The organism is Aurantimonas sp. A3-2-R12 (assembly GCF_036016755.1).
GTDB classification, from domain to species: domain Bacteria; phylum Pseudomonadota; class Alphaproteobacteria; order Rhizobiales; family Rhizobiaceae; genus Aurantimonas; species Aurantimonas coralicida_A.
Genome location: NZ_JAYXIH010000002.1, coordinates 111323 through 168993 on the forward strand (window position 1 = coordinate 111323; position 57671 = coordinate 168993).

A 57671-nucleotide genomic window follows, 5' to 3' on the forward strand; every position below is an offset into this window, starting at 1 on the left:
GCGGCAGCGCCTTGTCTTCCTCCCAGCTTGCCGCGTGGGGCGCCATCTTCTCGACGGCGAATTCCCGCGCCATCGCGAAGATCTGGCTCTGCTCGTCTGTCAGCGCAAAATCCAAGCCGGTCCCTCCCCTGTCGCGGCCGGAGTGCGCCGCTGCCGAGAACAGGTCTAGAAGGCTGAGGGCAGCGCTTCAAGGGCGGGTGGAAAGCACCATTGCTAACAGCCGCGAATCCGGAGCATAGCTGCGCCTCGACCCAAAGCCGAAGGAGCATCAATGCTGGAAAAGCCAAGCCCGCGACCGGCCGGAGCCTTCGACGATGCGGAACGCGCGGCGGTCTATCGCGCGATCGAAACGCGGCGTGACGTGCGCGACGAGTTCCTGCCGCGACCGTTGCCCGACGACGTCCTTCGGCGGCTGCTGGAGGCCGCCCATCATGCGCCCTCGGTCGGCTTCATGCAGCCGTGGAACTTCGTTCTGGTCCGGGATTCGGCGGTTCGCCACCGCGTTCACGCCGCCTTCAGCCGAGCCAACGAGGAAGCCGCGGAGATGTTCGCCGATGGGCGGCAGGCGACCTACCGATCCCTGAAACTGGAGGGTATCCGCAAGGCGCCGCTCAATATCTGCGTCACCTGCGACCGGAGCCGTGGCGGCCCGGTCGTCATCGGCCGCACGCACAATTCGGAAATGGACCTTTATTCGACCGTCTGCGCCGTCCAGAATCTGTGGCTCGCGGCGCGGGCCGAGGGCGTCGGCGTGGGCTGGGTGTCGATCTATCACGAGCCGGAATTGCGCGATATCTTGGAGATCCCGGAAGAGATCAGCGTCGTCGCCTATCTGTGCGTCGGCTATGTCGATCGGCTTTACGACGAGCCCGAGTTACAGGCAAAGGGCTGGCGACGGCGCCTCGATCTCGACGACCTCGTCTTCGACGATGCTTGGGGGCAAAGGGGTGACGGCTTGAAATAAAGACCGCGCGGGCCTTTTCGACACCGCGCGGCAACAGGGCATCCTGAGAGGGAAGAACTCAGGCGGCCTTCGACACCGCCCCCGCCGCCGCGCGGATCGCTTTCATGTTGGCTTCGTAATGCGCCGGCGTGCCGCCCTTGAAGATCGCCGAGCCGGCGACGAGCACGTCGGCGCCGGCCTCGACCACCAGCGGGGCCGTCTCGGGAGTCACGCCCCCGTCGATCTCGATAAGGATGTCGCGGTCGCCGATCATCGCCTTGACCCGGCGCACCTTGTCGATGACCGAGGGGATGAAGGCCTGCCCGCCGAAACCCGGATTGACCGTCATCAGGAGAACGAGGTCGAGCCGGTCGAGCACGTATTGGATGACGCTTTCCGGCGTCGACGGGTTGAGCGAGACGCCGGCCTTCTTGCCGAGTGCGCGGATCGCCTGCAGTGAGCGATCGAGATGCTTCGTCGCCTCGGCATGCACCGTGATGATATCGCAGCCGGCCTCGGCGAAGGCCTCCAGATACGGGTCGCACGGCTCGATCATCAAATGACAGTCGAACACTTTCGTCGAGGCGCCGCGGACGGCTTTGACGATCGGCGGGCCGAAGGTGATGTTCGGCACGAAATGGCCGTCCATCACATCGAGATGGATCCAATCGGCGCCGGCCTTGTCGACCGCAGCGACCTCTTCGCCGAGGCGCGCGAAGTCCGCCGAGAGGATCGAGGGGGCGATGATGACGGGCTTGGTCATGGGGTCTCCTGCGTGCTGTCGTCGTCCCGGCCGGGCGGGTCGTTGAAGACCCGGCTGGCGGAAATGTCTTCCGCCTCGATGCGCGAAAGCGCTTCCGCGTTCAAGGGACCTTCGGCGGTTTCGAACAGCCGGTTGGCCTGTCTGAGCCGCGCCCGGTCGAGGGCATTGCGGATCGAGCGGGCGTTGGCGAAATGCGGCTGCGCCCGGCGCCGCTCGATATAGCGCGCCAGCACCGCCTTTGCTTCGTCGGCGAGGTGATAGTTCTGCCGCTCCAGCATTCCCACCGAAATGCGCAGGAGCTCGTCGTCGGAATAGTCGGGAAAGTCGATGTGGTGGGCGATGCGCGAGCGAAATCCGGGATTTGACTCGAAGAACGTGTCCATTCGGTCGGTATAGCCGGCGAGGATGACGACGAGGTCGTCGCGCTGGTTCTCCATCACCTGCAACAGGATCTCGATCGCCTCCTGCCCGTAGTCGCGCTCGTTCTCGGGGCGGTAGAGATAATAGGCCTCGTCGATGAACAGGACGCCGCCCATCGCCTTCTTGAGGATGTCCTTCGTCTTCGGCGCGGTGTGGCCGATATATTGCCCGACAAGGTCGTCGCGGGTCACCGAGACGAGATGGCCCTTGCGGATGTAGCCGAGCCGATGGAGAAGGTTCGCCATCTTCATCGCCACCGTCGTCTTGCCGGTGCCCGGATTGCCGGTGAAGCTCATGTGCAGCGTCGGCGTCTCGTGGGCGAGGCCGAGCCGGCGGCGGGCCCGCTCGACCAGAAGCAGCGCCGCGGTCTCGCGAATCCGCTTCTTCACCGGCGCCAGACCGATGAGATCGCGATCGAGTTCTTCCAGCACGTCCCTGACGCCGGCATCCTCGTATTCGCGCTTGAGGTCGACGGTTATGGGGGCGGTTTCGTCAGCGTTGTCACCGATCGCGGCGGCTTGTGGCTCCGCCGTCGTTTTCGAGGGCGCGGTCTCGCCGTCAGACTTTCCGCCCTTGTTCAACTGGTCGAGGTAGCTCATTCGATGACCTCCGTTTGCCCGGCTTTGTGCCTCGGACTTGTCCGTTGCGGCAGCCCGCTCCTTGCAGAACGGCCGCTCGATCCGATGCTTCGTCATCCCCGCCCGTCAGGTCGGGGATGACGATGGCGGCGTGATGTCTCAGCCCGAATACCGCTCGCCCTCCGGCTTGTCGGTGGCGTAGGTCTCGGTGGTGTAGCGGATGTTGCGACCCTCCATCTCCTGCCGGCGCAGGCGGAAACCGGGCTCTTCCTTCGGCCGGTTGACGATGAAGCTGAGCTTCACCGATTCCCAGCCATGGGTGGAATCGAAGGCCGACATGCGGATGTAGCGGTCGCCATAGGCCTTGCGGCACGCCGTCAGCTCCATCATCACGCCGGCCGCGTCCGCGATGTCGAACATCGGATGACCCCACATGTCCCAATAGGTGTTCCGGGGATGCGGATCGTCGGTGTATTCCAGATTCACCGCCCAGCCATTGTCGAGGCAGTATTGCACCTGTGCGGTGATCTGCTTGTCGGTCAGGTCGGGCAGGAACGAAAAGGCTCCTTGGGTGATGCGCATGGATCGGATTCCTTTGTTGGCGGCTGGCGGCGATACGGGCCGCGCCAGCCGTTTTGATGGGGAAATGAGCGGCGGAACGCGGAAGAGGATCACGCTCCGCCTCGGAACGGCTCAGGCCGATGCCGTCGCCGTCACCTGATAATCGGGCGAGTCGGTCGAGGTGTAGTTGAAGGTCACGTCCTTCCAGGTATCGAGCGCCTGCTTCAGCGGCGTACACGTCTTGGCCGCCTGGTTGAGGATATCCGGCCCCTCGTTGAGAAGGTCGCGGCCCTCGTTGCGGGCGAGGATCATGCATTCCAGCGCCACGCGGTTGGCCGTCGCGCCGGCCGCGATGCCCATCGGGTGACCGATGGTGCCGCCGCCGAACTGCAGCACCACGTCCTCGCCCAGAAGGTCGATCAGCTGGTGCATCTGGCCGGCGTGAATGCCGCCGGAGGCGACCGGCATCACCTTGTTCAGCGAGGCCCAGGGCTGATCGAAGAAGATGCCGTTTTCGAGTTTTTGCGGCGTGAACTCGTCGCGGCAAATGTCGTAATAGCCCTTGGTCGTTGCCGGATCGCCCTCGAGCTTGCCAACGACGGTGCCTGCGTGGATGTGATCGACGCCCGCAAGCCGCGACCATTTGGCGATGACGCGGAACGACACGCCATGGGTCTTCTGGCGCGTATAGGTGGAGTGGCCGGCCCGGTGCAGGTGCAGGATCATGTTGTTGCGGCGGGCCCACTTGGCCATCGACTGCATCGCCGTCCAGCCGATGACGAGATCGATCATGATGATGCTCGACCCGAGTTCCTTGGCGAACTCGGCGCGCTCGTACATGTCCTCCATCGTCGCCGCGGTGACGTTGAGATAGCTGCCCTTGATCTCGCCGGTGGCGGCCTGCGCCTTGTTGACCGCCTCCATGCAGTACAAAAAGCGCTCGCGCCAATCCATGAATGACTGCGAGTTGATGTTCTCGTCGTCCTTGGTGAAGTCGAGCCCGCCCTTCAGCGCCTCGTAGACGACGCGGCCGTAATTGCGACCGGACAGGCCGAGCTTCGGCTTCACCGTGGCGCCGAGCAGCGGCCGGCCGAACTTGTCAAGGCGCTCGCGCTCGACGACGATGCCGGTCGCCGGCCCCTGGAAGGTCTTCACATAGGCGGTCGGCAGCCGCATATCCTCGAGCCGAAGGCCCTTCAGCGGCTTGAAGCCGAAGACGTTGCCGATGATCGAGGCGGTGAGGTTGGCAATCGAGCCGGATTCGAACAGGTCGAGATCGTAGGCGATATAGGCGAAATACTGGTCGTCGGTGTTCGGCACCTGGTCGACGCGATACGCCTTGGCGCGGTACTTTTCCGCCGCCGTCAGCCGGTCGGTCCACACCACGGTCCATGTCGCCGTGGAGCTTTCTCCCGCGACGGCCGCGGCCGCCTCGATCGGATCGACCCCGTCCTGGGGGATGATCCTGAAACAGGCGATGACGTCGGTTTCCTTCGGCTCGTAGTCGGGCTCCCAGTAGCCCATCTTGCGGTATTCCATGACGCCGGACTTGTAGCGGTCCTTGCCCTTGATGGTTTGTGAAGCCTGTTGCATAGCGGTCTCCTTCCTGGATCCGTGGTGGCGTGCGACCCTGCCGGCTCAGCAATTTCGGCACACCTTCTCCGTTCGCCGCGAGGGGTGCCCCCGCGCCGTTTCGATTCAGCTTTGTCTCGGTTCGTTTGCCGCCCGGCCGACTACCCGGCCAGGTGGCGGTCCGCCCTACTCGGCGGCTTCGCGCATTGCGATGCGCGGTTCGAGTTCGCCCTTGGCGTAGCGCACGGCCATCTCATCGAGTGGCATCGGCCGGATCTTGCCAGCCTGACCGGCGCAGCCGAAGCGCTCGTAGCGGTCGAGGCAAAGCGTCTTCAACGCCTCCATCGCCGGCACCAGGAACTTGCGCGGATCGAATTCCTCCGGCTTTTCCATCGCGACCCGGCGGAACTGGCCGGTCATCGCCATGCGGCAATCGGTGTCGATATTGACCTTGCGGACGCCGTGCTTGATGCCCCGGACGATCTCCTCGACCGGTACGCCATAGGTCTCGCGCATCTTGCCGCCATATTTGTTGATGATCGCCTGCAGATCCTCCGGCACCGAGGACGAACCGTGCATGACCAGATGCGTGTTCGGCAGCTTCTGGTGGATCGCCTCGATGATGTGCATGGCGAGGATCTCGCCGTCGGGCTTGCGGGTGAACTTATAGGCGCCGTGCGAGGTGCCCATGGCGATGGCAAGTGCATCCACCTTGGTGCGGCGGACGAAGTCGACGGCCTGCTCCGGGTCGGTCAGAAGCTGGTCTTCCGACAGCTTGCCCTCGAAGCCGACGCCGTCCTCCTTCTCGCCCTCGCCGGTCTCCAGCGAGCCGAGCACGCCGAGCTCGCCCTCGACCGAGGCGCCCACCCAATGGGCCATCCGCGTCACCCGCTCGGTGATGTCGACATTGTAGTCGTAGGAGGCGGGCGTCGTCATGTCGGCTTCCAGCGAACCGTCCATCATCACCGAGGTGAAGCCGTGGCGGATCGCGGAGAGGCAGGTCTGTTCGTTGTTGCCGTGGTCCTGATGGATGCAAACCGGGATCTGCGGGAACATCTCGACCAGCGCCTCCATCATCTTCGACAGCATGATGTCCTTGGCGTAGGAGCGCGCCCCGCGCGAGGCCTGCATGATCACCGGCGCGTCGCTCTTGGCGGCCGCTTCCATGATCGCCAGCCCCTGCTCCATGTTGTTGATGTTGAAGGCGGGGACGCCGTAGTCGTTCTCGGCGGCGTGATCGAGAAGCTGGCGGAGGGTGATCTTGGCCATAGGGGTCTGGTCTCCTTGGAACGGGCCGCGTCGGTCCTGGTCGACGGGCGATCCCGTCGATCAGCGCTCAGGACGCGCGGCGCTTTTTTTCCATCAGCTGCATGATCAGCGGCGTCAGGATGAGTTGCATGGCGATGTCGAGCTTGTTGCCCGGGGCGACGATGGAATTGGCGCGCGACATGAAGCTGCCGGGAATCATCGACAGCAGATACGGAAAGTCGATGCCGCGCGGGTTGGCGAAGCGGATGACGATCATCGATTCATCCGCCGTCGGGATCCAGCGGGCGATGAACGGGTCGGACGTATCGACGATCGGCACGCGCTGGAAGTTGATGTTGGTGCGGGCGAATTGCGGGCAGATGTATTTCACGTAGTCCGGCATGCGGCGCAGGATCACGTCCATCACCGCCTCGGTGGAATAGCCGCGCGAGGCCTTGTCGCGGTGGATCTTCTGGATCCATTCGAGATTGATCACCGGCACGACGCCGATCTTCAGATCGGCGAGCGCGGCGAGATCGACCGCGTCGGCCTTCACGCAGCCATGCAGGCCCTCGTAGAACAGAAGATCGCTGCCCTCCTCCAGTTCCGTCCAGTCCGAAAAGGTGCCGGGCGCCGCGCCGTAGAGCTTCGCCTCGGCCTCGTCATGGACGTAGTGCCGGGTCTCGCCGCGCCCCTCGCGCCCGTAGTCCGAAAACACCGCCTGCAACTTGTCGAGGACGTTCGCCTCGGGGCTGAAATGCGAGAAGTGGCGGTTTCCCTGGCGCTCCTCGTCGGCCATCTTGTCCTTCATCGCCTGACGATCGTAGCGGTGGAACGCGTCGCCCTCGATGAACACCGCCTTCACCTGCTCGCGGCGGAAGATCTGGTCGAAGATGTTCTTCACCGACGTCGTCCCGGCGCCGGACGAGCCGGTAATGGCGATGATCGGATGCTTGGCCGACATGTCTTGGCGTCTCCTCCCGGTGCCGGGGCACTCCCTCCCAGGCAACCGTCTTAAATCAGGCTCTGAACAGGCTGCGCTTGCCGAACAACGGCGAGCGCTCGCTCAGCGCCGCCGGATCGGCGATGTAGCGGCCGACCCGTTCGACCTCGCGCCGCGAGCCGAACACCAGCGGCGTGCGGGCATGCAGTCCTTCCGGCACGATGTCCAGAATGCGGTTGATGCCATCGGTCGCCACTCCCCCGGCGTTCTCGACGCAGAAGGCGACCGGGTTGGCCTCGTAGACCAGCCGCAGCCGGCCCTTGGCGTAGCCCTTCCTTGCATCGCCCGGATAAAGAAAGATGCCGCCGCGCACCAGGATGCGGTAGCCATCGGCGACCATCGAGGCGATCCAGCGCATGTTGAACTCGCGCTCGCGCGGCCCCTCCGCGCCGGCCAGGCAATCGTCGATATAGTTGCGGATCTGCGGGTCCCAGTGCCGATAGTTCGACGCGTTGATGGCGAACTCGCTGGTCCGGTCGGGAATCTCTACCGCCCCCTTCAGCTCGACGAAGCCGCTAGAGCCGGGCGAGAAGATGAAGACGCTGGTGCCGTTGCCGAGCGACAGCACCAGCAACAGCTGCGGCCCGTAGATGAAGAAGCCGGCGCCCAATTGCCGCGAGCCCGGCTGCTGGAATACCGAGCCCGGATCGGCCCTGTGTTCGTCGGTCGCCGGCAGGATCGAGAAGATCGTGCCGACCGAGACATTGGTGTCGATGTTGGACGAGCCGTCCAGCGGATCGATCGCCAGAGCCAGCGTGCCGGCCGGGTCGAGCGTCACCGGTTCGTCCTGTTCCTCCGACCCGTAAAACGCGATGGCCGACGCCTTCGCGGCGTCCATGAACAGCCGGTCGGCGACGACGTCGAGTTCCTTCTGCACGTCGCCGCCGGCGTTGGTCGCCTCGCGCGACGCGCCGAGCGCGTCGCCGCCACCGTTGATGATGGTGTTGCGCAGCTTGACGGCGGCGTCGGCCAGATGGCGAACCGTTTCGGCGACCTTCTTGCGGGTCGGGTCCGCGCCTGCGGCGGACTGAAGATAGGCGTCGAGAGACGAGGGCATGTTTTCCTCCTGGGTGGCGTCGAAGCTCTGCGTCGCCGTTCACCCGTCGTTGGAAGGATGTTGGATGGCGCTTGGAGCTAAGTAAAATTCATTATCTTTACCCGATCGATAAATTAAATTATGGATCGGGTATGCGTAACCTCACATTGCGACAGCTGCGATCAATACAGGCGATCGACCATCACGGGACGATCGCCGCCGCCTCCCGGCAGCTCGGCCTGACGGCGCCGGCGGTGACATTACAGGTAAAGCAGCTGGAAGACGATTGCGGACTGGCATTGTTCGATCGCACCCGTGAGGGCATGCGGCTGACCGTGGCCGGCGCGGCGGTGCTGGAGGCGGCGAACGCCATCGAGACGACGCTGCGGGCGCTCTCCGACGAGATCCTGGCGATCAAGGGCGTGCGCTCGGGCACGATTCGGCTCGGCGTGGTGTCGACGGCGAAATACTTCGCGCCCCGGCTGATCGCCGCGTTCCGGCGCGAATACCCGGCCATCGAGATCAAGCTGACGGTCGGCAACCGGCTGGAGATCATCCGCGACCTGAAATCCTATCAGCTCGACATCGCGCTGATGGGGCGCCCGCCGATCGAGTTTCCGGTCGAGGCGATGGTGTTCGGCGACCATCCGCTGGTGATGATCTCAGCCCCCGAGCATCCGCTGGCCAAGGCCCGCGACATCGACCGGGCGCGGTTGCTCAAGGAGACCATCATCATCCGCGAGCCCGGATCGGGCACCCGCGCCTCGCTCGAGGGCTTCTTCGCCGGCCATCCGGGGGAACTGGACGAGGTCAGCGTCGAGATGGGCTCGAACGAGACCATCAAGCAGGCGGTGATGGCCGGGCTCGGCATCGCCTTCATCTCGGCCCACACCATCGCCTTCGAGGTGGAGATGGGGCGGCTGGTCATCCTCGACGTGGAGCATCTGCCGATTCGCCGGCAATGGCACGCGGTCGGCCGCAAGGAGCGCATGCCGGCGCCGGCCGAGATCGCCTTCAAGGAGTTTCTCGTCAAGCGCGGCGCCGTCCACCTGCCGCTGCTCGGCAAGCTCTACCCCGCCGAGGGGATGGTGGCGGAGGGCTGAGGGGGGGGGGGGGGCAGCATCTTTGGGCGCGGCGCCCGGCGTGCTCTACTAGATTTGGTGCCGCAGCCTCCCCTAGGTCGCGGAAAACACGCGCACCGTCAACTTCAATATGGCCGGCCGCAAGATTGAGCTAAATAGATTTGTGGAAGGGGTCTAAAGAGGTAAGGTGTTAGAAATTCTGATCCATTCTACAGAATTCATCCAGCTCAGTAAGAATCGTTCCAACCTCATCTCCAAGATCGTTCATCGACATAGCCTCAATAATCATCCTATGCGTCAGAGAACCGACTCCCAATTTTTCAAATCTTTCGTTCAGGCTCGAAAGCGTCTCCTTTCCCGGAACAATACCCAGTCGATCTGGCAATATCGACCACTTATCCTCAAACCTTTTCGATGCATCTTCAGAAACAGTTGCTTCTGATTTCGCACTACGACTCTCTCTAAAAAAACTTCCCTGGCTGGCGGAGCGCCGGCCCAAGACGCGATGTTTCATTGCATCGGTAATTCGAATTAACTCAGATTCGACCTCGCTTTGATCCAATTTGAAATCTGAATTCCCTCGGTTTCTTCTCGCTAGCGCTAAAGCTATTGCCGCAGGATCAAGAAGATAGTTCTCTATTTCCTTTTTTTCCAAAACATGGCATTTCATTTTCTCCCCTGCTAGCTTTTTGCGAAAGGCATCCACCTCCTCGTCACAGCGATAGTCCCTGTCGAATAGGCAGAAGACATCGATCTCTGTGCCCAATATCTCTTTAAATGCCCAAACCGCAGCTACAGCTCTCTGCCATCCCTCGAATCCACCCAATCTAACGAATGGAACGGTGCCATCGGCTAAATTTTTTTTACTGGCTCTCTGAGAAAATACTTTGTAAATTCGTTTATCTTCTCCTTCAACAAATACTACCCGGCGCGCTTTTGAAATTCGTGCGATGTCTACATTTTGCGTTGAACCTAGGTATCCATAAATTTTATTATAGTCTGTTTCACTGGAGATACGCTTGGCAGTTCGATACCGAGAATTCACGGATGCAATTTCGAGAGGCTCGGCTTCGTTAATCATTTCAACGGAATGGGTAGCAAAAATAAATTGCGAAAACCGCTCTCGTACTAAACGGATTAATCGACGTTGAATATCCGGATGAAGGTAGATATCTGGCTCATCGATTACGACTAATGCCTCGGTCTTCGCTCTTCGTAAATGCGTTAGTATTTGTAGCCAAATCTGAAATCCAAATCCAGACCATTGCACTTCTCGAGTAATACGGTGTTCCTCATAATACATATGCAATATTGATAGATCGTCAGTATCTCGTTCGGGCTTCCGTATGATGATTCCTGGCCATGCAGAATTTACATCGCTCGAGAACGCTTCAAAATCTGCGTCTGATCTTCGAAACCATACGTTCCGCAGGTGTCGACTTGACGTTCGTGTCGCCTCGGACTTCCGAATAGTCTCATCCTTCACGAGGCGTTCTTCTCGCTCTAGAGGCGATAAGGTGGGAACAATAACCAGATCGATCGGGAATTCCTTTTTGAACTTAGCCCGCGAGGCGACCGCTATATCGTCTCCGACTAGAAAAAAGCGCGTCACACGCTTCGGATTCAGGAGAATGACCGCTTTCGTGCCATTCCTGATCTCAAATTCCAGACGCGCATCATTATTGTTGTAGTTGTATGTGGAATGTGATAAATTTATTGGGATCATTCCATCCGGAACATCATACCCGTATACAATATCAGAGTCTTCTAGAGGTAATAACTGTGGCTTTAGTCGAGATGAATAGTTTAGGCAAGCCTCTAGAACTCGGAGTGAATCAATAATGGCGGACTTTCCGGCGTTATTCGGGCCGACTATTATATTTCCTGGTTTTAACGTAATCGCGTATTTTTCAAATTTTCTGTAATTTGTTAAGGTTATGCGTTTAATCATGAATTTGTATCATTTCTATATGAAGCGATTTTTAGGCTGTCTTATATTTTTTCTTAGATAGCATCGCAGCTTGCCCTCATCATCGTAAGTCTGACGACGCAATTTAATGCACGCTATGAGAGCTTTGGCGAATTGGCAATACCGGCCTGATTACACTTATTGGTTGCTGTCGCTTATTCCCCGATGCAGCGGACTCCGTCATTGAGGGGATGCCTACTCATGCAGAATCGAGTTGATCAACGTCCGATAGGGTACTCCCTTTTCAGCAGCATTGGTCTTGATTTGCGTTAGACCGTGTTTGGAAAAGGCGATTGAAGTGCTGCGCCGCTCGCCGTCGAGCGTCTCGCTCCACGACGTGCGCCACCCTGACAATGTCATCGATCAGGACCAGCAGTTGCTGTTGATGCGCATAGCGATTGCGGCTTGGATGGCCGCGTCTTTCCTCCAACGGTCGTCATCCCGGCCTTGAGCCGGGATCCATGCCAAGCCGCCCGAACCGCCAATCCGTTGACGGACAGGATGGAATAAACGTCGCGGCATGGGTCCCGGCTCAAGGCCGGGATGACGCGGTTTGGATGCCGGCGCCCATCCTGCAAGCGTCGCACCGGCGCCCATCCTCCAGCGTTGTGCCCATCCCGCCGCCTCACCAACTGCCCTGATAAAGTTCGTTCCAGTCCGGGTTCATCGCTTCGATCAGTTCGATCTTCCAGCGGCGCGGCCAGCGCTTGATGGTTTTCTCCCGGGTGATCGCATCGCGGATATCGAAATGCTCCTCGTACCAGACGAGGCGCCGGCAGCCGTGGCGGCTCGCAAAGCCGGGCGTCAGGCCATTCTTGTGCTCGAAGACCCGTTGCGCGAGGTCGCTGGTGACGCCGGTGTAGAGCGTGCCGTTGCGTCGGTTCGCCATGATGTAGACGTGGCCCGCCATGGTGTTGCCTGTCCCGCTCGATCGCCCGCAGGCTACCGGACGAAGCTCGGGCAACGCCAGAGCGTCCAAGTCGTGCCCGCCTAGCCGCGACGTTCAACACGGTCGTCATTTCGACTTCGGCGATTGGCGAGACCGTCCCACATGGTCGTCATCCCGGCCTTGAGCCGGGATCCATTCCAAGCCGCTTTAGCCGCCAATCCGTTGACGGACAGGATGGGAAAATGTCGCGGCATGGGTCCCGGCTCAAGGCCGGGATGACGCGCGGCTTGGATGCCGGCGTCCTTTTCGTCCACGGGGCGCAGGGGCCGCATTCATCCGCGCGATCGTCGGCGAGTAGACGCGACAGCCCAATACGGTCGTCATCCCGGCCTTGAGCCGGGATCCATTCCAAGCCGCATGAGCCGCCAATCCGTCGCCGGAGGAGAGGGAATAAACGTCGCGGCATGGATCCCGGCTCAAGGCCGGGATGACGAAGTTTCTACGCTCGCCCCCTCGACTTCGACGGTGAACAGTGAACCTGCGCCGGCCCGAGAAACCCACCGTCCCGAAAAAACTTATCCCCACCCCTTTCACTCTCCCGCACAATCACTTCACCGCCGGCCCATCCGGAGCCAGTCGAAGGAACGGGCGCGAATGATCGCCGGGATCGTTCGAGGGCCAAAGGGGAGTGATCCCTGGCGGGCGGTGCCGGTTTCGGCCGCTTTCGGAGCGGCGGGAACCGGGCCTGGTGACGGCCGCGCCTGCCTTCCGTTCTGCGGGGAAGGCGGCATGCCGCCGGCCTGGAGGTCGTGCTCCTCCCGGCGGCATCCCACAGCCCGTCCGGTCCTGGCCGAAAGGTCGGGCCGGCAGGCGAATGGTTCGGCGACGCACGGGAACCGAGAGCCCGTGCGTGTCCTTGGCACCCATCGCGCGGAACGCCGGAGGCGGACCGTTTATTACAATCGTTCGGAGGGTTCGCCTCCGGCGTTCCGCCGCTCGTCTCGTCAGAGACGAGACGATTATCTGCCCCGCCCTTAAGCTCCTCGCTAAGCTCGTCGCTGGCGGGGACCCCGAGGACGGAGAACAGAAGAGAAGAGAAGAGAAGAGAAGGGAGGAACAGCCAGTCTCGGGAATGCATACGCCGGCCGTGAACGCGGTGCGGGCGATGACGCTCGCCCCCTCATCCTCACCCCTCCAGCAGCGGCGCCTGACGCAGGGCGGCGAGGTCGGCCGAGCCGGTGCAGAAACAGGCGATGCGCAGCTGCTGGATGATTTGGCGAAAGTGGTCGACGACCGCCTCGGTCGAGCGCTCGGCATAGGGCAGCGAGGCCGCCGCCTGGCCGGCGAGATCGGCGCCGAGCCGGATCGCCCTGGCCGCGTCGAGCCCGTTGCGCACCCCGCCCGAGCCGATGACCAGCGTGTCCGGGCAGGCGGCGCGCACATCGGCGATCGCGCGCGGCGTCGCAATGCCCCAGTCGGAAAACACCAGCGCCGTTTCGCGGGTTCCGGCGTCCGCCGCCCGCTCCGCCTCGACCGCGGCCCAGCTGGTGCCGCCGGCGCCGGCGACGTCGATCGCCTGGACGCCGGCATCGACCAGCCGTCGCGCCAGCCGGCCGGACAGCCCCGCGCCGACTTCCTTGATCACGACCGGAACCGTCAGCGCCCGCGCCAGCCCCTCGATCGCGGCGAAGACGCCGCGCCAGTCGGTATCGCCGCCGGCCTGCACGGCTTCCTGCAGCGGATTGAGATGGACGATCAGCGCGTCGGCGTTGATCATCTCGACGGCGCGGCGGGCCTCGTCGGGACCGTATCCGAGCGCCAGCTGCGCCGCGCCGATATTGCCGAGGATCGGGATGCTCGGGGCCAGGGCGCGCAGCGACCGGTCGAGGCCGCCGGAGCCGCGCCCTTCGAGCGCGATGCGCTGCGAGCCGACGGCAAAGGCGATGCCGAGCGCCTCGGCCGCCTCGGCGAGATGGGCGTTGATCCGGGCCGAACGGGCCGGCCCGCCGGTCATCGAACTGATCAGGAGCGGCGCCTTGAGCCGGCGGCCGAGGAAGGATGTCGACAGATCGACGTCGGCGAGCGCGATCTCGGGCAGCGCCACATGCTCGAAGACGACGCGGTCGAAGCCGTTCGGCGCCCACCGCGCGGCGAGCGCGGGGGCGAGCACGATATCCAGATGATCGCTCTTGCGCGCCTCGATGTCCCCCGAAGGCGCGGCGCCCGGTTGTTCTGCCACGTCTGCCTGTGTCCTGTCAGCGGCGGTGGTCCTGATCGATGTGGTCGCCGCGTCCGATAGTGGCATTTCGTTGCGGCCGGCGTCCACCGAGCGGCGATCCGTCAGCTTCTCGCCAACCGCGCCGCCCGCCGCGCCCGCGCCTCGTCGAGCGCGTCGTGCTTGACCTCAGGCAGGCAGGTGCGCCAGTCGGTGCCGGCGATGGTGACCACCCGGTTGCCGCGAAAATCGGCGTCGGCGGTGATCAGCCCGCGTTCGTCCATGAAGCTGAGAAGGAACCGGCCACGCGACGGCGAATGGCTGCCATAGGCGCGGGCCAGCGCTTCGTCGGACGGGCACTCCACGCCGTCGCGGGCGGCTCTCGCGAGCATCATATAGACGCCCTGCATCTCTTCCGGCAGGTCCGCGGCGCGCCCGACCACCGCCTGCCATGCCTCGTCCTCGGTCTCGACGGAAACGCCGGCCCGGGCCAGCGACAGCCGGCGCCGGAACGCCGCCATGTCGGTTTCGGCGCCGCGCAGCCGCTTCAGCCGGCAATGTGTGAGGAAATCCTGGTAGAGCACAGGCACCGGCCGGAAGGCCGCGTCGGGGTCTTCGAGCATTTCGGCGAAGATCGCGTCGACCGCCCCTGCCCGCTCCTCGGCCGAGCGCGGATCGTCGTCGACCGGCTCATGCCGCTCGGACACCGACGGCGCGGCGGCGACGCGCTCCAGGAGGTCATGGGTCGCGACCGGCGCGTTCGCCGCCTCGGGGCGCTGCGACGGGCTCGCGAAGGGCCGCTGCGGACGCTGGCGCTCGGCCGCCCGGTCCTCTTCGCTGACGGTGAAGATCAGATCCTCCATCGTCTCGCGCGGCGTTTCCGGCAACGGCATCAGGGACGGCCGCCCGCTGCGCCCCGCCGTCTCGACGGCGCCGATCTTGATCGGCACCGGACGCCGCGACAGCGCCGGGCCGAGCGCGACGAAATTGCCGGTTTCCAGATCGCGAAACCGCTCGGCCGCCCGCCGGTCCATGCCGAGCAGGTCGGCGGCGCGCTGCATGTCGATGTCGAGAAAGGTGCGGCCCATCAGGAAGTTCGAGGCCTCGGCCGCGACGTTCTTGGCGAGCTTGGCCAGCCGCTGTGTCGCGATAACGCCGGCAAGCCCACGCTTGCGGCCACGGCACATGAGGTTGGTCATCGCGCCGAGCGAGGCCCGGCGGGCTTCCTCGGAGTGTTCGCCCGCCATCGCCGGTGCGAACAGATGCGCCTCATCGACGGCGATCAGCATCGGATACCAATGGGCGCGGTCGGCGTCGAACAGCCCGTTGAGGAAGGCGGCCGCGCACATCATCTGCACCTCGGCGTCGAGCCCTTCCAGATCGAGCACGACCGAGGCGCGATGCTCCCGGATGCGTCGCGCGATCCGCGTCAGTTCCGCCGGGGTGCGGTTGGCGTGGACGACGACATGGCCGTAGCGCTCGGCCAGCGAGACGAAATCGCCCTCGGGATCGATGATCGCCTGCTGCACCCAGTCGGCGCTGCGTTCCAAAAGACGGCGCAGCAGATGCGACTTGCCCGAACCGGAGTTGCCCTGGACGAGCAGACGCGTCGACAGCAGCTCCTCCAGATCGAGCTCCGCCGGTTCGCCGGTTTGGGTCGTGCCGAGATCGACGGCAATCGTCATGAGGAGTCTTTTCGCCGCAAAGGGTGGTCGTCGAGGATGCCGTGCCGCTCGACTCGGGAGTGCGAACCGGCAGGACGTTCAGGATACCACGCGCCGATGCCGTGGAGTCAGCCGCGCGGCATCATGTCCACAGAATCGCTCAGGCGGCGGTCAGGGTCGGGATCGCGCTGACGTCGACATCGCGCTCGGCATGCCAGGCGTCGTGAGCGGCCTGCATCTGGAGCCACAACCCCGCACCATTTCCAAACAGCTTGCCTAGGCGTACCGCGACGTCTGCCGATACAGGCTTCTTTTCGCGCAGGATGTCGTAGAGTTGCTGACGAGAGATACCGAGCAAGGCAGCGATTTCGGTCTTGGTGCGGCCCGTGGCCGGCAGAACGTCCTCGCGCAGAAGCTCGCCCGGATGGGTCGGACAGCGATTCGGGTCGCGATCTGTGGACATATCCGTCATCGAGATAACCTCAGTGATACTGCTCAAGATCGATACGGCTGGGCTCGGCACCCTCAAACTCAAACGTCAGACACCAAGGCCCGTTGATGTGAATGGTGTACCGGGGCGGATCGAAGCCGTGCAAAGCATGAAAATCAAAGCCCGGAATTTTGAGATCCGCGATAGAGCGCGCCACGTCCAACGCATCGAGGCGACGAAGAATCCGCTTTTGCAAGTCGGGCCGAACTTTCGCGGATTTTCCGGTCGTCCAAAGCTGCTCCAGCGCCTTGCTTTTGAAGTCCTTTATCATCACTCACCGCATCAGGGTGTAACGTAAGCTAAACGCTTACAAACAGCAAGCGGCGGCGGCGTTTTATAGCCACTCGTCGTAGTCCGACACCAGCAGATGCAGCGGGTCCTCGTCCTCCTCGATCTCGGCGAAGCGGCCGATCGGCTCGCGAAAAATGTTGTCGGTGAGATCGTCGTTGACGGTCGAAACCTCGCCGATCAAAACGTCGCCGCCTTCGCCCCAGAAGGCGTGCCAATTGCCGGGAAGCAGCGTTACGCTCTCGCCCGGCGACAGCTTGAGGATGCCGCCTGCGGGAAGCTTGCGGGTGAGGCCGTCGGTGACGACCGTGACCTCGGCGTCCTCATCAACCGACCCGTCCGGCGCGCTCTCGAAGAGTTCCAGCGCCAGCGTCGAGCCGCCGCGATTGATGATGTCCTCGGCCTTCACGATGTGGCGGTGCATCGGCGAGATCTGGTCGTGCCGGGAGATCATGATCTTTTCGGCGTAGAGCATGCCGCGTCCGGCCTGAAGGTCGGTGCTGTCACCGTTGCGGACGGTGAACAGGAACAGGCCCAGCCTGTCGTAATCGCCCTTGGCGTAGTCGGTGACGTCCCAGCCGAGCCGGCGCTCGACGATCGCCGACAGTTCGCTGCGGCGAGTCTTCATCTCGCTGGGCGAGAGATAGGCGAAGGGCGGCATGACATAGCCGAAGGAGCGGATGAATTCGTCGCCTTGGCGAATGATCTCATTGACGCGCGAGCGTTTCATGGCTGACCTCGTTTCGCTGCCGGACCGCTCATCCGACGAGGATGATGCGGCAATCATTGACGTTGGTGTGGGTCGGGCCCGGCACGAACAGGTCGCCCAGACCCTCGAAGAAGCTCGTGGAATCGTTTTGCGCCAGCGCCCCTTCGGCGTCGATACCTGCGGCTTTCGCCCGCGCCAGCGTATCCGGCAGCACGAAAGCACCGGCCGGATCGCTGGCCAGCCCAGTGCCGCCGTCGGTGCCGTCCGTGTCGCCGGATAGCGCTGCGACGCCGGGCTCGCCGTCAAGCGCCACGGCCAGCGCCAGAGCGTATTCCTGGTTCGGCCCGCCGCGCCCCTCGCCGCGGATCGTCACGGTCAGTTCGCCGCCGGACAGGATCGCCAGCCGCTCGCCGCGCGCCTTGGCGTCGAGGGCCAGGCGGGCATGCTCGCGCGCCACCTCCCGCGCTTCGCCCTCGACGTCCGCGCCGAGGCTGTGGACGGTGTAGCCGAGCGCGGTCGCGGCGCTTTCGGCGGCCTCAAGCGAGGCGGCCGGCGTGGCGATGGTCCGGTATTCGCTCGCCGCGAAAATCGGATCGCCGGGCTTCGGCGACTCGTTCGCCGGGTCTTCCAGCGCCGCCCTGCACGATGGCGGCAGGTCTATGCCGCGCTTTGCGATGATCGCCCGCGCCTCGGCGAGCGTCGTCGGATCGGGCACGGTCGGCCCGGACGCAATGACGCTCGGGTCGTCGCCCGGCACGTCCGAGATCGCCAGGGTGAGGAGGCGTGCGTCGCCGCAAGCCTTGGCGAGCCGGCCGCCCTTGATCTTCGACAGGTGCTTGCGCACGCAGTTTATCTCACCGATCCCGGCGCCGCTTCTCAGCAATGCCTTGGTTACGGCCTGCTTGTCGGCGAGGCTGACGCCGTCGGCCGGCAGCAGCCAGTTCGCCGAACCTCCACCCGAGATCAGCGCCAGCACGAGATCGCCCTCGCCGGCCGCCTCGGCAAGCTCGAGAACCCGCGCGGTGGCAGCGAGCCCGTGTTCGTTGGGCAGCGGATGGCCGGCCTCGACGACGGGAATCGGCCCAGCGTCCAGCGCATAGCCGTCGCGGGTGACGGCGATCCCGGTCAGGCGGGCGTCAGGGACAGCGTGGGTGCCGCGATAGTGCGCCACGGCCGCCGCCGCCATCGAAGCCGCCGCCTTGCCCGCAGCGAGGATGACGATCCGTCCGACGGGCGGCTTCGGCAAATGTGCGGCCAGAATGGTCGAAGGGTGCGCGACCGCCACTGCCCGCTCGAAGATCGCGGTGAGATCATCCCGCATCCGTTTTTGGTTCATTTCGCCCCCGCGCTCACTCAATCGCCGCCCCTATAGCAGCCGAGCCATGGGACTGAACAGCGGTGAAAGGGCTTGGCGAAACCCGACATCGCGTGGCGCAGCATTGGGAACGACGGCAAGCGGAGGATGGCAAAATCGTCGTGAGCACCTTCTTACGCGGTGCACGCGGCCTATGTTGGGCGCACACCCGCGTCGCAGGAACAGCCGAAGGCAGCGCCATGTTCGAAGGCTTCGATCCCGTCCTTCTCGCCCGAGTCCAGTTCGGCTTCACCATCGCATTCCACATCATCTTCCCGGCCTTTTCGATCGGGCTTGCCTCCTATCTGGCTGTGCTGGAAGGGTTGTGGCTGGCGACCGGCAAGCCGGTCTACATGGATACCTTCAAGTACTGGGTAAAGATCTTCGCGATCAGCTTCGGCATGGGCGTCGTGTCGGGCATCACCATGAGCTACCAGTTCGGCACCAACTGGTCGGTGTTCTCGGACAAGACGGGCCCGATCCTCGGTCCGATGATGGGCTATGAGGTGCTGTCGGCGTTTTTCCTGGAGGCCGGCTTCCTCGGCATCATGCTGTTCGGCCAGAAGCGGGTCGGCGCAAGATTGCATTTCGCCGCCACGTTCGTCGTCGCACTCGGCACGGTGTTTTCGGCCTTCTGGATCCTGTCGGTCAATTCCTGGATGCACACGCCGACCGGCTACGGGATCAATGCCGTCGGCCAGTTCGTGCCGGAGGACTGGTGGGCGATCGTCTTCAATCCTTCCTTCCCCTACCGCCTCGTCCACATGGTGCTGGCCGCGTATCTGACGACCGCTTTCGTCGTCGGCGCGGTCGGGGCATTCCACCTCCTGCGTAGTCGTTATAACGCCAGCGCTCGGCTGATGTTCTCGATGGCGCTGTGGATGGCAACAGTCGTCGCCCCACTTCAGATCATCGCCGGCGACGAGCACGGCCTCAACACGCTGGAGCATCAGCCGGCCAAGGTCGCTGCCATGGAGGGGCATTTCGAGACCAATGTCGACGGGCCGATGCCGCTGACCCTGTTCGGCATCCCTGACATGGAGGAAGGGAGGACAAAATATGCCGTCGATATCCCCTATCTCGGTTCGCTCATCCTCACCCGGTCGCTCGATGGCACGGTGAAGGGGCTCGACGCCTTCCCGCGCGAGGATTGGCCAGATTCAACCGTCGTATTCTGGTCGTTCCGGACCATGGTCGGCATCGGCTTCGCCATGCTCGGTATCGGGCTGTGGTCGCTGTTTCGCCGGGCTTTCGGCTCGATCTACGAAAGTCCCTGGCTGCAGCGAGCGATGATCGCCATGGGGCCGATGGGCTTCGTCGCCGTCATCGCCGGTTGGATCACCACGGAGGTCGGTCGCCAACCCTTCACCGTCTACGGTCTTCTGCGAACGTCCGAGAGCGTCTCCCCGATCGCGGCGGAGGCGGTCGGGACCTCACTCGTCGCCTTCATCATCGTCTATTTCCTGCTGTTCGGCGCAGGCACCTTCTACATCCTGCGGCTGATGTCGAAGCCCCCGACACCCTTCGAGGAAGAGACGCTGGATCACCCGACCCGGACCGCCGGGCTGGCGTCCTCCGGGCGTCTGGAAGGCGAAGTCGCCGCAGATCCGGCCGAATAGGGAGACGACGATGGACCTTGCGATTCTCTGGGCATTTCTCATCGCCTTCGCCGTGATCGCCTATGTCATTCTCGACGGCTTCGACCTCGGTACCGGCATTCTGTTTCCCCTCCTCGGCCGGACCGAGAACCGGGACACGGCGATGAACACCGTCGCGCCGATCTGGGACGGCAACGAGACCTGGCTGATTCTGGGCGGCGGCGGCCTGTTCGCGGTGTTTCCGCTGGCCTACGCGATCATCATGCCGGCGATCTATGCGCCGATCATCGCCATGCTGCTGGCACTGATCTTCCGGGGCGTCGCCTTCGAATACCGGTTCAAGACCGTGCGCGGCCGCTGGCTCTGGGACGTCTCGTTCTTTCTCGGCTCGTTCGTCGCGGCGCTCAGCCAGGGTATCGCCCTCGGCACCCTGGTGCAGGGGATCGAGGTTTCGGGCCGCGCCTATGCCGGCGGCTGGTTTGACTGGCTGACGCCATTTTCGCTGATGACCGGTGGCGCCGTCGTCATCGGCTACACGCTGCTCGGCGCAACCTGGCTGGTGATGAAGACCGACGGGGAATTGCGCGACATCGCGCGACGCTATGCCTTTTTCGCTGGGGTCGGCACGCTGTTGCTGATGGGCGCGGTCAGCCTGTGGATGCCATTTCTGAAGGAGGAGTTCTACCTGCGCTGGTTCGCTTTCCCGCAGATCCTCTATGTGGCGCCGGTGCCGATCCTCACCGCTCTCGCCGCCTTCAGCCTGTTGCAGTCGCTGGCCGCCGGCAAGGATGTGCGGCCTTTCCTGTCTGCGCTAGCCCTCTTCCTGCTCGCCTTCGTGGGGCTCGGCATCAGCTTCTACCCGAACATTATCCCCCCGGACGTCACCATTTGGGAGGCCGCCGCGCCGGACGCGTCGATGGAATTCCTGCTGGTCGGCGCATCGGTGCTGATCCCGATGATCCTGATCTATACCGGCTATGCCTATTGGGTGTTCCGCGGCAAGGTCCGCCCCGGCGAGGGCTACCATTGAGCCGCGCCCGACTGGGGGCCGGCGATGACGGACCGCTGTGGAAGCGGATCGGCTGGTTCGTCCTCTTGTGGCTCGGCGGCGTCGCGGCGGTGGGCCTCGTGGGCTTGGTGATCCGCAGCGTGCTGATCGGCTGATCAGGCCGCCAGCTTCAGTTCCGGCAGGAAGTCCAGCACCATCGCCATGTCGGCGTCGAACGCTTTGCTCTCGCGCGCCCGCACTGCCTCGTCGGGAAGCCGCAGGATATAGGACGGGTGGATTGTGACCAGCAGTTTGGTCGCCTCGTCGAGGTCGATCAATCGCGAGCGCGTGTCGCGAATGGTCACTGATCTTCCAAGCACCGCCTGCGCCGCCGTCGCGCCAAGGGCAACGATCAGCTTCGGCTTGATCAACTCGCGTTCCAGATCCAGCCACCAGCGGCAGGCTTTCACCTCGCCGGCATCGGGCTTGGCATGGATGCGACGCTTGCCGCGCGGCACGAATTTGAAGTGCTTCACCGCATTGGTGACATAGGCCTGCCGCCGGTCGATGCCGGCTGCAGCGAGCGCCTGATCGAACACCTTTCCGGCCGGGCCGACGAAGGGCTCGTCGGCGATGTCCTCCTGATCGCCCGGCTGCTCGCCGACGAAGATCACCGGCGCATTGTCCGGTCCCTGGCCGAATACCGTCTGGGTCGCCGGCTCCCAGAGCGGGCAAGCCTTGCAGGACCTTGCCACCGCGCGCGCCGCGCGGATGCTGTCGGGTCGCGCGTCGCCCGCTGCGTGATCGAGCGCTGTGCTCGTCTTCGCCATCTGCTCGCGCTCCATCCGTCGCTCATGGGAGAAACTCGGCAGGGTCGGCGCGGTTGCGATCATCCGACGCGCCGCCGCCTCGGCGCCCGCGACAAGCGGCTTGATCAACGCCGTCTCCGGCATGTTGGCCCAATATTTCTTGGGCATTTCCGCCTGCATCGCCTTCACCTTCAGCCGCGCGGGATTAAAGGTCGAGGCGTAATAGGTCAGCCACAGCGCTTCCATGTCGTCGTCCTTGGGACGCATGTCCTTGGTCGCCCCCGGCAGAAATACCAATTCCGCGCCATCCCAGTGGACTGAGCGCTCGGGAGTCATGATCGTCCAGACCATGCCGGCGAAACGCCGGGCGAAGAACGGCGCAGTCAGTTCGACCACGTGGCGGAACGGCTCGAACCAGGCGACATAGTGCTTGCCGCCCTCGCCGTCCTCGACTTCGCGAAAGCGGACGAAGGCCTTCATCTTGTGGCTGTCGCGCCGCACCGCCTTCTCCATGGCGGTGGCGCGCAGGACATCCGGGTCCGACGCGATTTCGAGCAGCTTCCTTTCCGTCTGCAGCCGCCACAGCAGGCGATAGGCGAAGACGAACCGATCGGAATCGGCGTGGCAGAGCAGCTTGCGCGCCAGCTCAGGAAAGGCCTTGGGAACGGTCGGTTGCGGCGCGTCTTGTGGCGCTTCGGGCAAGGGCTCGGCAAACAGGCCGGGTGCTTCATCCCCGACGACGAAGCTCAACGCCTCGGGCGGAATGCTGAGCGCCAGCGCCGTGCGGGCGGCCGGGCGCCAGCCGTCGAAATCCGCAGCAAAGGCAAGGCGAGCGACGAACATCGAAGGCGGCCTCTCGTCCGTTTTCAGGTCAGAACAACGACAGTTGCGCCGCTGATTTTTGCCTCGGCAGGAACGCAGCGCGCAGGCCTTCGCTGTCCGTCGCCGCGCCCGGCGACCAGTCGAGGGCGGTAACGAAGGGCCGGACCTTGGCGATCGACTGGCAGAGCCGGGCAACATCGTCGAGCCTGAGTGTGCGATGGCGGCGGGTCGACAGGATGCGGTTGACCGCGCGAGTTCCAAAACCCGGGACGCGCAACAGCATTTCCCGGTCGGCGCAATTGACGTCGACCGGGAACCGATCGCGGTGCTTCAACGCCCAGGCGAGCTTTGGATCGACGGCGAGATCCAGCATCCCGCCTTCGCCGCCGGAAACGATCTCGCCCCGGTCGAAGCCGTAAAAGCGCATCAGCCAGTCGGCCTGATACAGGCGGTGTTCGCGCATCAGCGGCGGCGGGGAGAGCGGCAGCCGACTGGAGGCGTCGGGGATCGGTGAGAAGGCGGAGTAGTAGACCCGTTTGAGGCGGTAATTGCCGTAGAGATTCTCCGACCGGCCGAGGATGGCATCGTCATCGGAGTTGTCGGCGCCGATGATCATCTGGGTTGACTGGCCGCCGGGCGCGAAGCGTTGCGGCTTCGTTCGGTCCTTTTTCTCACCCTTGTGTTCCTCGATCTTGGCCCGCAGATGGCCCATCGAACGGCGGATGTCGCGCGGCTTCTTTTCCGGTGCGAGTGCCTCTAGCGTCACATCGGTCGGCAGCTCGATATTGATCGACAGGCGGTCGGCGAAGAGCCCCGCCTCCTCGATCAGGGCGGGCGACGCGTCGGGGATCGTCTTCAGATGGATGTAGCCGGCGAAATTTTCCTCCAGCCGCAGCTTTCTGGCGATCCGCACCATCTCCTCCATCGTATAGTCGGAGTTGCGGATGATGCCGGAGGACAGGAACAGGCCCTCGATGTAATTGCGCTTGTAGAACTCCATCGTCAGCGTGACGACTTCCTCGACCGTGAAACGGGCACGGGCCACGTTGGAGGACGAGCGGTTGACGCAATAGACGCAGTCATAGACGCAAAAATTGGTCATCAGGATTTTCAGCAGCGAGATGCACCGCCCGTCGGGCGCATAGGCGTGGCAGATGCCCGACCCCTCGGTCGAGCCGATGCCTTTGCTCTTGGCGGAATCGCGCCGGGTCGAGCCGCTGGACGCGCAGGACGCGTCGTATTTGGCAGCGTCGGAGAGGATCGCGAGCTTGTCGATGAGGGTCGTCTTGGCCATGACGCGGATATAGCGTTCATGGAATGTTCTCGCCAGCAAATTTCCGGATTTCTCGGCGAGGCCCAATGTCGCAGGTTTGCTTACGCGGCTGCCCCGCCGCGTCGATGAGACGAAAAGGCCAGCCAGACGTTCTTGTCCAGCCGGCCGACCTTCAGTCTGACGTCCTGCGTCTGTCAGCCCGCGGATTTGGCCTTGTTCACCGCCCGTTTGGTGACGACCTTGACGAGGTTGGCGCGATAGGCCGACGTGCCGTGCAGGTCCGACACCATGTCGCCCTCGTCGACCGACAGCCCGTCCACGGCCGAGCCGTCGAAATTCGATGACAGCGCCTGTTCAGCGGCTTCCCAGCGGAAGGCGCCGCCCATGCTGGCGCCGGTGATGCCGACCTTCACCTCGCCGCCGCGCTTGGCGACGAAGACGCCGCACATGGCATAGCGCGAGGCCGGGTTGCGGAACTTCTCGTAGGCGCATTGATCCGGCGCCTCGAAGGACACCGCCGTCACGATCTCGTTCTCCTCCAGCGCTGTCTCGAACAGGCCGAGGAAGAAGTCGTCGGCCGCGATCTCGCGCTTGTTGGTGTGGATCGTCCCACCCAGCGCCTTCAGGGCGGCGGGATAATCCGCCGCCGGATCGTTATTCGCCACCGAGCCGCCGATCGTGCCCATGTGGCGCACCGCGATATCGCCGATCAGGCCGGCGAGATCGGCGAAGCCATGGCAGGCGGCTTTCAGCCCGTCATGGGCGGCGATCTCGCCATGGGTCATGCCGCCGCCGATCTTGATCGACTTGCCGTTGACCGTAATGCCCTTGAGTTCGGCGATATGGCGCAGATCGACAAGGTCGCTCGGCGCGGCGAGCCGCTGCTTCATGGTCGCGATCAGCGTCATGCCGCCAGAGAGGAATTTTCCCTCGCCGCCGGATTCACCGACCAGCTTGACGGCCTCGTCGATCGACGTGGGGCGGTGATAAGTGGTCTCGTACATCGGTTCTGCTCCCTCTGGCGCCGGGTCCGGAAATCGCGGAAGGACCGCGCGGCGCGATGGTTCGGATAGAAACGGGGCCAGGCAGCCCCTAAAATTCTCCCGGCGGCCCTTTTTCGCGGCCACCGGGCAAAGTTCGTCTGCTCGGTCAGGCGACCGCGTTGAGCGCCTTCCAGACCTTTTGCGGCGTCGCCGGCATGCTCAGATCGTTGTTGCCGATCGCGTCGGTAATGGCGTTGATCACCGCCGGCGGCGAGCCGATCGCGCCGGCCTCGCCGCAGCCCTTCATGCCGAGCGGGTTGCCGGGACACAGGGTCTCGTTGGTAGAAACCTGGAACATCGGAAGGTCCCACGCCCGCGGCATGGCGTAGTCCATGTAGGACGCCGTCAGCAGCTGGCCGGTGTCGTCATAATGGGCGCCTTCCAGAAGCGCCTGGCCGATGCCCTGGGCGAGACCGCCATGGACCTGACCCTCGACGATCATCGGGTTGATCACCCGACCGAAATCGTCGGCGGCGACGAACTGGATGATCTCGGTCGTTCCGGTATCAGGGTCGACCTCGACCTCGCAGATGTAGCAGCCGGCCGGGAAGGTGAAGTTGGTCGGATCGTAGAACGCCCCTTCCTTCAGGCCGGGCTCCATTCCTTCGGGGAGATTGTGGCCGGTATAGGCGCCGAGACAGACCTCGTGCCAGGCCAGCTTCTTGTCGGTGCCTGCGACCTTCACCTCGCCATTCTCGATGACGATGTCGCCCTCGTCGGCCTCCAGAACGTGCGCTGCGATCTTCTTGGCCTTGGCCTCGACCTTGTCGAGCGCCTTGTGGATCGCCGACATGCCGACCGCGCCGGAGCGCGAGCCGTAGGTGCCCATGCCGAACTGCACCTTGTCGGTGTCGCCATGAATGACCTGGACGTTGTCGACCGGCAGGCCGAAGCGTTCGGCCACCAACTGGGCGAAGGTCGTCTCATGGCCCTGGCCGTGACTATGCGAGCCAGTGAGGATTTCGACCGTGCCGACCGGATTGACCCGAACCTCGGCCGATTCCCAAAGGCCGACGCCGGCACCGAGCGAGCCGACCGCCTTCGATGGCGCGATGCCGCAGGCTTCGATGTAGCAGCTCATGCCGAGGCCGCGCAGCTTGCCGCGCTGCTTGGCCTCCGCCCGCCGTTTCTCGAAGCCGGCGACGTCGGCGGCCTGCATGCCGGCGTCCAGCGTCGCGTCGAAGTCGCCCGCGTCATACGCCATGATCACCGGCGTCTGGTGCGGGAAGGAGCGGATGAAGTTCTTGCGGCGCAGTTCCGCCGGCGAGATGCCGAGTTCGCGCGCCGCCGTCTCCACCGTTCGCTCGATGACGAAGGTCGCCTCAGGACGCCCGGCGCCGCGATAGGCGTCGACGGGCACGGTGTTGGTGTAGACCGCCCGGACATTGGCGTGGATTGCCGGGATATCGTACTGGCCGGAGAGCAGCGTCGCGTAGAGATAGGTCGGGGTCGCCGACGAGAACAGCGACATGTAGGCGCCGAGATTGGCGATCGTGTCGACCTTGAGACCAAGGATCTTGTGGTCGGCGTCTAGCGCCATCTCCACCTCGGTGACGTGGTCACGGCCGTGTGCGTCGGTCAGAAACGCCTCGGTGCGATCCGAGGTCCACTTGACCGGAACGCCGGTGCGCTTGGACGCCCACAGGCAAACGATCTCTTCGGGGTAGATGTAGATCTTGGAGCCGAAACCGCCGCCGACGTCAGGTGCGATCACCCGCAGCTTGTGTTCCGGCGCGACGTTGTAGAACGCGCTCATCACCAGCCGGGCGACATGCGGGTTCTGCGAGGTGGTCCAGCAGGTGTAGTGCTCTTCCGCCGGATCGTAGACACCGAGCGCGGCGCGCGGCTCCATCGGATTGGGAACCAGGCGGTTGTTGACGATGTGCAGCTTGGTCACATGAGCGGCCCCGGAAAACGCCGCGTCCGTCGCCGCCTTGTCGCCGAGTTCCCAATCGAAAATTAGATTGCCCGGCGCTTCGGGATGAAGCTGCGGCGCACCATCCTTCAGCGCTTCCACGGCGCTGACGACGGCCGGAAGCTCGTCATAAGAGACCTCCACGGCCTCGGCTGCGTCACGGGCCTGCAACTGCGTGTCGGCGACGACGACGGCAATCGGCTGCCCGACATGGCGCACGGTGCCGACGGCGAGCGCCGGCCAGGCGCCCATCTTCATCGGCGTGCCGTCCTTGGACGACACCCCCCAGCCACAGATCAGATTGCCGATCCCGTCGCCCTGCAACTGTTCGCCGGTGAGGATGCCGATCACGCCCGGCATGGAAGCCGCCGCGGCCGAATCGATGCCGGTGATCCTGGCGTGCCCATGGGGCGATCGCACGAATGCCGCGTATTTCATGCCGGGGACCGTCATGTCGTCCACGTAATGCCCGCGACCGGTGATGAACCGCCGGTCCTCCTTGCGCAAAACCTTTGCGCCGATGCCTTCAACACCCATCGTCGAAACCTCCCAGTATTCGAAATCGCAGCGGAACCGCCTCGAGGCGTCCGCGTCCGTGTCTCAATCGCCTTGCCGGTCCAAAGACCCTTGCTTCCGAGCTATTCGGCAGCGACCTGTTGCGGCTGCGCGGCCCCGGCCGCAGCAAGGATCGCCTTGACGATGTTGTGGTAGCCGGTGCAGCGGCAGATGTTCCCCTCAAGACCATCGCGCACGGCCTTCTCGTCCAGCGCGCTGCCGTGCTGCCGGATCAGATCGACCGCCGTCATGATCATGCCCGGGGTGCAGTAGCCGCATTGCAGCCCGTGATGCTCGCGGAAAGCAGCCTGGACCGGGTGCAACTCGGTGCCGTTCGCCAACCCCTCGATGGTCAGGACATCCGAACCGGACGTCTGTACAGCGAGCATCGTGCAGGACTTCACCGCCTTGCCATTGACGTGGACGACGCAGGCGCCGCATTGCGACGTGTCGCAGCCGACATGGGTGCCGGTCAGGCCCAGATTCTCGCGCAGGAACTGCACCAGAAGCGTGCGGTCCTCGACCACGCCCTTCATCTCGCGCCCGTTCACCGTCATCGTCACTTCAGTCATCAAAGTCCTCCCGGATACAGACGGTCTGCCGCATCAGCCACGCGGCGGGCCGTTGAAATGAATTGCGCACTCTAGAGCGCCCAGCGTCCATCGGACGCGTAAAGGACGTTCTAACACTATGATCGCGCATCGGAATGATCCAAAAACCGGCTTTCACTTTTGGTCCGATGCTTGGGGGCGAGTGTCACTGCGTCGCAGCGAGAGTGCCCTTTGCGGGGAACCGCTTCAAGGGTTTTTCAGAACCAACCCAAAAAACGACGCCGGGACCAGCGTTCCGGAACAGCCCTCCGCAACGGGATGGAATGCGTTTTGACCGCCGGTGACGAACGGTCGGTGGTCGCCGGCCAGCCTCCGCACAGGCCGGGTGCGGCGGGTTGTCTCGGGGCGACGGCGAATCTGTGTCCGGTTCGGCACAAACGGCCGGTGTAATCGCATCGGAACACCGGCAACCGCTGGTTAACAGTTGTTATCCAAGCCATTTCCGCCAATGCTAAAAGGCAACTCAGTGGGAGGAGTTCGGCTGCGCGTGATCGTCGTCGCCGACGTCCCGAAATCGATGACGTGTGTTGTCTCGCCGATCTCAAGGCGAGCGTGTGTGGCGACGGGAAGCGAGCGACTTGCAGTATAGGTTCCTACCCTTCGCCAGGCTGGCAATGATGGTCATCGGCTCCGGCCTGCTCGCCGCATCACCGCACCCCGCCGCAGCCTTCGAAATCTTTGGCCTGACCTTCTTCGAAGACGAAAACGCCGCGTCCGATCCTGTGCTCGACCCGATCAACTACACCGTCACGCTCACGGTCGCACCGACAGTGGATGACGACGGTACGGTGGAGGAGGATCTGCGCGACGCCTCCACCCTCATCGCCGACGAAGCGGACCCGGTGTCCGGCTCGCTCGGGCTGCTCTCAAAGGCGAAGACCGACCGCAAGCGGCTGGTGGCCACCCTGTTCGAGAATGCCCGCTATGACGGGCTGGTCGACATCTTCATCGAAGGCCGCGATATCGCAGATTTGCCGCCCGACGCGACCTTCACGTCTCGGCCCGTCCCGGTGTCGATCCGCGTCCGCCCCGGCCCTTTCTACACGCTCGGCCGTGTGGCGATTTCCACCCAGGGCGTTCCCTTCGATGCGGCGGAATACAACCTCACTCCGGGGAGTTCGGCGCGTTCCGTCGAGCTCCTGAAAGGTGAAGCCAAGCTTCTCAAGGATCTCCGCGACCAGGGCCGGCCGTTCGTGGCGGTCACCGGGCGCGAGATCGTCGCCGACGCCAAGACCGATCGGCTCGACTATTCGATCGCCATCGCGCCCGGCAATCCGGTGCCGTTCGGCGAAACCTGGGTCGCGGGGGCCGAAGACGTCGATCCGGGCTTCATCGCCTATATGGCGGGCGTCAAGGCTGGCGAGGTCTTCTCTCCGGAAGAACTCGCCGCGGCGCGCGATCGCCTCCTCAAGCTCGGCGTCTTCTCCAGCGTCACGGTGAGGGAGGCCAAGGCGCAGCAACCCGACGGAACGCTTCCCGTCCAGGTCGAGGTCGGCGAACGTAAATTCGGCTTCTACGGCATCGGCGCGACCTATTCGAACACCGAAGGCGCTGGCGCCTCCGGCTATGTCGGCCACCGCAACCTGTTCGGGCGGGCCGAAAGCATCCGGCTCGACGCATCCATCTCGCGCATCGGGGCGACCGCGATATCCAGCCAGGGCCGCAAGACCGACGGCGCCGACTATGCCGCCTCTCTGGTCTTCAAGAAGCCCGGCGTGCTCGGTCCGGAATCGGTCTATGTCGGCTCGATCGAGGCCAAGCGCGAACACCCGCTCGCCTATGATCGCGATTCCTTCGCGGTCACCAGCGGTGTCGAGTACGAGATCGACCGGAACCAGACTGTCGTCGCCACCGTCCGGGGCGAATACGAGGAGATCACCGACTATCTGGGGACGCGGGAGTATCTGCTGACCTCGGTTCCGATCAGCTACACGTTCGACAATCGCGACAACGAGCTCAACCCGACAGAGGGCCTTTTCGCCAAGGCGCTTGTCGAGCCAACCTACGGCTTCAACACCCAAACGCCCTTCGTGAAGACCCGCCTCGATGCGTCGAGCTATCTGTCGCTGTCGGACAGCGACCGCTTCATCCTTGCCGGGCGCGTCGCCTATGGCACGATCTTCGGCGCGGATCTTCTCGACATCCCGAACGACCGGCGGTTCTACGCCGGCGGCGGCGGTTCGGTGCGCGGCTACGAATTCCAGTCCGTCGGCCCGTATTTTCCGTCTGCCGTGCCCCCGGGGTCGGGGTTCAATCCTGATTTCGTCGACACGCCGACCGGCGGCCTGTCGCTGTTCGAAGCCTCGGCCGAGGTCCGCATCGGCGTGACGGAAAGCATCCAGATCGTTCCCTTCGTCGATGTCGGGACCGTCTCGGACGATCTCGTGCCCGATTTTTCCAACTTCAAGGTCGGCGCCGGCGTCGGCGCCCGCTACATCACCAGCTTCGGCCCGATCCGCTTCGACGTGGCGATCCCGCTCGACCCTGGCCCGCGCGATGCGAACTTCCAGTTTTATGCCGGCATCGGGCAAGCCTTCTGATGCGCAAGTTCAACCCCGTCCCCCCGCTCGCCGCCACAGTCGTCGTCGGCGTCGCCGCCGCCTTCCTGGCGAGCCGTCCCGCTCCGGCGCAGCAGTTCCTGGCCAACCAGATCGAGAGCTTCCTTTCCTCCGACACGATGACGGTCGAGATCGAGGGGCTGTCCGGCGCATTGACCGGTGACATCCGGATCGAGAGCCTGAGGGTCTCTGATCCGCAGGGCATCTTCCTGACGGGAAAGAATCTGGCGATGGACTGGTCGCCGCTCGCGCTCGTGCGCTCGAACGTATCGATCGAGAACCTCACCGCAGGCCAGATCGTCCTGGAACGGCTTCCGGCGGATCAGCCGACAAGCGAGGCGGATCAGGGCGGCGGCTTCTCGCTGCCGTCGATCACGGCCGACATCCGCAATCTCGCCATCGACGAATTCGTGCTTGGGGAAGCGCTTGCCGGCGTTCGCGCCCGACTGAAGGCTAGCGCCAGCCTGACGCTCGCCGACGATCCAACCAAGCTCGACGTCAAGGCCAATATCGACCGACTGGACCAGCCGGGCCAGATCGCCCTCGACGTGTCCTACGCGCCGGATCAAAACCAGCTCGCGATCGACGTGAAAGCGAGCGAGCCGGCCGGCGGACTGGTGGCGACGCTTCTCGACATTCCGGACCGGCCGGCGGTCAATCTCGTCGTCAACGGCTCGGGGCCGCTCTCCGACTTCATGGCCAACGGCCAGCTCACAGTCGGCGGCGAACAGGCGGCAACGCTGACCGCGCGGGTCAACGACGTCGCCGACGGGCGCCGCCTCGCCGCCTCCCTCAATGTCGCGGCCGAGCGCTTCGTGCCCCAGCAATATTCCCAATATGTCGCCGGCGGAGCCGGTCTCGATCTGCAAGCGGTTCTGCGCGCCGACGGTACCTATCTCATCGAACAGGGCGATCTCGCCTCCGAGGCCCTGGCCTTGCAGACCAAGGGCGTTCTCGATCTGGGCGGGGCCGGCAACGATCTGACGCTCGCCGTCGCTTCGCGAGACGGCAGCCCGATCGCCCTTTCCTTCGGGACGCCGCCGGACATCACCGGCCTTCAAGTCACCCGCCTCGACGGCACGGTGCGCGGAGCCTTCACGGCTGCTGCCGTAGGCCTCTCCGCCAAGCTGCAGCGTGCGGGCTACGGCGACTACGTCGCGCAGGGCGTCAGCCTCGATGCCAGCAGCCCCGGCTTCGACCTCACTCGCCTGAAAGGGCCGCTCGCCGTCGAAGCGACGGCCCAGGCGATCGAGGCGCCTGAGGGAATCGCCGAGCGATTCCTCAACGGCCCGCTGAAGATCGCCGCCAACGGCGCGCTGACCGAAAACGGCTTCGTCTTCGAGCCGAGCGAGGCGACCACCGACGTCGCGACGCTGAACCTCGAAGGCACAGCCGCGCTGAATTTCGCGGTCTTCGACCTGAATTTGCGCTCACGCTTCCAGACCGCGGCGCTGTCGGCGGCGGCGATCCCGCTGGCGGGCGAAGAACTGTCCGTCGCCGGGCAATTCACCCGCGCCGCCGACGGAGCGATCAACGCGCAGAAACTCGCCGTGACCGGCGCAGGCCTGCAGATCACCGGTAATGCTGGCCTGATGGACGGCGAGGTCTCGGCCGACATCCAGGGCACGCTGGAAGACACGCAATCCGTCAACTCGGTATTTGCCGGCGCGGCGGAACTGCGGCTTGTCGCCAAGGGGCCGGTCGAAAAACCCGACGTCGATCTGACGCTGTCGGGCAACGGCCTGTCGATCAACGGCCGCGAACTCGCGGACCTCAAGGTCGAGGTGCGCGGCACGCTGAACCCCGCCTCACCGGCCGGCTTCGTCAACATCACCGGAACCCTAGACGGCCAGCCGCTGTCCGGCAGCGCCAAGGTCGAGACCCTCGACAACGGCGACCGCCGCATCACCGATTTGGCGATCCGGCAAGGGCCGAACGCGGTGACCGGCGATCTCATGCTGACCGACGCCTTCGCGCCGGTCGGCACACTGACCGTCGCCATCGACGATATCGGCCCGCTGGCGGCGCTGGGCGGGCAGAAGGCCGCTGGCGATGTGAAGGGAACAGTAGAACTGTCGGTCGATGCGCAGAAAACGCCGGTCGCGGCGCCCGATCTCACGTCGCGCAGCCTGACGGTCGCTGGCACCACGCTCCAGGGGGCTCTCATCGACCTGTCGGTCAAGGATTATCTCGGCATCCCGAAGCCGACAGGTCGGGTGACCGCGGAAGCGATCGATGCAGCCGGGGTGGCCGTGCGTAAGCTTGCCCTCGCCTTCGCCGAGGAGCAGGGCGGCACCGGCGTGACGGCAAATGCGACAGTCAACGACGCGCCGATCGAACTGGCCGGCACCGCCCAATTCGAGCCGGACGCGATGCTGCTGACGCTCTCGCGCCTCACCGCGGATATCCCGAATGCCGCTGTCAACCTGCGCGACGCGGCGGCGGTGCGGATCGCCAACGGCACGACGGTGCTCGACGGCTTCGTGCTGACCGTTGGCTCCGGCTCAATCGTTCTGGAAGGTTCGTCCGGCGAGGTCCTCGATCTTGGATTGCGCCTCGACAGCGTTCCGGCAGCCGTGGCCAACCTTTTCGTCTCCGGCCTGGAGGCAGAGGGCACGCTCTCCGGGACGGCGACCGTCACCGGTGCGCCGGCGAACCCCGACGCCGCTTTCGCGCTCACCGGCCGCGAGTTGTCGACCGCGCAGGTGCGAGCAGCCCGAATCCCGCCGATCGCACTCGACGCGACCGGCCGCTACGCCGACAGCACACTCACCTTGCAAACCGCCACGCTCGATCTCGGCGAGGGGTCGCTGCAGGCCTCCGGCACGATCGGCGAGACGCTGGACTTGCGGGCCGAGCTTGCAAATCTTCCGGTGGCACTGGCGAATGATTTCGTCGATGGTCTCGACGCGTCCGGGACGATCTCCGGCAGCGCCGTCGTCAACGGTACCCGCACCGACCCGGTCGCGGTTTTTGATCTTGCCGGCACCGGCATCACCGCGGCACAGGTCGCAGCGGCCGGAATCGAGCCGCTGACGCTCGACGTCGCAGGCCGCTATGCCGGCGGGACGGCGAAGCTCGATCGGGCCAGTCTCGTGGTCGGCTCCGGCTCGCTCGAAGCCTCCGGCACGATCGGGGAAAATCTCGACCTGGCGCTGGCGATGAACAATCTGCCCGTCGCCCTCGCAAACGGTTTCGTGCCCGATCTCGACGCGTCCGGCACGATCTCCGGGACGGCGACCGCGACCGGCTCGCTCACCGAGCCCAACGCCATTTTCGACCTGTCGGGCGCCGGAATCACGACGGGCGCGATCACACGCTCCGGCGTCGCACCGCTTGCGCTTCGGCTCGCGGGCCGCTTTGCCGACGGGACGGCGTCGCTCGAAACCGCCGTGCTCAATGTCGGCGAGGGCTCGCTGCGTGCTTCCGGCAAGGTGGGCCGCGAACTCGACCTTGACCTGACGATGAACAGCATTCCGGTCGGGCTCGCCAACGGCTTCGTACCCAACCTCAAAGCCTCCGGAACGATCTCGGGAACCGCGACGGCGTCCGGCATGCTCGACGACCCCAGCGCCGAATTCTCGCTGTCGGGTTCCGGTATCACCGCGCCGGCGATCGCCCAGAGCGGCATCGAACCACTCGACCTGACGGCGTCCGGTCGCCTTGCCGAGGGCACGTTGAACCTCGTCGAAGCCAAGATGACGGTCGGCTCCGGTTCGCTTACCGCCAGCGGCACGGTCGGCGAAACGCTCGACCTCAACATCGTCGCCAACGAAATCCCTGTGGGTCTTGCCAATGGTTTCGCGCCGGATCTCGGCGCGACGGGCACGATCTCGGGCACGGCCACAGCGACCGGTTCCCTTTCCGACCCGCAGGCGCGTTTCGATCTGGCCGGCACTGGCATCACCACCCGGCAGATCGCCCAGTCCGGTGTCGCGCCGCTCAGTCTCGACGTGTCCGGCACCTACGCCGACGGCACTGCATCGATCGCGGCCGCGGACGTCCGGGTCGGCGACGGTACGCTCAAGGCCACCGGCACCATCGGCGAGGCGCTCGATCTCAAGATCGCGGCCAACCGGATTCCAGCTGGCCTGGCGAACGGCTTCGTCGATGGACTCGGCGCCACGGGCATGCTGTCCGGCACCGCGACGGCAACCGGCTCCCTCTCGGACCCGCGTGCCACGTTCGATCTCACCGGATCCGGCATCACCACGCGGCAGATCGCCCAATCGGGCGTCGCGCCGCTGAGCCTGGAGGCGTCCGGCACCTATGCGAACAGGACGGCGACGATCGGCACCGCCGACATTCGCGTCGGCAGCGGCTCGCTCGTCGCGTCGGGAACGGTCGGGCGGACGCTCAATCTGGATGTGGCCCTGAACCAGGTTCCGGTCGGTCTCGCCAATGGCTTCGTCGATGGGCTTGGCGCGCAAGGAACCGTATCGGGAACCGCGTCCGCGACAGGATCGATTTCCGACCCCGACGCACGGTTCGATATTTCGGCTTCGAATGTGTCGGTCGCGCAAAGCCGCAGCGCCGGCGCGCCGCCGATCGACGCCACCGCGGCGGGGACCTATGCGGGCGGAACCCTCCGCCTCCAGACCGCAACCGCCAATGTCGGCGGCGGCACTGTTCAGGTGACCGGCACAGCCAGCCAGACCGCGCTCGACCTCGATGTCGCCCTCCGCAACCTGCCGGCCTCGATTGCCGCCGCGGCTGCGCCCGGAATCGCGCCGCAGGGAACGATCAACGGAACCGTTCGCACCTCCGGGTCGCCCTCCAATCCGTCGGTCACCTACGACCTCAGCGGCTCCGGCCTCTCCATCCAGCAGACACGGGACGCCGGCGTCGGCGCACTCACCGTCTCCGCCAATGGCCAGTTCGCGAACCAAAGAGTTACGACGACGGCCAATCTGTCCGGCAGCGGCGTCGATTTGGCGGTTTCCGGCTCGGTGAATATCGCCGGCACGCCGCAGCTCGACCTGTCGTTGAATGGCACCGCGCCGCTGTCGCTGGCCAACCGCATCCTGGCCGAGGGTGGCCGCTCGATCCAAGGCAACGTGCAGTTGAGTGCGCGGGTGACCGGCCCTGCCAGCCAGCCGAACGTCGTCGGAACCCTTTCGACCTCGGGCGCGAGGCTGGTCGACACGGGCCTGAACCTCGCCATCAACGACATCGCGGCGACGATTTCCCTCAACGGCCAAACCGCGACGATCCAATCCTTCAACGCCTCGCTCTCTTCCGGCGGGACGCTGTCGATCTCCGGTTCGGTCGGCCTCGCCAACGGGTTCCCGGCCGACATCGCGATCCGGCTCGTCGCTGGTCGTTACAATGACGGCGAACTCGTCGCCGCGCAGCTAAGCGCCGACCTCACACTGACCGGTCCGCTGGCCGGCACGCCGCTGCTCTCCGGGACCATCAACGCCAATGAAATCAACGTCCTGATTCCCGACAAGCTGCCCGGCTCTCTGGCCCGGATCGACGTGACCCATCGCAACGCCAAGCCGGCCGTCTACGAGCAGCAGCGCGAGATCGACCCGAACCAGGGCGCCGGCGCCCAGCGCAGCGGCATCAACTTCAACCTGACCTTCAATGCACCGTCGCGGGTGTTCGTGCGCGGTCGCGGCCTCGACGTCGAACTCGGCGGTTCGATCGTCATCACGGGCTCGGCCGCGGCGCCGCGTATCGTCGGTGGATTCGAATTGCAGCGCGGTCGGTTCGTGATCCTCGGCAAGCGCCTCGACTTCGATCGTGGCCGGCTCACCTTCACCGGCAGCCTGGTTCCGGTCCTCGACCTGGTCGCCAGGTCGGAAGCGGGCGAAACCACGGTATTCATCGCCGTGACCGGCCCCGCCAACGATCCGAGCTTCACCTTTTCCTCGACGCCCCTCCTGCCCCAGGACGAGGTGCTGGCGCGGCTGATCTTCAATCAGGGCACGTCGGATCTTTCGCCGCTGCAGATCGCCCAACTGGCGGAACTTGCCGCATCGCTCGCCGGCATTGGCGGGTCGAGCGGCCTGCTCGACAATCTGCGCTCGCAGATCGGCGTCGACGACCTCGACATCAAGACGACGAAGGATGGCCAGACGGCCGTCGGCGTCGGCAAATATCTCAACGAGAACACCTATCTTGGCGTCGATTCGACCGGACGGGTAGCGATCGACCTCGATCTCGGCTCAGGGCTCAAGGCGCGCGGCGCGGTCACTGCGGAAGGTGGCGGCGAAGTCGGCATCTTCTATGAAGGTGAGTTCTGACCTCGAGGGCCTCGTCCCGATCAGCGAATGCCGCGTTTGTACCACCGGGCTCTTGCGCCGCACGGCCGCGAATTTTTCCTGAACCTTCCGGGGTGCCGGCCGTTCTCAAGAGACGGCGAGCAGGCGGCCCCTTCGTGGAGGTTCGACCTCGGGCACCCAATCAGCGGCAGGAGACCGAGATGATGTATTCCAGCAAATTCGACCATCCCAAGCATGGGACCTACGCGAATCCTCAAGACGTTCTGAAAGACGACAATCTGTCGGAATCCGAAAAGCAGGCAGTGCTGGAGGAATGGGCTGCATCGCTCAAGCATATCCTCCACAACGAGCCGGACGCGCCGCAGGTGAAGGCGACCAAGGAATCGCTGGACGAAGCGATCGAACGGCTCGCGGCTGGTCGAACATAAGCGGCGCCAAACTGACGCCGACGTTATCGGTTCGTGGGTAATCAGTCTGAATGGACAGTGCCTTCCGGGCTTGCAATGTATGCGCCGGACCGGCATCTGCAGATACTGCGGGAGCGCGCCGGGTGCCCAGGCACTTTCGGCATTTCACTTCACAACCCAGGTTGCGCCCGGGCGGCAAGCTCGGCATGCCGACGGGGCACGGAAGAAGAGGGGGCTGATCATGCCGACAAGCATCAATCCGGCGACGGGCGAGACCATCGAAAAATTCGCCGAGCACACCGATCAGGACATCGATCGCGCGCTTGCCAACGCCGACAGCGCTTTTCGCGACTGGCGCACGTCGTCCTACTCCCGCCGGGCCGAGGTGTTGCTGCGAGCGGCCGATGAACTCGAACGTCGAAAAGACGAACTCGCCCGCATCGCGACGCGCGAAATGGGCAAGCGGTTGAAGGAAGCCGTGGCCGAGGTCGAAAAATGCGCCACGGCCTGCCGCTACTACGCCGAAGAAGGCGAAAAGCTTCTCGCCGACGACCATCGCTCGGGGCCGGCGAAGAAGAATTTCGTGGCCTATCTGCCGATCGGGCCGGTGCTCGCGGTGATGCCGTGGAACTTCCCCTACTGGCAGTGCTTCCGATTCGCCGCGCCGGCGATCATGGCCGGCAATGTCGGCATCCTGAAACACGCCTCCAACGTCAGCCAATGCGCGCTTGAGATCGAGAAAATCTTTCTGGACGCGGACGCGCCACAGGGCGTGTTCCAGACGCTGCTGATTTCCTCCGGCAAGGTCGAACGCATTCTCAAGGACAACCGGATTCGCGCCGCCACGCTCACCGGCAGCGAGGGCGCGGGATCGGCCGTCGCCGCGACGGCCGGCTCGCAGATCAAGACGACGGTGCTCGAACTCGGCGGTTCCGACCCGTTCATCGTCATGCCCTCGGCCGACATCGAAAAGGCGGTCGATGTCGGGGTGACGGCCCGGATGCAGAACAGCGGCCAGAGCTGCATCGCCGCCAAGCGCTTCATCGTGCATGAGGATGTCTATGACGACTATCTCGGCCGCTATCAGGAGAAGGTCGAAGCCATCAAGCTCGGCGATCCGATGGCCGACGACACCGGCATGGGCCCGCTCGCCATGAAGGCCGGCGTCGAGGACATCGACGACCAGATCGCGCGCTCGACGAAGGTCGGCGCCAAGCTGGTTACCGGCGGCAGCGCGCCGGAGGGACCGGGCTACTTCTTCCAGCCCTCGATCCTGGCGGACGTTCCAGAGGCGGCCCCCGCCTATCGCGAGGAATTGTTCGGCCCCTGCGCGATCTTCTTTAAGGTGCGGTCTATCGACGCAGCCATCGCACTCGCCAACGATTCCGAATTCGGGCTTGGCGGCTCGGTCTGGACCAACGAGGCGAAGGAGCAGGAGCGTTTCGTCCGCGACCTCGACCAGGGCGGCACCCATATCAACCGCATGACCGCCTCCGATTCGCGCCTCCCCTTCGGCGGCGTCAAAAAATCCGGCTATGGGCGCGAACTCTCCCATGAGGGCATTCACGCGTTCATGAACGCAAAGACCGTGACAATCGACTGACCTTGCGGGAGGCCGCCATTCGAATGACGGTCTCCCGCTCCAATTCAGATGCAGACGACCTGCTCCGCAGTCAGGCAAACAGCCACGAACCCAACTGGCACTGTCGATGATTTGTGTTGCAGATTTCCCCACTGCCCGAAAATGCGTCACTTTTCCACAGGCAGATCGTTTGCCTCTCATGCGCAACCCGCTTAAAAATCCCGGCCCAGGCGGGGATCGGGGGCTCGGCAAAACACACACGGCGGATTGCAGCCAGAATGAGCCAACCTAACAATCGCAACACCCCGAACGACGACCGCGGCGAACTCGCCATTATCGCAACAACGGCGCTGTCACGCGGAATCCGCCAGTTGTTCGCCGACGATCCCGAGCGATTCGCGCGCTTTTCCGCGCGTCTCGGCGACGTCGTTCTCGATTATTCGAAGACCGCCATCGACGCTAAAGCGCGCGCCGCGCTACTCGACCTGGCCCGAGAGCGCGGGGTCGAGGCACGAAGGGACGCGATGTTTGCCGGCGAGCGGATCAACGAGACAGAGGACCGCTCGGTTCTCCATGTCGCGCTCAGGGGCGAGCCCAAGGATGGCTATAGAGCGGACGGCGAGCCGGTCAGCGGCGCGATCGAAGACGTGCTGCGCGCGATGGGCGCCTTCGCCGAGCGCATCCGCAACGGCGAGGTCCGCGGAGCGCACGACGGCGCCATCACCGACGTCGTCAATATCGGCATCGGCGGCTCCGATCTCGGCCCGGCCATGGCGACTCTCGCGCTCGCGCCCTATCACGACGGTCCGCGCATCCATTTCGTCTCGAATGTCGATGGCGCCCACATCGCCGATACGCTCAAGAACCTCGATCCGGCGACGACGCTGATCATCGTCGCCTCGAAGACCTTCACCACCATCGAGACGATGACCAATGCCGACACGGCGCGGCGCTGGCTCGTCGCCGCGCTCGGCGAGGCGGCGGTGGCCGAGCAGTTTGCCGCCGTTTCCACCGCCCTCGACAAGGTCGCGAGTTTCGGCATCCCCGAGGATCGCATCTTCGGCTTCTGGGACTGGGTCGGCGGACGCTATTCGATCTGGTCGGCGATCGGCCTGCCGCTGATGATCGCCATCGGCGCACAGCGCTTCCGCGAATTTCTCGCCGGCGCACGCGATGTCGACCAGCACTTCAAGACTGCCCCGCTTGGCGAGAATCTTCCCGTTTTGCTCGGCCTCGTCGGCTATTGGCACCGCGCGGTCTGCCACTATCCGACGCGGGCGATCATTCCCTACGATCAGCGGCTCACCCGCTTTCCGGCCTATCTCCAGCAGCTCGACATGGAATCGAACGGCAAGCGGGTGGGACTCGACGGCCAGCCGGTCGCGGTCAGCGGGCCGGTCGTCTGGGGCGAGCCGGGGACGAACGGGCAGCACGCGTTTTTCCAGCTCCTGCATCAAGGGACCGACGTCGTTCCGGTCGAATTCCTTGTCGGCGCGCGCGCTCACGAGCCGTCCGACATGCAGACCCATCAAAACCTCCTGCTGGCGAATTGTCTGGCCCAGAGCGAGGCGCTGATGCGCGGCCGCACGCTCGACGAGGCCCGCGAGCAGTTGATCGCGGCCGGTCGAAGCGAGGCAGAGGCCGAGCAGATCGGGCCGCACCGGGTGTTTCCCGGCGAACGTCCGTCGCTGACCATCCTCTACCGGCAGCTCGATCCGGCGACGCTCGGCCGGCTGATCGCGCTCTATGAGCACCGCGTCTTCGTCGAGGCCCAGCTTTACGGCATCAATGCATTCGACCAGTGGGGCGTCGAGCTCGGCAAGGAACTGGCGATGAAACTTGTGCCGGTGGTCACCGGCGAAGCGGAGGCCGACGGCCGGGACGGCTCCACAGCCGGACTGATCACGGCGATACGCACCATGAGAGGTTCCTGATGTCCGCAACGCTCAAGACGGCCGAAGCCGCCCGCAACAGCAACGGCGCGGCAAAGCTAGAGCCGCGGCTCAACGACTCCGATACGCTGGCGCGCCAGATCGTCGAAAAGCTGACCTATTCGATCGGCAAGCACCCGGACGCGGCGCGCAAATATGACTGGCTGCGCGCCACGACGCTCGCCGTCCGCGACCGCATCATCGACCATTGGTTCGAATCCGCCGACCGGATCGCGGCCAGCAACGAGAAGCAGGTCTGCTACCTGTCGATGGAATTCCTGATCGGCCGCATGTTGCGCGACGCGATCAGCAATCTCGGGCTGACCGAACAGATCCGCGAGGCCCTCGCCCGCTATGGTGTCGAACTCGACATGGTGGAACTGCTCGAGCCGGACGCCGCGCTCGGCAATGGCGGCCTTGGCCGGCTCGCTGCCTGCTTCATGGAATCGATGGCTTCGACCGGCGTTCCCGGCTTCGGCTACGGCATTCGCTACGTCCACGGCTTCTTCCGCCAGGAGATCGCCGACGGCGCGCAGGTCGAATTGCCGGAAACCTGGCTCGTCCACGGCAATCCGTGGGAGTTCGAACGGCGCGATTCCGCCTACGAGATCGGCTTCGGCGGCAAGGTGGTATCGATACAGGAGCCCGGCCATCCGGCACGGCAGGTCTGGCGGCCAGCCGAGCGCGTGCTCGCCGTCGCCTTCGACACGCCGATGGTGGGCTGGCGCGGCGAACAGGTGAACACGCTGCGACTGTGGAGCGCCCAGGCGCTCGACCCGATCCTGCTCGATGCTTTCAATTCCGGCGACCACATCGGCGCCTTGGTCGAATCCAACAAGGCCGAGGCGATCACCCGGGTGCTCTATCCCGCTGACTCGCACCAGGCCGGCCAGGAATTGCGCCTGCGGCAGGAGTATTTCTTCTCCTCCGCCTCGCTCCAGGACGTTATCAAGCGCCACCTCGAAAAGAACGAAACCCTCTCGAACCTCGCCGACAAGGTCGCGATCCAGCTCAACGACACCCATCCAGCAGTCTCCGTCGCGGAGTTGATGCGGCTGTTGATCGATGTCCACGGCTTTGAATGGAACGCCGCCTGGGACATCACCCGGGCAACCTTCTCCTACACCAACCACACCCTGTTACCGGAGGCGCTGGAGCACTGGCCGATCCATCTGTTCGAGCGGCTGCTGCCGCGGCAGATGCAGATCATCTACGCCATCAACGCCATCATCATCCGTGCGGCCGCGCAGGACAAGGGCTTCGACGACGCCAAGATCGCCGCGATTTCGCTGGTCGACGAGGGCAACGGCCGCCGGGTGCGCATGGGCCAGCTCGCCTTCGTCGGCAGCCACGCGGTGAACGGTGTCTCGGCCCTGCACACGGAGCTGATGAAGGAGACCGTCTTTCATCATCTGCACGAGCTTTATCCCGACCGGATCGAGAACAAGACCAACGGCGTGACCCCGAGGCGCTGGCTGATGCAGGCGAACCCGGACCTCACCGCCTTGATCACCGACGCGATCGGCCCCGGCTTCCTCGACGACATCGAGAAGATCCGCGAGATCGACGCGCTCGCCGACGATTCCGCCTTTCGCGAGCGTTTCGCGGCGGTCAAGCGCCGCAACAAGGAGCGTCTGTCGGACCTCATCGGCGAACGGATGGCGACCAGCGTCGACCCCGACGCGATCTTCGACATCCACGTCAAGCGCATCCACGAATACAAGCGGCAATTCCTCAACATCATCGAGGCGATCGCGCTCTACGACCAGATTCGCGCCCATCCCGAGCACGATTGGACGCCGCGGGTGAAAATCTTCGCCGGCAAGGCCGCGCCGAGCTACGCCCAGGCCAAGGAAATCATCCATCTCGCCAACGACGTCGCGCAGATGATCAATTCCGATCCCTCGGTGCGCGGCCTTTTGAAGGTCGTGTTCATCCCGAACTACAATGTCAGCCTCGCCGAGATCATCATGCCGGCGGCCGATTTGTCCGAACAGATCTCCACGGCCGGGCTCGAGGCATCGGGCACTGGCAACATGAAGTTCGCGCTCAACGGCGCCCTGACCATCGGAACCCTCGACGGCGCCAATGTCGAGATGCTCGAGCATCTGGGAGAGGACAACATCTTCATCTTCGGCCTGACCGCCGAACAGGTGGCGGAACGCCGGCGCGAAACCCACAGCGGCCGCTCGATCATCGAGGGACAGCCGCTGCTTCGCGAGGTGCTGGACGCGATTTCCTCCGGCGTGTTCTCGCCCGACGACCCGTCCCGTTACCATTCCCTGGTGTCGAACCTCTACAACAACGACTGGTGGATGACCTGCGCCGACTTCAAGGCCTATTGGGACACCCAGCGCCAACTCGACGCCCTGTGGCAACGCCCGGACGAATGGCAGGCGAAAGCGGTCCACAACACCGCCCGCATGGGTTGGTTCTCCTCGGATCGCTCGATCCGGGAATATGCGCGCGACATCTGGAAAGCAGGTCCGAGAGGCGACCGCTAACGCCCTAGCCGTTCGACGTTCGGCGACGCTGGCTTGGTGTGGCCGCTTGACCCGCGTACGCTATATCGTGCTCTCTAAGGACAGGGCGCGGGACAAGGAAGCATTCGAAGTCGGATCGCGGCGAACGACGCTCGGGCCGCCCCTGCAAGATCTTGTGGGAGGAATCATGCCTGACAACAGACGCGCCGGACCGTTGGCTCGCGACACCATGGCCTATGTGCTGGCTGGCGGCCGGGGCAGCCGGCTGATGGAAATGACCGATACGCGGGCCAAGCCCGCCGTCTTTTTCGGCGGCAAGACGCGCATCATCGATTTCGCGCTGTCGAACGCCATCAATTCCGGCATCCGCCGCATCGGCGTCGCCACCCAATACAAGGCGCACAGCCTGATCCGCCATCTGCAGCACGGCTGGAACTTCCTCAGACCCGGCCGCAATGAGAGCTTCGATATCCTGCCGGCCAGCCAACGCGTCTCGGAAACCCAGTGGTACGAAGGCACGGCGGACGCGGTCTATCAAAACATCGATATCATCGAGGACTACGCGCCGCGCTACATCGTCATTCTTGCTGGCGACCACATCTATAAGATGGACTACGAGATCATGCTGCAGCAGCATGTCGACAGCGGCGCTGACGTCACCGTCGGCTGTCTGGAAGTGCCGCGCATGGAAGCCGTCGCCTTCGGCGTCATGCATGTCGATGAAAATTACAAGATCACCGATTTCGTCGAAAAGCCGGCGGATCCGCCCGCGATCCCCGGCCGGCCGGACACCGCCCTCGCCTCGATGGGCATCTATGTGTTCGAGACCAATTTCCTGATGGACCAGCTGCGCCGGGACGCCGCCGATCCGAACTCCAACCGCGACTTCGGCAAGGACATCATTCCGCATATTGTCAAGCACGGCAGCGCCTACGCCCATCGCTTCAGCGCTTCGGTCGTGCGCTCGGCGGCCGAGCCCGACACCGAAGCCTATTGGCGCGACGTGGGAACCATCGACGCATACTGGCGGGCCAATATCGATCTTACCGACATCATCCCGCCGCTCGACATCTACGACCGCGACTGGCCGATCTGGACCTATGCCGAGATCGTGCCACCGGCGAAGTTCGTCCATGACGAGGAGGGACGCCGCGGAATGGCCGTGTCCTCGCTGGTCTCCGGCGATTGCATCATCTCGGGCGGCATGTTGAACCGGTCGCTGCTGTTCACCGGTGTGCGCCAGAGCTCCTATTCGCGGCTCGACCACGCGGTCGTTCTGCCGCAATGTCACATCGGCCGACATGCCCGGATCTCCAATGTCGTCATCGATCGCGGCGTCCATATCCCCGACGGCCTGGTGATCGGCGAGGATCCGGAGCTCGACGCCAAGCGGTTTCGACGGACCGAGAGCGGAATCTGCCTGGTGACCAAACCGATGATCGACAGGCTGACCTACTGATGACAACCAGCGTGCTCTCCGTCGCGTCGGAGGTCTTCCCCCTGATCAAGACCGGTGGGCTCGCCGACGTCACGGGCGCCCTGCCGCTGGCGCTGGCCGAGCACGGCTTTGCCGTCCGCACCCTGATGCCAGGTTATCCCGACGTGCTCAAACGCGTGGGGCGCGGCAAGGTCGCGTGCCGGTTCGCCAACCTGTTCGGGGGCAAGGCAGAGGTCCTCGCCGTGCGGCATGGGGGACTGGACCTTCTCATCCTCGACGCGCCGCACCTGTTCGATCGGCCTGGCGGTCCTTACGTCACCCCGGCCGGCTACGATCACCCCGACAACTGGGCGCGCTTCGCGGCGCTCTCCAAGGCCGGCGCCGCCGTTGCGCAAGGCGCGATTGCCGGTTTTTCTCCGGACATCGTGCATGCCCATGACTGGCAGGCCGCGCTTACGCCGGTCTATCTCGCGGTCTCCAACAAGCCGCGGCCGCGGACGGTGGTGACCATCCATAACCTGGCCTTTCAGGGCAATTATCCGAGCAACATCTTCGCCGATCTCGGCTTGCCGGCCACGACATGGTCGATCGAGGGCGTCGAGTATTACGGCAATGTCGGCTACCTGAAGGGCGGCCTGCACGCGGCGGACGTGGTGACCACCGTCAGCCCGACCTATGCCGAGGAGATCCTCACCCCGGAGGGCGGGATGGGGCTGGACGGGCTGCTGCGCGGGCTCGGCGACCGGCTGGTCGGGATCGTCAACGGTATCGACGTCGAGGTGTGGGACCCGCAGACCGATCCGGCGATCGCCAAGACCTACAGCGCCCGCTCGCCCAAGGCCCGCAGTCACAACAAGCGGGCGCTGGAGGGCGAGTTCGGCCTCAGACGCGACGATGGTCCGATCTTCGCCGTGGTCAGCCGCCTGACCTGGCAGAAGGGTCTCGATCTCGTCGCCGACGTCTGCGACGATCTGGTCGAACGCGGCATCCGCCTCGTCGTCGTCGGTTCGGGCGACCAGATGATCGAGGGACAATTCCTGGCCGCCCATGCCCGGCATCCGGACCGGGTGGGGGTGAGAATCGGCTATGACGAGACGCTGTCGCACCGGGTGCAGGCCGGGGCCGACGCCATCCTCATCCCATCCCGGTTCGAACCCTGCGGTCTCACCCAGCTCTACGGGCTGCGCTATGGCTGCATTCCCATCGTCACAAAGGTCGGCGGACTCGCCGACACGGTGATCGACGCGAACTACGCCGCCGCCAGCGCCGGTGTGGCGACCGGCATCATCTTCTCACCGCCTTCGGCTCCGGCGCTGGTCGAAGCGGCCGAGCGCGCGCATCGCCTCTATGACGATGGCAAGCGCTGGCGGGACATGCAAATCTGCGCCATGAGCGCGGATGTATCCTGGCGCACCAGCGCCCGGCTCTATGCCGATCTCTACCGCGATCTCATCAAGGAATAGGCCCGCCATGATCGAAACGATCGCGACCCAGCCCTATGACGACCAGAAACCCGGCACGTCGGGTCTGCGCAAGAAGGTGGCGCATTTCAAGAAGCCGCATTACGCCGCCAATTTCATCCAGGCAATCTTCGACGCCGCGGGAAGCGGCGATGGCGAAAGCCTCGTCATCGGCGGCGACGGACGCTACTACAACCGCGAGGTAATCCTCACCGCGATCCGGATGGCCGCTGCGAACGGCTACGGCCGCGTGATCGTCGGGCGGGACGGCATCCTGTCGACGCCGGCCGCCTCGCATCTGATCCGCAAGCGCGGCGCCTCGGGCGGCATCATCCTGTCGGCGAGCCACAATCCGGGCGGTCCGAAGGGCGATTTCGGCATCAAGTACAACATCGCCAATGGTGGCCCGGCTCCCGAAGCGGTGACCGAGGCGCTTTTCGAAAAGACCAGGACGATCTCGCGCTATCGCGTGTGGACCGAAACCGCTCCGAACATCTCCCATCTCGGCGAGACCCGACTCGGCGACATGGTGGTCGAGGTAGTCGACCCGGTCGCCGACTATGCGGAATTGATGGAGACGCTGTTCGACTTCGGCAAGATTCGCGACCTGATCGCTTCCGGTTTCACTCTGCGCTTCGACGCGATGCATGCGGTCACCGGTCCCTATGCCAGGGAGATCATCGAAAACCGCCTCGGCGCGCCGGTGGGAACGGTCATCAACGGCGAGCCGAAGGAGGATTTCGGCGGGGGTCATCCGGACCCCAACGCGGTTCATGCGGCGGCACTGATCAACGAGATGATGGCGCCGGACGGCCCGGATTTCGGCGCCGCCTCGGACGGCGACGGCGACCGCAACCTGATCATCGGCAAGGACATTCTCGTCACGCCGTCGGATTCGCTGGCGATTCTGGCCGCCAACGCCCATCTGGCGCCCGGCTACGCCAAGGGCATTGTCGGAATCGCGCGGTCAATGCCGACCAGCCAGGCCGCCGATCGGGTGGCGAAGAAGCGCGGCGTCGATCTTTACGAGACGCCGACCGGCTGGAAGTTCTTCGGCACGCTGCTCGACGCCGGCAAGGTGACCATCTGCGGCGAGGAGAGCGCCGGCACCGGCTCCGACCATGTGCGCGAGAAGGACGGCCTGTGGGCCGTGCTCTTGTGGCTCAACATTCTCGCCGAGCGGCGCGAGAGCGTGAAGGCGATCGTCGAGAGCCATTGGGCGGAATTCGGCCGCACCTTCTATCAGCGCCACGACTATGAGGAGATCGACGCCAGGGCGGCGCGCGGCCTGATGGAATCGCTGCATGACCGGCTCGCCTCGATGGCCGGGCAGCGCTTCGGCACGCTCGTCGTCTCCGAAGCCGACGATTTCTCCTACAAGGATCCGATCGACGGCTCGGTCGCCACCGGCCAGGGCGTGAGGATCGTCTTTTCCGGCGGCTCGCGCATCGTCTACCGCCTGTCGGGTACCGGCACGAAGGGCGCGACGCTGCGCGTCTATATCGAGCGCTATGAGCCGGACGCGGCCAAACATGCTATCGCACCGAAAGAGGCACTGGCGGAACTGATCGACACCGCCGATGTTATCGGAGAGATCAAGAACCGTACGGGCCGGTCCGACCCGGACGTCATCACCTGACCAAGAGGCTCAATGAGCAACACCATCACAGCCGAGCGCGGCGCTCCCGCATCGCTCGGTGCGACGATCGACGACGGCGGCGTGCATTTCGCCGTCTATTCCGAGAATGCCGACGAGATTCATGTCTGCCTTTTCGATGAGGGCGGCACCCAGGAAACCGACCGCATCCCGCTTCCCGGGCGCGATGGTGGCACTCGCTTCGGCTTTGTGCCGGGGCTAGCCGCCGGCACGCGCTACGGTTTGCGCGCCGTTGGACCGTACAAGCCTGAGGAAGGCCACCGCTTCGACTATTCGAAGTTCCTGGTCGACCCTTATGCGGTACAACTCGACCGACCGTTCACCTACCGTCCGGCGCTGACCGCACCGCCCGAGCGCCAGATCGACAGCGCTCCGTTCCTGCCGCGCGCCATCGTTACAGCGCCGGACCGCGACGCCAAGCCGCTACCCTTTGCGAACCCGGGGCTCACCTACGAACTCTTGGTTCGCGCCTATTCTCAGCGGCACCCGGATGTGCCGGCGGAAATTCGCGGCACCGTCGCGGCGCTGGCCGAGCCATACTTCCTCGATCACTTGCAGAAGGTAGGCATCGACACGGTCGAACTGATGCCGCTCGCCGCCTGGATCGACGAAGGCCATCTCCTCAATTTCAACCTGACCAACGCTTGGGGCTATAACCCGATCACTCACATGGCGCCGGACCCACGCCTCGCTCCCGGCGGTTTCGCCGAAATCCGCAAGGTGGTCGAGGCGATGCACGCGCGCGGCATCCGGGTTCTCCTTGACGTCGTCTTCAACCACTCCGGCGAGGGCTCCGAGGAAGGGCCGACGATCTGCTATCGCGGCCTCGACAATCTGCTCTACTACCGCCATCCCGAAGGCGAGCCGGAGTTCATGCTGAACGACACCGGCACCGGCAACACCATGGCGACCCACAAGGAACCGGTGGCCAAGATGTTCATCGATGTGCTGCGTACCTGGGTCCAGGCGACCGGCATCGACGGCTTCCGTTACGATCTTGGCACGGTGCTCGGCCGACTTCCGGACGGATTCTCCCACGACGCGCCGTTCTTCAAGATGATCGAAAAGGACGATGTCCTGAAGGATCGCATTCATGTCGGCGAGCCGTGGGACGTCGGCCCTGGTGGCTATCAGGTGGGCAATTTTCCCAAGCCCTGGTTCGAGTGGCAGGACAAGTTCCGCGACGACGTCCGCAAGTTCTGGAAGGGCGAGGCCGGTATGATCGGGGCGCTGGCGACGCGGCTTGCCGGCTCCGCCGATCTCTACAACCACGACGGCCGGCTACCCTCCGCGGGCGTCAATTTCATCGCCGCCCATGACGGGTTCACCCTCGCCGACATCGCCATGTACGAGGACAAACACAACGAGGCCAATGGCGAGGACAATCGCGACGGCCACAACGACAATCACTCCTGGAACAACGGTGTCGAGGGCGAAACCGACGATCCGGCGATCATCGACGCGCGCGGCAAGGACATCCGGGCGATGCTGGCGACGCTGCTGGTCGCGCGCGGCACGCCGATGATCGTCGCCGGCGACGAGTTCGGCCGCACCCAGGGCGGCAACAACAACGGTTATGCCCAGGACAACGAGATTACCTGGCTCGACTGGGACAACGCCGACGAGGGCTTGATCGAATTCACCGGCAAGCTGGCCAAACTGCGCCGTGAGCACCCGGCGCTCAATGCCGATCGCTTTCTGACCGGCGAACTGGTCGAAGGCGGCGATGTCGAGGACGTGATCTGGTTGCGGGAAGACGGCCACGCCATGGAAGACGACGACTGGAATGATCCGGAGCGTCGCTTCGTCGGCATGTCGGTCTATTCGCCGAAGACCGAAGCCGACAGCGAAAGCGAGCGGGCGGTGATCTACGTCAACGGCACCCAAGAGGATGTTGCGGTGACGCTGCCCGAGCCACGCGAGGGCCATGTCTACTGCCTGCAGATCCAGTCGGATTGGCCGCAGCTCGAACCGCGCCGGATCGATCACGCGGGCGGTGTCGTGGTGCAGTCGCGCTCGGTCTTCATCATGCTGGAAGAACGGGACGACGGCGAGGCCTGAGCCTTCGTCCACAGGCCGGCGGGCGCACCGGTTTGCCCCAAAAGCAACGAGACGGTACTAGGAAGGGAGCGTCGGCGCGGGCCGGCGCTCCCTTTTCCACGCCCCGAACCCGGCCGGTTGCAGACCATGCCCATCCGCCAGCTATCCGATGCCCTGATCGACCAGATCGCCGCTGGCGAAGTGGTCGAGCGGCCGGCGAGCGTCGTCAAGGAACTGGTCGAGAACGCGCTGGATGCCGGTGCAAGGCGCATCGAGATCGCGACCGCCGGCGGTGGCAAGAATCTGATCCGGGTGAGCGACGACGGCTGCGGCATTCCGGCGGGCGAACTGCCGCTCGCGGTGCGCCGGCACTGCACCTCCAAACTGGCCGGCGGCCTCGATGCCATCGACACGCTCGGCTTTCGCGGCGAGGCGCTGCCTTCGATCGGCTCGGTCGCGCGCCTCTCTTTGAAGTCCCGCGCCGCCGGCGCCGCCGAGGCGCATGAGATCACCGTCAATGGCGGCCGCCTGGACGGCCCACGGCCGACGGCCCTGTCAAAGGGAACCGTGATCGAGGTTCGCGATCTTTTCCACGCGGTTCCGGCGCGGTTGAAATTCCTCAAGAGCGACCGGGCGGAAGGCGCCGCGATCACCGAGATCGTCCGCCGTATCGCCATCGCCTTCCCCGAGGTGCGGTTCGAGCTGGCCGGTCCCGACCGCAGCCGCACGATCTTCGAGGCGGTGTCGCACGCCGACCGGATTCATCGCATCTCTGCCGTCGTCGGCGCCGAGTTCGGCGACAATGCGATTGCCATCGACGCCGTGCGCGAGGAGGTCCGGCTTGAGGGCTTCGCCGGGCTTCCGACTTTCAATCGCGGCAACGGGTTGGCGCAGTTCTTCTACGTCAATGGCCGGCCGGTGCGCGACAAGATGCTGCTGTCGGCGCTGCGGGGTGCCTATGCTGACGTTTTGGCGAAGGACCGCCACCCGATCGCGGTGTTGTTCCTGACGCTCGACCCGGCGCTTGTCGACGTCAATGTGCATCCGGCGAAGGCAGACGTGCGCTTCCGCGATCCCGGCCTGGTGCGCGGCCTTGTCGTCGGGTCTATCCGCCAAGCCTTTACCGAGGCGGGCTTGCGGTCCTCGACCGCCAACGCTTCCGGCCTGATGGCGCGCTTCCGGCCGGACGGCGCCGCGGCGGCGCCCTCCGCACGACGTTTCGAGGGCTTCGCCCCCGGCGGCTTCGCGGCGCCGCGACAGGCGGCCTACGACGTCGGCGCATCGCCCTTCCGCCCGCTCAATGGCGCCGTCGGCGCAGCGACGCTGGAGCGTTCCGGGGCCGAAGCGGCTTTCGAGCAGGATACCTCTGAGGAATCGTCGCAACGCCCCCCCGTCGGCAACGATGCCGCGAGCGAGGCGCGCGATCACCCGCTCGGCGCGGCCAAGGCGCAGTTCCACAGCAACTTCATCGTCGCCGAGACCGAGGACGGCATCGTCATCGTCGACCAGCACGCGGCGCACGAACGGCTGGTCTACGAAGCGCTGAAGACGGCGCTGCACGGCCGCCCCCTTCCCGCCCAGATGCTGCTGATCCCGGAAATCGTCGATCTGCCCGAGGACGACGCGGATCGCCTGGCCGACAACGCCGCAACCTTCGCACAGCTCGGCCTCGGCATCGAGCGCTTCGGACCGGGCGCCGTTGCGGTGCGCGAGACGCCGGCAATCCTCGGCCGGGTCGATTGCCAACGGCTGGTCCGGGACCTGGCGGACGAACTGGCCGAGTTCGGCACTGCCGATACGGTTCGCGGCCGGATCGACCATGTCGCGGCGACGATCGCCTGCCACGGCTCGGTGCGGTCCGGGCGAAACCTGAAGCCGGACGAGATGAATGCCCTGTTGCGCGACATGGAGACCACGCCGGGTTCCTGCCAATGCAATCACGGCCGCCCCACCTTCATCGAGTTGAAGCTCGCCGACATCGAGAAGATGTTCGGGCGGCGTTAGAGCATCGGACGATAACGAAGCCCGTCGCAAAGTTTGACGCGCCCACGGCAGCGAATTAGGGAAGTGCGCAAAGGTCCCGGAACCCAGCCGGTGGACCGCAGCAGCATTTCGGAGATAGCGATGAACCGCATGGAGAGCGGCGGCGAAGCCAAGCTCAAATACGGCACGCCGGATTTTCAGGTCATCACGCCGGGCGCCTATGTGCGGTGCGGCGTCACTGGCGAGGCGATTCCGCTCGACCTCCTGCGTTATTGGAGCGTGGAGCGGCAGGAGGCCTATATCGACGGCGAGGCCTCGTTCCGGCGGGAGATGGAGGCTGGCGGCGGAAAACGCTGAAACCGCTTTCGGGGGAAATCCTACCTGAACTTGCGGCGCCGGAACGCCAGCTGGGTGTCGCGGACGATCCGCGCGCCGAGGCTGTCCGGCTCGAAGCGCAGATCGACGTCGAGCACCTCGCATTCCTTGAAGAAAAGCTGCTGCGTGGCCGTTCCCGTCGCCAACCGCACCGCGTCCTTGCGGGTCGTGACCAATTGCAATCCTGATCGCCAGGCAGCGGCGGACAATTCGTCCATGTCGCCTTTTGAAAAAACATGGTGATCGGGAAAGTCGCGGGTCTCGACGATGCCGGCGCCGAGCGCGGCAAGGCTGGCGTAGAACTTCGTCGGATCGGCGATACCGGCAAAGGCGAGCACCCGCATGCCGCCGAACCGATCGCCGTCACGCGGCTCCAACGCGGCCTCGAAGACCGGCTTGTTGGCTCGAGCCGTCCGCCGGATCACCGCGTCGCCGCCGTCGCCCTGACCAACCACGAGCAGGGCGTCCGCCAAACGGATCTGGTCGATGACCGGCGCCCGCACCGGTCCCGCCGGGATGACGGCACCGTTGCCGATTCCGCGCCGCGCGTCGATCACGATGAGCGCGTAATCGATCCACAGGCGCGAACTTTGGAACCCGTCATCCATGATGATGAAGTTGACGCCATGCTCGCGCTTCAAAAGCGCCGCCGCCTGTTTGCGATCAACCGCCACAGCAGTGGGCGCGACGGTTGCGAGCAGCAGCGGCTCATCACCGACCTCGCCCGCCGAGTGGTGCTCCGGGTCGACCGCGACCGCCCCACGGCCCGATCGGCCATGACCGCGTGAGACGAAACCGGGCCGAAGGCCCGCCGCCTTCGCCGCCCGGCCAAGCGCCATCGCGGTCGGCGTCTTGCCGCCGCCGCCGACGGTGAAATTGCCAACGCACAAAACCGGCACATCGATGTCGGCACGCTCGCCGCGCTCCAGATTGCGCCGGGCGACGCGCCCGTAGATCATCGCCGCCGGTGCGAGAAGTCGCGTCGGCCACGAGCGCGCCCGCCACCAGAAAGGCGGGGTTTCCTGCAGCATCATCGCGGCATTGCGGGCCGGCAACGGCGCGCGAGACTGATCGACAGCTTCAGCGGATGCAGGAAGGGATGGAGGGCCTGCAGCGTGCGGGGAAGCGCGCCGCGCATTTCCTCGACGGTCGCCGCCGCGGCCGCCGCCATGTCGGCCAACCGCTCGGGCTCGCGAAGCAGTTGGTCGACATGGGACGCCAGAGACTCCTCATCACGCACGATCCGCGCGCCGCCGTTCTTCAGGAGGCGCTGATAGGCATCGCGGAAGTTCTGGACAAATCGACCGGAGAGGACCGCTGTCCCGAGCATAGCCGCCTCGAGTGGGTTCTGGCCGCCCTGCCCGGTGATCGACTTGCCGAGAAAGGCGATGTCCGTCAGCCGCAGATACAATCCCATCTCGCCCATGGTGTCGCCGAGCAGGATATCCGTCGTCTCGTCCGGCTGCTCGCCTCGACTGCGCCGCGCCACCTTGAAGCCCTGTTCCAGCAACGCCTGCTCGATCTCGTCGCCGCGATCGACGTGCCGCGGCACGATGATGGTGAGGAGACCGGGATGGCGCTGCGCGAGCGAGCGATGCACGTCCCCGGCCAGCGCTTCCTCGCCGGGATGGGTGGAAAGCGCCGCCCATCGGGGTCGGCGCCCGAGGACCCGTTGCAGTTCGGCAAGCGCCGATTCGGAGCTCGGGGGCGGGCCGACATCGGCTTTCAGATTGCCGGCGACAGTGACCGCCCGGGCTCCGAGGAGACGAAAGCGCTCGCCGTCGACATCCGACTGGGCGACGACATGCGCAAGATTCTCCAACAGCGCTTCCGCCAGCCAGGGGGCCGACTTCCAGCGCTTGAAAGACCTGTCCGAAAGGCGCGCGTTGACCAGGACCTGCGGAATGCGGCGCCGGCCGAGCTCCAGCATGGTCATCGGCCAGATTTCGCTCTCGGCCACGATGGCCACGTCGGGACGCCAATGATCCAGAAACCGCGCCAAGGTGGGCTTCATGTCGAGCGGCACATATTGGTGGATGGCACAGTCGGCGAGGTTGTCGTGGACGAAATGCGCCGAAGTCATCGTGCCGGTGGTCATGACGACATTGATGCCATGGGCTGCTATCTCGCGGACCAGCGGCGCGACCGCCGCGCTCTCGCCGACACTCGCCGCGTGCATCCATAATAGCGGCCCGCTATCCGGCCGCTCGATGCTGGCATAGCCATAACGCTCGCGCCGCCGTGCCGGATCCTCCTTGCCGCGCGAAATGCGGTAGCCGACATAGGGGCCGAGCATCGGATAGGCGAGCGATCCGGCGAGACGATATGCCGCAAGCGCCGTGCGGGCGAGCGCGTCGCTCACGGCGCATCTCGCACAAGCCGCTCGGCCGCCTCGTTCGCAGCTTCGATCGCCTGGGTGATCTCGCGTCGCTTGCTTTCCATCATGACATCATCGGCATCGGCGGGAACGGAGATCGGTTTTCCTACGACCACGGCCATACGTCCGAACGGAAGCGGAACCGTGGTCTTGTCCCACGAACTCGAAACGACATAGCGGCTGCTGGTCACCGCAGCCGAGGGAAGCACCGGACGCCCGGTGATGCGGGCCAATGTCACGATGCCGAGACCGGCCTTTCGCGGCGTTCCCTTCGGCACGTCGGCGATCATGCAGACGCCAAAGCCGCCCGCGAGGAAGCGGCGCAGGGCGATCAGCGCACGGGCTCCGCCTTTTTGCGCACCGACCGTCCCGGCGCGGCCACCGGATCCGCGCACCGTCGCGATGCCGAACCGCTCGACGACGGTCGCGTTGATTTCCGCGTCGGCGCTGCGCGACAGCAGTGCCACATAGGGCAATTTAGGCGGCCGGAAGAACGGCGCGAGCAGGTGCTGTCCATGCCACAGACCGACGATGGCCGGATGTTCCTCGTCGAGAATCCTCTCCCAATCGGAGGAACCCGGAGCCTCTTTCTGGGTCGCGCGCACGAAGCACAGGCCTCGGTAGATAGCGGCCCCGGCCAGGACCGTGGCGACCCGGCTGCGAAGCACATCGCGCCCGATACGACGCCAGCGTCTCCGCCACCCCTGAAGCCAGGACCGCTTCAAGGGTGCCGCGTTGCCGGCCGTCTCGTCGGCCATGGTTTCATCCGACATGGTGATGCGTACCGAGAGGGTGGAAGTGATGGTTCACGCATTTTCCGGATTCAGGAGACGGTGCATGTGAACGATGAAGTAGCGCACGGCCGCATTGTCGACAGTCTGCTGCGCCTTGCCCCGCCAAGCCGCGAGGGCCGACGCGTAATCGGGGAAGATTCCGACGATATCAAGGCTTCCGAGATCCTTGAAATCCACGCTCTGAAGGTCCTTCAACTCGCCACCGAACACCAGGTGCAGCAGTTGCTTGGGCTCTTGCTCTTCCATTAAAATCGAATCCTCGTTGCTCGGTCCGCCGAGCGAGATCAATCGGGAATTGCTCTCGTCAGCTGTCTGACACGCGCCATAGCATCATGTGATGCCGCCATCAAAAGGCCATGCCTCCTGCCCTCGCTTCTGTAAAGTGCGGGCACGCCGCCACGATCGCACAACAGCCCGCCGGCCTTCTCGATGAGAAGGTCCGCGGCGGCGATATCCCAGTCATTGGCACGCGGACGGATCAACGTCCCGTCGAGCCGACCCGAGGCCACGAGAGCCAGACGATAGGCGAGCGAGGGAACCGCTTTTTCCGCCAAGATGGGCTCGCCGCCGGCCGCGTCAAGCCGCTTGCGTATGGCATCGGGAACCGCGAGGCGAAGCCGGTCGCTGGTGCCAGGCCGACTCACCGAACAGACGGCTCCATTCAGACGCGTCGGGGAATGGGCTGTCACTTCGAACACCTCGCCAAGCGCCGGGGCGGCGATGACGCCGATCACCGGGCGGCCTCGCTCGATGACGGCGATCGAGACGCACCAGGTGTCCTCGCCGCGCAGATAGGCACGGGTACCGTCGATCGGATCGACGACGAAGAACCGGTCGGCCTCCACTTCGCGAATCTCGGGCCGTTCCATCTCCTCCGAAACCCAGCCATAGGACGGCCGTGCGCCAACCAGCGCGTCCTTCAGGAAGGCATCGACGGCGACGTCCGCCTCGCTGACCGGTGAATTGCCCTCCTTCCACCAAACCCTTGGATCGCGCCGAAAGAAGCGCATGGCGACCGCGCCGGCCTCCATTGCGGCGGACTTCACCAGTTCGAGATCGTCGCGCATGCCGGTCAAGTCAGCGCCCCGCCACCATCATCGATTCGATTCGAAGCGTGGGCGCCACGATGGAGAACCGCTCGTCGAGATCGTTCGCGGCGGCGAGCGAGGCCAGCATCTCGCGCAGATTGCCAGCGATGGTCAGCTCCGATACCGGCGTGGTGATCTCGCCATTCTCGATCAGAAAACCCGAAGCGCCGCGACTGTAGTCACCGGTGACAAGATTGGTGCCGTGGCCGATGAGCTCGTCGATATAAAGCCCCCGCCCCGTCTCGCGGACGAGTTCGGCCGGTGTCATGGCGCCTGGCGAGACGAGCACGTTCGTCGCGGACGGCGAGACGCCGCCCGATGAACGGCTGGCACGGCCGTTGGTCTCCAGGTCGAGTTCCTTGGCTGTCGCGGAGTCGAGAATCCAGTTCACGAGGACACCGTTCTCGACCAGCGCCATTGCCTCGCCGCGTACGCCCTCGCCGTCGAAGGAACGCGAGCCGGGTCGTCGCGGCAACAGCGGATCGTCCATGATGGTGAATGTCGCCGGAAGAATTCGTTCACCCATCCGGTCCTTGAGGAAACTGGTCTTGCGCGCGATCGCCGAACCATTGATCGCCGACACGATGCTGCCGATGAGACCGCGGGCGATGCGTGGATCGAAGATCACCGGATAGCGCCCGGTGGCAACGGTCCCGGGATCAAGCCGCCGCACGGCGCGATCGCCGGCGCTCCGGCCGATCGCTTCCGGCGCCGTCAGATCGGCGGAGTGGATGCGCGAATCGAAATCGTAATCGCGCTGCATCTTCACGCCCTCGCCGGCGATGACGCTGACCGAGCGGGAAAATCCCGAGCGCATACGGTGACCGGCAAAACCGGAGGAGGTGGCAAGGACCAACCCCGACGAGCCGG

General features: G+C 64.7%; 44 protein-coding genes (2 of these 44 running past the window's edge). 17 read left to right on the forward strand and 27 right to left on the reverse strand.

Annotated features, from left to right (window positions below; genetic code table 11):
• On the reverse strand, positions 1 to 115 hold the 5' end (the start) of the coding sequence (locus tag VSX60_RS01670; protein WP_327622388.1) for an acyl-CoA dehydrogenase family protein. It extends 1028 nt beyond the left edge of the window; the window shows 115 of its 1143 coding nt (coding positions 1-115); it begins with the start codon at positions 113 to 115; its stop codon lies off the left edge, out of view.
• A 156-nt stretch (positions 116 to 271) separates the two neighbouring features.
• Between VSX60_RS01670 and bluB the strand changes: the two genes are divergently transcribed.
• Positions 272 to 964 carry a 5,6-dimethylbenzimidazole synthase gene (gene bluB, locus VSX60_RS01675; protein WP_327622389.1) on the forward strand — a complete coding sequence of 231 codons (693 nt, stop codon included), beginning with the start codon at positions 272 to 274 and terminating at the stop codon, positions 962 to 964.
• Positions 965 to 1022: 58 nt separating this feature from the next.
• Here the strand turns inward: bluB and rpe are convergent, their stop codons facing one another.
• The 7 genes from rpe to VSX60_RS01710 all read right to left on the reverse strand — a co-directional run bounded on the left by rpe (position 1023) and on the right by VSX60_RS01710 (position 8145).
• On the reverse strand, positions 1023 to 1706 hold the full coding sequence (rpe, locus tag VSX60_RS01680; RefSeq protein ID WP_327622391.1) for a ribulose-phosphate 3-epimerase: 684 nt from the start codon (positions 1704 to 1706) through the stop codon (positions 1023 to 1025).
• A complete protein-coding gene (gene cbbX, locus VSX60_RS01685) occupies positions 1703 to 2725 on the reverse strand; it encodes a CbbX protein (protein WP_327622393.1) in 1023 nt (340 codons plus the stop codon). Before cbbX ends, rpe begins: the two co-directional genes overlap by 4 nt.
• Positions 2726 to 2863: 138 nt before the next feature.
• Positions 2864 to 3286 carry a ribulose bisphosphate carboxylase small subunit gene (locus VSX60_RS01690; RefSeq protein WP_327622395.1) on the reverse strand — a complete coding sequence of 141 codons (423 nt, stop codon included), beginning with the start codon at positions 3284 to 3286 and terminating at the stop codon, positions 2864 to 2866.
• 111 nt (positions 3287 to 3397) lie between these two features.
• Positions 3398 to 4858 carry a form I ribulose bisphosphate carboxylase large subunit gene (locus VSX60_RS01695; protein ID WP_327622396.1) on the reverse strand — a complete coding sequence of 487 codons (1461 nt, stop codon included), beginning with the start codon at positions 4856 to 4858 and terminating at the stop codon, positions 3398 to 3400.
• 165 nt (positions 4859 to 5023) lie between these two features.
• Positions 5024 to 6106, reverse strand: a complete 1083-nt coding sequence (fba, locus tag VSX60_RS01700; RefSeq protein ID WP_327622397.1) for a class II fructose-bisphosphate aldolase — start codon at positions 6104 to 6106, stop codon at positions 5024 to 5026.
• Positions 6107 to 6173: 67 nt separating this feature from the next.
• Positions 6174 to 7049: a phosphoribulokinase gene (locus VSX60_RS01705; protein ID WP_327622398.1), complete on the reverse strand. Its 876-nt coding sequence runs from the start codon at positions 7047 to 7049 to the stop codon at positions 6174 to 6176.
• Positions 7050 to 7104: 55 nt separating this feature from the next.
• Positions 7105 to 8145: a class 1 fructose-bisphosphatase gene (locus VSX60_RS01710; RefSeq protein ID WP_327622399.1), complete on the reverse strand. Its 1041-nt coding sequence runs from the start codon at positions 8143 to 8145 to the stop codon at positions 7105 to 7107.
• Between the two features lie 131 nt (positions 8146 to 8276).
• Between VSX60_RS01710 and VSX60_RS01715 the strand changes: the two genes are divergently transcribed.
• Positions 8277 to 9227, forward strand: coding sequence for a LysR family transcriptional regulator (locus VSX60_RS01715; protein WP_327622400.1), 951 nt, complete (start codon positions 8277 to 8279; stop codon positions 9225 to 9227).
• Between the two features lie 169 nt (positions 9228 to 9396).
• Here VSX60_RS01715 and VSX60_RS01720 read toward each other — a convergent pair whose 3' ends face one another.
• The 8 genes from VSX60_RS01720 to VSX60_RS01755 form a co-directional block, all read right to left on the reverse strand.
• Entirely contained in the window at positions 9397 to 11157 is a 1761-nt protein-coding gene (locus tag VSX60_RS01720; protein ID WP_327622401.1) for an ATP-dependent nuclease, read from the reverse strand.
• Between the two features lie 643 nt (positions 11158 to 11800).
• Entirely contained in the window at positions 11801 to 12085 is a 285-nt protein-coding gene (locus tag VSX60_RS01725; RefSeq protein WP_327622402.1) for a GIY-YIG nuclease family protein, read from the reverse strand.
• A 1165-nt stretch (positions 12086 to 13250) separates the two neighbouring features.
• Positions 13251 to 14369: a type 2 isopentenyl-diphosphate Delta-isomerase gene (gene fni / locus VSX60_RS01730; RefSeq protein WP_442873036.1), complete on the reverse strand. Its 1119-nt coding sequence runs from the start codon at positions 14367 to 14369 to the stop codon at positions 13251 to 13253.
• 35 nt (positions 14370 to 14404) lie between these two features.
• Positions 14405 to 15964: an ATP-binding protein gene (locus VSX60_RS01735; protein WP_327622404.1), complete on the reverse strand. Its 1560-nt coding sequence runs from the start codon at positions 15962 to 15964 to the stop codon at positions 14405 to 14407.
• Between the two features lie 139 nt (positions 15965 to 16103).
• Positions 16104 to 16415, reverse strand: coding sequence for a HigA family addiction module antitoxin (locus tag VSX60_RS01740; RefSeq protein ID WP_327622405.1), 312 nt, complete (start codon positions 16413 to 16415; stop codon positions 16104 to 16106).
• Positions 16416 to 16425: 10 nt separating this feature from the next.
• Complete coding sequence (locus VSX60_RS01745; RefSeq protein ID WP_327622406.1) at positions 16426 to 16704, reverse strand: type II toxin-antitoxin system RelE/ParE family toxin; 279 nt, start codon at positions 16702 to 16704, stop codon at positions 16426 to 16428.
• 63 nt (positions 16705 to 16767) lie between these two features.
• On the reverse strand, positions 16768 to 17451 hold the full coding sequence (locus tag VSX60_RS01750; protein ID WP_327622407.1) for a D-lyxose/D-mannose family sugar isomerase: 684 nt from the start codon (positions 17449 to 17451) through the stop codon (positions 16768 to 16770).
• 28 nt (positions 17452 to 17479) lie between these two features.
• Positions 17480 to 18766 carry a glycerate kinase type-2 family protein gene (locus VSX60_RS01755; protein ID WP_327622408.1) on the reverse strand — a complete coding sequence of 429 codons (1287 nt, stop codon included), beginning with the start codon at positions 18764 to 18766 and terminating at the stop codon, positions 17480 to 17482.
• Between the two features lie 218 nt (positions 18767 to 18984).
• Here VSX60_RS01755 and VSX60_RS01760 point away from each other — a divergent pair, with 218 nt between their 5' ends.
• The 3 genes from VSX60_RS01760 to VSX60_RS01770 are packed head-to-tail and all read left to right on the forward strand — an operon-like array spanning position 18985 to position 21546.
• Positions 18985 to 20403 (forward strand): cytochrome ubiquinol oxidase subunit I, encoded by a 1419-nt coding sequence (locus tag VSX60_RS01760; protein WP_327622409.1) that lies wholly within the window; start codon positions 18985 to 18987, stop codon positions 20401 to 20403.
• 10 nt (positions 20404 to 20413) lie between these two features.
• Complete coding sequence (gene cydB, locus VSX60_RS01765; RefSeq protein WP_327622410.1) at positions 20414 to 21412, forward strand: cytochrome d ubiquinol oxidase subunit II; 999 nt, start codon at positions 20414 to 20416, stop codon at positions 21410 to 21412.
• The gene (locus tag VSX60_RS01770) at positions 21409 to 21546 is read left to right on the forward strand and encodes a DUF2474 family protein (protein WP_327622411.1); all 138 of its coding nucleotides are present in this window, start codon (positions 21409 to 21411) and stop codon (positions 21544 to 21546) included. The genes cydB and VSX60_RS01770 overlap by 4 nt, the downstream gene beginning before the upstream one ends.
• On the opposite strand, the gene VSX60_RS01775 is transcribed toward VSX60_RS01770, so the two are convergent.
• The 5 genes from VSX60_RS01775 to VSX60_RS01795 all read right to left on the reverse strand — a co-directional run bounded on the left by VSX60_RS01775 (position 21547) and on the right by VSX60_RS01795 (position 28359).
• Positions 21547 to 23022 carry a UdgX family uracil-DNA binding protein gene (locus VSX60_RS01775; protein WP_327622412.1) on the reverse strand — a complete coding sequence of 492 codons (1476 nt, stop codon included), beginning with the start codon at positions 23020 to 23022 and terminating at the stop codon, positions 21547 to 21549.
• A gap of 28 nt (positions 23023 to 23050) precedes the next feature.
• Complete coding sequence (locus VSX60_RS01780) at positions 23051 to 24295, reverse strand: putative DNA modification/repair radical SAM protein (protein ID WP_327622413.1); 1245 nt, start codon at positions 24293 to 24295, stop codon at positions 23051 to 23053.
• Between the two features lie 173 nt (positions 24296 to 24468).
• Positions 24469 to 25278 (reverse strand): FAD binding domain-containing protein, encoded by an 810-nt coding sequence (locus tag VSX60_RS01785; RefSeq protein ID WP_327622414.1) that lies wholly within the window; start codon positions 25276 to 25278, stop codon positions 24469 to 24471.
• Between the two features lie 145 nt (positions 25279 to 25423).
• Complete coding sequence (locus tag VSX60_RS01790) at positions 25424 to 27769, reverse strand: xanthine dehydrogenase family protein molybdopterin-binding subunit (RefSeq protein ID WP_327622415.1); 2346 nt, start codon at positions 27767 to 27769, stop codon at positions 25424 to 25426.
• 101 nt (positions 27770 to 27870) lie between these two features.
• Complete coding sequence (locus VSX60_RS01795) at positions 27871 to 28359, reverse strand: (2Fe-2S)-binding protein (RefSeq protein ID WP_327622416.1); 489 nt, start codon at positions 28357 to 28359, stop codon at positions 27871 to 27873.
• Between the two features lie 617 nt (positions 28360 to 28976).
• Here VSX60_RS01795 and VSX60_RS01800 point away from each other — a divergent pair.
• The 12 genes from VSX60_RS01800 (at position 28977) to VSX60_RS01855 (ending at position 52524) form a co-directional block, all read left to right on the forward strand.
• Entirely contained in the window at positions 28977 to 30938 is a 1962-nt protein-coding gene (locus VSX60_RS01800; RefSeq protein WP_327622417.1) for an autotransporter assembly complex protein TamA, read from the forward strand.
• The gene (locus tag VSX60_RS01805) at positions 30938 to 37207 is read left to right on the forward strand and encodes a translocation/assembly module TamB domain-containing protein (protein WP_327622418.1); all 6270 of its coding nucleotides are present in this window, start codon (positions 30938 to 30940) and stop codon (positions 37205 to 37207) included. The genes VSX60_RS01800 and VSX60_RS01805 overlap by 1 nt, the downstream gene beginning before the upstream one ends.
• Before the next feature lie 182 nt (positions 37208 to 37389).
• Positions 37390 to 37614, forward strand: a complete 225-nt coding sequence (locus tag VSX60_RS01810) for a hypothetical protein (protein ID WP_327622419.1) — start codon at positions 37390 to 37392, stop codon at positions 37612 to 37614.
• A 220-nt stretch (positions 37615 to 37834) separates the two neighbouring features.
• On the forward strand, positions 37835 to 39196 hold the full coding sequence (locus VSX60_RS01815; RefSeq protein ID WP_327622420.1) for an NAD-dependent succinate-semialdehyde dehydrogenase: 1362 nt from the start codon (positions 37835 to 37837) through the stop codon (positions 39194 to 39196).
• A gap of 257 nt (positions 39197 to 39453) precedes the next feature.
• Positions 39454 to 41109, forward strand: a complete 1656-nt coding sequence (gene pgi / locus VSX60_RS01820; RefSeq protein WP_327622421.1) for a glucose-6-phosphate isomerase — start codon at positions 39454 to 39456, stop codon at positions 41107 to 41109.
• Positions 41109 to 43610, forward strand: a complete 2502-nt coding sequence (locus VSX60_RS01825; RefSeq protein WP_327622422.1) for a glycogen/starch/alpha-glucan phosphorylase — start codon at positions 41109 to 41111, stop codon at positions 43608 to 43610. The genes pgi and VSX60_RS01825 overlap by 1 nt, the downstream gene beginning before the upstream one ends.
• Before the next feature lie 166 nt (positions 43611 to 43776).
• A complete protein-coding gene (gene glgC / locus VSX60_RS01830; protein ID WP_327622423.1) occupies positions 43777 to 45048 on the forward strand; it encodes a glucose-1-phosphate adenylyltransferase in 1272 nt (423 codons plus the stop codon).
• Positions 45048 to 46490 (forward strand): glycogen synthase GlgA, encoded by a 1443-nt coding sequence (gene glgA, locus VSX60_RS01835; protein WP_327622424.1) that lies wholly within the window; start codon positions 45048 to 45050, stop codon positions 46488 to 46490. The genes glgC and glgA overlap by 1 nt, the downstream gene beginning before the upstream one ends.
• Positions 46491 to 46497: 7 nt before the next feature.
• Positions 46498 to 48126, forward strand: coding sequence for an alpha-D-glucose phosphate-specific phosphoglucomutase (locus VSX60_RS01840; RefSeq protein WP_327622425.1), 1629 nt, complete (start codon positions 46498 to 46500; stop codon positions 48124 to 48126).
• A 12-nt stretch (positions 48127 to 48138) separates the two neighbouring features.
• On the forward strand, positions 48139 to 50205 hold the full coding sequence (gene glgX / locus VSX60_RS01845; protein ID WP_327622426.1) for a glycogen debranching protein GlgX: 2067 nt from the start codon (positions 48139 to 48141) through the stop codon (positions 50203 to 50205).
• Positions 50206 to 50331: 126 nt separating this feature from the next.
• Positions 50332 to 52188, forward strand: coding sequence for a DNA mismatch repair endonuclease MutL (gene mutL, locus VSX60_RS01850; protein ID WP_327622427.1), 1857 nt, complete (start codon positions 50332 to 50334; stop codon positions 52186 to 52188).
• A gap of 120 nt (positions 52189 to 52308) precedes the next feature.
• Positions 52309 to 52524 (forward strand): DUF2093 domain-containing protein, encoded by a 216-nt coding sequence (locus VSX60_RS01855; RefSeq protein ID WP_327622428.1) that lies wholly within the window; start codon positions 52309 to 52311, stop codon positions 52522 to 52524.
• A 20-nt stretch (positions 52525 to 52544) separates the two neighbouring features.
• Here the strand turns inward: VSX60_RS01855 and lpxK are convergent, their stop codons facing one another.
• The 6 genes in view from lpxK to VSX60_RS01885 are tightly spaced (at most 48 nt apart) and all read right to left on the reverse strand, a layout consistent with a single transcriptional unit that may run on beyond the window.
• Complete coding sequence (gene lpxK, locus VSX60_RS01860; RefSeq protein ID WP_327622429.1) at positions 52545 to 53573, reverse strand: tetraacyldisaccharide 4'-kinase; 1029 nt, start codon at positions 53571 to 53573, stop codon at positions 52545 to 52547.
• Complete coding sequence (gene waaA, locus VSX60_RS01865) at positions 53573 to 54904, reverse strand: lipid IV(A) 3-deoxy-D-manno-octulosonic acid transferase (RefSeq protein ID WP_327622431.1); 1332 nt, start codon at positions 54902 to 54904, stop codon at positions 53573 to 53575. The genes lpxK and waaA overlap by 1 nt, the downstream gene beginning before the upstream one ends.
• Positions 54901 to 55677 carry a lysophospholipid acyltransferase family protein gene (locus VSX60_RS01870; protein WP_327622432.1) on the reverse strand — a complete coding sequence of 259 codons (777 nt, stop codon included), beginning with the start codon at positions 55675 to 55677 and terminating at the stop codon, positions 54901 to 54903. The genes waaA and VSX60_RS01870 overlap by 4 nt, the downstream gene beginning before the upstream one ends.
• 48 nt (positions 55678 to 55725) lie before the next feature.
• Positions 55726 to 55959 carry a DUF4170 domain-containing protein gene (locus VSX60_RS01875; protein WP_327622482.1) on the reverse strand — a complete coding sequence of 78 codons (234 nt, stop codon included), beginning with the start codon at positions 55957 to 55959 and terminating at the stop codon, positions 55726 to 55728.
• A gap of 38 nt (positions 55960 to 55997) precedes the next feature.
• Complete coding sequence (locus VSX60_RS01880; protein ID WP_327622483.1) at positions 55998 to 56780, reverse strand: 3'(2'),5'-bisphosphate nucleotidase CysQ; 783 nt, start codon at positions 56778 to 56780, stop codon at positions 55998 to 56000.
• Positions 56781 to 56790: 10 nt separating this feature from the next.
• Positions 56791 to 57671 carry the 3' portion of a TldD/PmbA family protein gene (locus VSX60_RS01885; RefSeq protein WP_442873030.1) on the reverse strand. 457 nt of this gene lie beyond the right edge of the window, so 881 of the gene's 1338 nt are visible here — the last part of the coding sequence; its start codon lies off the right edge, out of view; the stop codon is at positions 56791 to 56793.

Excerpts from the sequence above, each read along its gene's own strand:
- VSX60_RS01750 (WP_327622407.1), bottom strand. The coding sequence starts at position 17,451 with ATGAAACGCTCGCGCGTCAATGAGATCATTCGCCAAGGCGACGAATTC.
- rpe (WP_327622391.1), bottom strand. The coding sequence starts at position 1,706 with ATGACCAAGCCCGTCATCATCGCCCCCTCGATCCTCTCGGCGGACTTC.
- VSX60_RS01695 (WP_327622396.1), bottom strand. The coding sequence starts at position 4,858 with ATGCAACAGGCTTCACAAACCATCAAGGGCAAGGACCGCTACAAGTCC.
- VSX60_RS01690 (WP_327622395.1), bottom strand. The coding sequence starts at position 3,286 with ATGCGCATCACCCAAGGAGCCTTTTCGTTCCTGCCCGACCTGACCGAC.
- VSX60_RS01725 (WP_327622402.1), bottom strand. The coding sequence starts at position 12,085 with ATGGCGGGCCACGTCTACATCATGGCGAACCGACGCAACGGCACGCTC.
- VSX60_RS01870 (WP_327622432.1), bottom strand. The coding sequence starts at position 55,677 with ATGGCCGACGAGACGGCCGGCAACGCGGCACCCTTGAAGCGGTCCTGG.
- VSX60_RS01840 (WP_327622425.1), top strand. The coding sequence starts at position 46,498 with ATGATCGAAACGATCGCGACCCAGCCCTATGACGACCAGAAACCCGGC.
- fni (WP_442873036.1), bottom strand. The coding sequence starts at position 14,369 with ATGCCACTATCGGACGCGGCGACCACATCGATCAGGACCACCGCCGCT.
- VSX60_RS01720 (WP_327622401.1), bottom strand. The coding sequence starts at position 11,157 with ATGATTAAACGCATAACCTTAACAAATTACAGAAAATTTGAAAAATAC.
- VSX60_RS01810 (WP_327622419.1), top strand. The coding sequence starts at position 37,390 with ATGTATTCCAGCAAATTCGACCATCCCAAGCATGGGACCTACGCGAAT.
- VSX60_RS01740 (WP_327622405.1), bottom strand. The coding sequence starts at position 16,415 with ATGACGGATATGTCCACAGATCGCGACCCGAATCGCTGTCCGACCCAT.
- VSX60_RS01825 (WP_327622422.1), top strand. The coding sequence starts at position 41,109 with ATGTCCGCAACGCTCAAGACGGCCGAAGCCGCCCGCAACAGCAACGGC.
- cydB (WP_327622410.1), top strand. The coding sequence starts at position 20,414 with ATGGACCTTGCGATTCTCTGGGCATTTCTCATCGCCTTCGCCGTGATC.
- VSX60_RS01780 (WP_327622413.1), bottom strand. The coding sequence starts at position 24,295 with ATGGCCAAGACGACCCTCATCGACAAGCTCGCGATCCTCTCCGACGCT.
- pgi (WP_327622421.1), top strand. The coding sequence starts at position 39,454 with ATGAGCCAACCTAACAATCGCAACACCCCGAACGACGACCGCGGCGAA.
- VSX60_RS01785 (WP_327622414.1), bottom strand. The coding sequence starts at position 25,278 with ATGTACGAGACCACTTATCACCGCCCCACGTCGATCGACGAGGCCGTC.
- VSX60_RS01760 (WP_327622409.1), top strand. The coding sequence starts at position 18,985 with ATGTTCGAAGGCTTCGATCCCGTCCTTCTCGCCCGAGTCCAGTTCGGC.
- VSX60_RS01715 (WP_327622400.1), top strand. The coding sequence starts at position 8,277 with ATGCGTAACCTCACATTGCGACAGCTGCGATCAATACAGGCGATCGAC.
- VSX60_RS01880 (WP_327622483.1), bottom strand. The coding sequence starts at position 56,780 with ATGCGCGACGATCTCGAACTGGTGAAGTCCGCCGCAATGGAGGCCGGC.
- VSX60_RS01815 (WP_327622420.1), top strand. The coding sequence starts at position 37,835 with ATGCCGACAAGCATCAATCCGGCGACGGGCGAGACCATCGAAAAATTC.
- cbbX (WP_327622393.1), bottom strand. The coding sequence starts at position 2,725 with ATGAGCTACCTCGACCAGTTGAACAAGGGCGGAAAGTCTGACGGCGAG.
- VSX60_RS01795 (WP_327622416.1), bottom strand. The coding sequence starts at position 28,359 with ATGACTGAAGTGACGATGACGGTGAACGGGCGCGAGATGAAGGGCGTG.
- glgA (WP_327622424.1), top strand. The coding sequence starts at position 45,048 with ATGACAACCAGCGTGCTCTCCGTCGCGTCGGAGGTCTTCCCCCTGATC.
- VSX60_RS01790 (WP_327622415.1), bottom strand. The coding sequence starts at position 27,769 with ATGGGTGTTGAAGGCATCGGCGCAAAGGTTTTGCGCAAGGAGGACCGG.
- VSX60_RS01735 (WP_327622404.1), bottom strand. The coding sequence starts at position 15,964 with ATGACGATTGCCGTCGATCTCGGCACGACCCAAACCGGCGAACCGGCG.
- VSX60_RS01705 (WP_327622398.1), bottom strand. The coding sequence starts at position 7,049 with ATGTCGGCCAAGCATCCGATCATCGCCATTACCGGCTCGTCCGGCGCC.
- VSX60_RS01710 (WP_327622399.1), bottom strand. The coding sequence starts at position 8,145 with ATGCCCTCGTCTCTCGACGCCTATCTTCAGTCCGCCGCAGGCGCGGAC.
- bluB (WP_327622389.1), top strand. The coding sequence starts at position 272 with ATGCTGGAAAAGCCAAGCCCGCGACCGGCCGGAGCCTTCGACGATGCG.
- glgC (WP_327622423.1), top strand. The coding sequence starts at position 43,777 with ATGCCTGACAACAGACGCGCCGGACCGTTGGCTCGCGACACCATGGCC.
- VSX60_RS01805 (WP_327622418.1), top strand. The coding sequence starts at position 30,938 with ATGCGCAAGTTCAACCCCGTCCCCCCGCTCGCCGCCACAGTCGTCGTC.
- lpxK (WP_327622429.1), bottom strand. The coding sequence starts at position 53,573 with ATGCTGCAGGAAACCCCGCCTTTCTGGTGGCGGGCGCGCTCGTGGCCG.
- VSX60_RS01875 (WP_327622482.1), bottom strand. The coding sequence starts at position 55,959 with ATGGAAGAGCAAGAGCCCAAGCAACTGCTGCACCTGGTGTTCGGTGGC.
- glgX (WP_327622426.1), top strand. The coding sequence starts at position 48,139 with ATGAGCAACACCATCACAGCCGAGCGCGGCGCTCCCGCATCGCTCGGT.
- VSX60_RS01755 (WP_327622408.1), bottom strand. The coding sequence starts at position 18,766 with ATGAACCAAAAACGGATGCGGGATGATCTCACCGCGATCTTCGAGCGG.
- VSX60_RS01855 (WP_327622428.1), top strand. The coding sequence starts at position 52,309 with ATGAACCGCATGGAGAGCGGCGGCGAAGCCAAGCTCAAATACGGCACG.
- VSX60_RS01775 (WP_327622412.1), bottom strand. The coding sequence starts at position 23,022 with ATGTTCGTCGCTCGCCTTGCCTTTGCTGCGGATTTCGACGGCTGGCGC.
- fba (WP_327622397.1), bottom strand. The coding sequence starts at position 6,106 with ATGGCCAAGATCACCCTCCGCCAGCTTCTCGATCACGCCGCCGAGAAC.
- mutL (WP_327622427.1), top strand. The coding sequence starts at position 50,332 with ATGCCCATCCGCCAGCTATCCGATGCCCTGATCGACCAGATCGCCGCT.
- VSX60_RS01745 (WP_327622406.1), bottom strand. The coding sequence starts at position 16,704 with ATGATAAAGGACTTCAAAAGCAAGGCGCTGGAGCAGCTTTGGACGACC.